49 protein-coding genes and 1 tRNA gene (1 of these 50 cut by a window edge) are annotated in these 55,840 nt (G+C 67.2%); 18 read left to right on the forward strand and 32 right to left on the reverse strand.

Features of this window, described 5'->3' with window-relative positions; all coding sequences use genetic code 11:
- Positions 1–118: 118 nt before the first annotated feature.
- The 5 genes from pdxR to AC3WMA_RS24695 all read right to left on the reverse strand — a co-directional run bounded on the left by pdxR (position 119) and on the right by AC3WMA_RS24695 (position 6,876).
- Positions 119–1,615 (reverse strand): MocR-like pyridoxine biosynthesis transcription factor PdxR, encoded by a 1,497-nt coding sequence (gene pdxR / locus AC3WMA_RS24675; RefSeq protein WP_492287904.1) that lies wholly within the window; start codon positions 1,613–1,615, stop codon positions 119–121.
- Positions 1,616–1,708: 93 nt separating this feature from the next.
- Positions 1,709–2,764, reverse strand: coding sequence for an NAD(P)H-dependent flavin oxidoreductase (locus AC3WMA_RS24680; RefSeq protein ID WP_492287905.1), 1,056 nt, complete (start codon positions 2,762–2,764; stop codon positions 1,709–1,711).
- Between the two features lie 118 nt (positions 2,765–2,882).
- Positions 2,883–3,728, reverse strand: a complete 846-nt coding sequence (locus AC3WMA_RS24685) for an amidohydrolase family protein (protein WP_492287906.1) — start codon at positions 3,726–3,728, stop codon at positions 2,883–2,885.
- The gene (locus AC3WMA_RS24690; RefSeq protein ID WP_492287907.1) at positions 3,725–5,173 is read right to left on the reverse strand and encodes an amidase; all 1,449 of its coding nucleotides are present in this window, start codon (positions 5,171–5,173) and stop codon (positions 3,725–3,727) included. The genes AC3WMA_RS24685 and AC3WMA_RS24690 overlap by 4 nt, the downstream gene beginning before the upstream one ends.
- Complete coding sequence (locus AC3WMA_RS24695) at positions 5,170–6,876, reverse strand: class I adenylate-forming enzyme family protein (RefSeq protein WP_492287908.1); 1,707 nt, start codon at positions 6,874–6,876, stop codon at positions 5,170–5,172. Before AC3WMA_RS24695 ends, AC3WMA_RS24690 begins: the two co-directional genes overlap by 4 nt.
- Positions 6,877–7,118: 242 nt before the next feature.
- Here AC3WMA_RS24695 and AC3WMA_RS24700 point away from each other — a divergent pair, with 242 nt between their 5' ends.
- Positions 7,119–8,171, forward strand: coding sequence for a LysR substrate-binding domain-containing protein (locus AC3WMA_RS24700; RefSeq protein ID WP_492287909.1), 1,053 nt, complete (start codon positions 7,119–7,121; stop codon positions 8,169–8,171).
- Here the strand turns inward: AC3WMA_RS24700 and AC3WMA_RS24705 are convergent.
- The 6 genes from AC3WMA_RS24705 to AC3WMA_RS24730 all read right to left on the reverse strand — a co-directional run bounded on the left by AC3WMA_RS24705 (position 8,079) and on the right by AC3WMA_RS24730 (position 15,528).
- Positions 8,079–8,876, reverse strand: coding sequence for an ABC transporter permease (locus AC3WMA_RS24705; protein ID WP_492287910.1), 798 nt, complete (start codon positions 8,874–8,876; stop codon positions 8,079–8,081). The genes AC3WMA_RS24700 and AC3WMA_RS24705 overlap by 93 nt on opposite strands.
- Before the next feature lie 5 nt (positions 8,877–8,881).
- Positions 8,882–9,718, reverse strand: coding sequence for an ABC transporter permease (locus AC3WMA_RS24710; RefSeq protein WP_492287911.1), 837 nt, complete (start codon positions 9,716–9,718; stop codon positions 8,882–8,884).
- The gene (locus tag AC3WMA_RS24715; protein WP_492287912.1) at positions 9,715–10,893 is read right to left on the reverse strand and encodes an ABC transporter ATP-binding protein; all 1,179 of its coding nucleotides are present in this window, start codon (positions 10,891–10,893) and stop codon (positions 9,715–9,717) included. The genes AC3WMA_RS24710 and AC3WMA_RS24715 overlap by 4 nt, the downstream gene beginning before the upstream one ends.
- A 68-nt stretch (positions 10,894–10,961) precedes the next feature.
- Positions 10,962–11,990 (reverse strand): extracellular solute-binding protein, encoded by a 1,029-nt coding sequence (locus AC3WMA_RS24720; protein ID WP_492287913.1) that lies wholly within the window; start codon positions 11,988–11,990, stop codon positions 10,962–10,964.
- Between the two features lie 326 nt (positions 11,991–12,316).
- On the reverse strand, positions 12,317–13,930 hold the full coding sequence (locus AC3WMA_RS24725) for a serine hydrolase domain-containing protein (protein ID WP_492287914.1): 1,614 nt from the start codon (positions 13,928–13,930) through the stop codon (positions 12,317–12,319).
- Between the two features lie 68 nt (positions 13,931–13,998).
- Positions 13,999–15,528 (reverse strand): ABC transporter substrate-binding protein, encoded by a 1,530-nt coding sequence (locus tag AC3WMA_RS24730; protein ID WP_492287915.1) that lies wholly within the window; start codon positions 15,526–15,528, stop codon positions 13,999–14,001.
- A 224-nt stretch (positions 15,529–15,752) separates the two neighbouring features.
- Here AC3WMA_RS24730 and AC3WMA_RS24735 point away from each other — a divergent pair, with 224 nt between their 5' ends.
- The 3 genes from AC3WMA_RS24735 to AC3WMA_RS24745 all read left to right on the forward strand — a co-directional run bounded on the left by AC3WMA_RS24735 (position 15,753) and on the right by AC3WMA_RS24745 (position 17,168).
- Entirely contained in the window at positions 15,753–16,148 is a 396-nt protein-coding gene (locus AC3WMA_RS24735) for a (R)-mandelonitrile lyase (protein WP_492287916.1), read from the forward strand.
- A gap of 88 nt (positions 16,149–16,236) precedes the next feature.
- The gene (locus tag AC3WMA_RS24740) at positions 16,237–16,458 is read left to right on the forward strand and encodes a hypothetical protein (RefSeq protein WP_492287917.1); all 222 of its coding nucleotides are present in this window, start codon (positions 16,237–16,239) and stop codon (positions 16,456–16,458) included.
- A gap of 62 nt (positions 16,459–16,520) precedes the next feature.
- A complete protein-coding gene (locus AC3WMA_RS24745; protein WP_492287918.1) occupies positions 16,521–17,168 on the forward strand; it encodes a WecB/TagA/CpsF family glycosyltransferase in 648 nt (215 codons plus the stop codon).
- Between the two features lie 14 nt (positions 17,169–17,182).
- On the opposite strand, the gene AC3WMA_RS24750 is transcribed toward AC3WMA_RS24745, so the two are convergent.
- Positions 17,183–18,625, reverse strand: a complete 1,443-nt coding sequence (locus tag AC3WMA_RS24750; RefSeq protein ID WP_492287919.1) for an undecaprenyl-phosphate glucose phosphotransferase — start codon at positions 18,623–18,625, stop codon at positions 17,183–17,185.
- Between the two features lie 207 nt (positions 18,626–18,832).
- Entirely contained in the window at positions 18,833–19,207 is a 375-nt protein-coding gene (locus AC3WMA_RS24755; protein WP_492287920.1) for a VanZ family protein, read from the reverse strand.
- A 247-nt stretch (positions 19,208–19,454) separates the two neighbouring features.
- Between AC3WMA_RS24755 and AC3WMA_RS24760 the strand changes: the two genes are divergently transcribed.
- Positions 19,455–20,204 carry an aspartate/glutamate racemase family protein gene (locus tag AC3WMA_RS24760; RefSeq protein WP_492287921.1) on the forward strand — a complete coding sequence of 250 codons (750 nt, stop codon included), beginning with the start codon at positions 19,455–19,457 and terminating at the stop codon, positions 20,202–20,204.
- Positions 20,205–20,270: 66 nt separating this feature from the next.
- Positions 20,271–21,665, forward strand: coding sequence for a DUF2793 domain-containing protein (locus tag AC3WMA_RS24765; RefSeq protein WP_492287922.1), 1,395 nt, complete (start codon positions 20,271–20,273; stop codon positions 21,663–21,665).
- A 3-nt stretch (positions 21,666–21,668) separates the two neighbouring features.
- Here the strand turns inward: AC3WMA_RS24765 and AC3WMA_RS24770 are convergent, their stop codons facing one another.
- The 4 genes from AC3WMA_RS24770 to AC3WMA_RS24785 all read right to left on the reverse strand — a co-directional run bounded on the left by AC3WMA_RS24770 (position 21,669) and on the right by AC3WMA_RS24785 (position 26,073).
- Positions 21,669–22,592 carry a 3-hydroxyacyl-CoA dehydrogenase NAD-binding domain-containing protein gene (locus tag AC3WMA_RS24770; protein WP_492287923.1) on the reverse strand — a complete coding sequence of 308 codons (924 nt, stop codon included), beginning with the start codon at positions 22,590–22,592 and terminating at the stop codon, positions 21,669–21,671.
- Positions 22,592–24,325: an L-arabinonate dehydratase gene (araD, locus tag AC3WMA_RS24775; protein WP_492287924.1), complete on the reverse strand. Its 1,734-nt coding sequence runs from the start codon at positions 24,323–24,325 to the stop codon at positions 22,592–22,594. The genes AC3WMA_RS24770 and araD overlap by 1 nt, the downstream gene beginning before the upstream one ends.
- Positions 24,326–24,464: 139 nt before the next feature.
- Positions 24,465–25,382, reverse strand: a complete 918-nt coding sequence (locus tag AC3WMA_RS24780) for a dihydrodipicolinate synthase family protein (RefSeq protein WP_492287925.1) — start codon at positions 25,380–25,382, stop codon at positions 24,465–24,467.
- A complete protein-coding gene (locus tag AC3WMA_RS24785) occupies positions 25,372–26,073 on the reverse strand; it encodes a GntR family transcriptional regulator (RefSeq protein ID WP_492287926.1) in 702 nt (233 codons plus the stop codon). Before AC3WMA_RS24785 ends, AC3WMA_RS24780 begins: the two co-directional genes overlap by 11 nt.
- 195 nt (positions 26,074–26,268) lie before the next feature.
- Here AC3WMA_RS24785 and AC3WMA_RS24790 point away from each other — a divergent pair, with 195 nt between their 5' ends.
- Entirely contained in the window at positions 26,269–27,240 is a 972-nt protein-coding gene (locus AC3WMA_RS24790) for a Bug family tripartite tricarboxylate transporter substrate binding protein (protein ID WP_492287927.1), read from the forward strand.
- A gap of 38 nt (positions 27,241–27,278) precedes the next feature.
- Here the strand turns inward: AC3WMA_RS24790 and AC3WMA_RS24795 are convergent, their stop codons facing one another.
- Together AC3WMA_RS24795 and AC3WMA_RS24800 are read right to left on the reverse strand one after the other, a co-directional pair.
- Positions 27,279–28,049, reverse strand: a complete 771-nt coding sequence (locus AC3WMA_RS24795; RefSeq protein ID WP_047575359.1) for an HpcH/HpaI aldolase family protein — start codon at positions 28,047–28,049, stop codon at positions 27,279–27,281.
- Positions 28,050–28,191: 142 nt separating this feature from the next.
- Positions 28,192–29,169, reverse strand: a complete 978-nt coding sequence (locus AC3WMA_RS24800; protein WP_492287928.1) for a LysR family transcriptional regulator — start codon at positions 29,167–29,169, stop codon at positions 28,192–28,194.
- 23 nt (positions 29,170–29,192) lie between these two features.
- Between AC3WMA_RS24800 and AC3WMA_RS24805 the strand changes: the two genes are divergently transcribed.
- Together AC3WMA_RS24805 and AC3WMA_RS24810 are read left to right on the forward strand one after the other, a co-directional pair.
- Positions 29,193–30,119, forward strand: coding sequence for a hypothetical protein (locus AC3WMA_RS24805; RefSeq protein WP_492287929.1), 927 nt, complete (start codon positions 29,193–29,195; stop codon positions 30,117–30,119).
- Positions 30,116–31,126 (forward strand): DUF2891 domain-containing protein, encoded by a 1,011-nt coding sequence (locus AC3WMA_RS24810; protein ID WP_492287930.1) that lies wholly within the window; start codon positions 30,116–30,118, stop codon positions 31,124–31,126. The genes AC3WMA_RS24805 and AC3WMA_RS24810 overlap by 4 nt, the downstream gene beginning before the upstream one ends.
- A gap of 162 nt (positions 31,127–31,288) precedes the next feature.
- On the opposite strand, the gene AC3WMA_RS24815 is transcribed toward AC3WMA_RS24810, so the two are convergent.
- Genes AC3WMA_RS24815 through AC3WMA_RS24850 form a run of 8 tightly spaced genes read right to left on the reverse strand, consistent with a single transcriptional unit; the run spans position 31,289 to position 39,706 of the window.
- Entirely contained in the window at positions 31,289–32,326 is a 1,038-nt protein-coding gene (locus tag AC3WMA_RS24815; RefSeq protein WP_492287931.1) for an LLM class flavin-dependent oxidoreductase, read from the reverse strand.
- A gap of 17 nt (positions 32,327–32,343) precedes the next feature.
- Positions 32,344–33,276, reverse strand: coding sequence for an ABC transporter substrate-binding protein (locus AC3WMA_RS24820; protein ID WP_492287932.1), 933 nt, complete (start codon positions 33,274–33,276; stop codon positions 32,344–32,346).
- 44 nt (positions 33,277–33,320) lie between these two features.
- Positions 33,321–34,253: an ABC transporter substrate-binding protein gene (locus AC3WMA_RS24825; RefSeq protein ID WP_492287933.1), complete on the reverse strand. Its 933-nt coding sequence runs from the start codon at positions 34,251–34,253 to the stop codon at positions 33,321–33,323.
- 32 nt (positions 34,254–34,285) lie between these two features.
- Complete coding sequence (locus AC3WMA_RS24830) at positions 34,286–36,088, reverse strand: amino acid ABC transporter permease/ATP-binding protein (RefSeq protein ID WP_492287934.1); 1,803 nt, start codon at positions 36,086–36,088, stop codon at positions 34,286–34,288.
- Between the two features lie 39 nt (positions 36,089–36,127).
- Positions 36,128–36,664 carry a GNAT family N-acetyltransferase gene (locus AC3WMA_RS24835; RefSeq protein ID WP_492287935.1) on the reverse strand — a complete coding sequence of 179 codons (537 nt, stop codon included), beginning with the start codon at positions 36,662–36,664 and terminating at the stop codon, positions 36,128–36,130.
- 38 nt (positions 36,665–36,702) lie between these two features.
- On the reverse strand, positions 36,703–38,046 hold the full coding sequence (locus tag AC3WMA_RS24840) for an LLM class flavin-dependent oxidoreductase (protein WP_492287936.1): 1,344 nt from the start codon (positions 38,044–38,046) through the stop codon (positions 36,703–36,705).
- A gap of 26 nt (positions 38,047–38,072) precedes the next feature.
- Positions 38,073–39,077 carry an MsnO8 family LLM class oxidoreductase gene (locus AC3WMA_RS24845; RefSeq protein ID WP_492287937.1) on the reverse strand — a complete coding sequence of 335 codons (1,005 nt, stop codon included), beginning with the start codon at positions 39,075–39,077 and terminating at the stop codon, positions 38,073–38,075.
- 23 nt (positions 39,078–39,100) lie between these two features.
- Positions 39,101–39,706, reverse strand: coding sequence for a flavin reductase family protein (locus tag AC3WMA_RS24850; protein WP_492287938.1), 606 nt, complete (start codon positions 39,704–39,706; stop codon positions 39,101–39,103).
- A gap of 543 nt (positions 39,707–40,249) precedes the next feature.
- Between AC3WMA_RS24850 and AC3WMA_RS24855 the strand changes: the two genes are divergently transcribed.
- Together AC3WMA_RS24855 and AC3WMA_RS24860 are read left to right on the forward strand one after the other, a co-directional pair.
- Complete coding sequence (locus AC3WMA_RS24855; RefSeq protein WP_492287939.1) at positions 40,250–40,552, forward strand: DUF6522 family protein; 303 nt, start codon at positions 40,250–40,252, stop codon at positions 40,550–40,552.
- A gap of 149 nt (positions 40,553–40,701) precedes the next feature.
- Positions 40,702–40,953: a hypothetical protein gene (locus AC3WMA_RS24860; RefSeq protein ID WP_492287940.1), complete on the forward strand. Its 252-nt coding sequence runs from the start codon at positions 40,702–40,704 to the stop codon at positions 40,951–40,953.
- A gap of 22 nt (positions 40,954–40,975) precedes the next feature.
- On the opposite strand, the gene AC3WMA_RS24865 is transcribed toward AC3WMA_RS24860, so the two are convergent.
- On the reverse strand, positions 40,976–41,272 hold the full coding sequence (locus tag AC3WMA_RS24865) for a hypothetical protein (RefSeq protein ID WP_492287941.1): 297 nt from the start codon (positions 41,270–41,272) through the stop codon (positions 40,976–40,978).
- Positions 41,273–41,833: 561 nt separating this feature from the next.
- Between AC3WMA_RS24865 and AC3WMA_RS24870 the strand changes: the two genes are divergently transcribed.
- Together AC3WMA_RS24870 and AC3WMA_RS24875 are read left to right on the forward strand one after the other, a co-directional pair.
- Positions 41,834–42,856, forward strand: coding sequence for a TRAP transporter substrate-binding protein (locus AC3WMA_RS24870; RefSeq protein WP_492287942.1), 1,023 nt, complete (start codon positions 41,834–41,836; stop codon positions 42,854–42,856).
- Entirely contained in the window at positions 42,853–45,576 is a 2,724-nt protein-coding gene (locus tag AC3WMA_RS24875; RefSeq protein ID WP_492287943.1) for a bifunctional diguanylate cyclase/phosphodiesterase, read from the forward strand. Before AC3WMA_RS24870 ends, AC3WMA_RS24875 begins: the two co-directional genes overlap by 4 nt.
- 38 nt (positions 45,577–45,614) lie before the next feature.
- On the opposite strand, the gene AC3WMA_RS24880 is transcribed toward AC3WMA_RS24875, so the two are convergent.
- Both AC3WMA_RS24880 and AC3WMA_RS24885 read right to left on the reverse strand, forming a co-directional pair.
- Positions 45,615–46,055: a DUF1330 domain-containing protein gene (locus AC3WMA_RS24880; protein ID WP_492287944.1), complete on the reverse strand. Its 441-nt coding sequence runs from the start codon at positions 46,053–46,055 to the stop codon at positions 45,615–45,617.
- Positions 46,056–46,099: 44 nt separating this feature from the next.
- Positions 46,100–46,909 (reverse strand): crotonase/enoyl-CoA hydratase family protein, encoded by an 810-nt coding sequence (locus tag AC3WMA_RS24885; RefSeq protein ID WP_492287945.1) that lies wholly within the window; start codon positions 46,907–46,909, stop codon positions 46,100–46,102.
- 155 nt (positions 46,910–47,064) lie between these two features.
- On the opposite strand from AC3WMA_RS24885, the gene gcvA reads away from it, so the two are divergent.
- The 3 genes from gcvA (at position 47,065) to trhA (ending at position 49,532) form a co-directional block, all read left to right on the forward strand.
- Positions 47,065–47,949, forward strand: coding sequence for a transcriptional regulator GcvA (gene gcvA / locus AC3WMA_RS24890; protein ID WP_492287946.1), 885 nt, complete (start codon positions 47,065–47,067; stop codon positions 47,947–47,949).
- Positions 47,950–48,069: 120 nt separating this feature from the next.
- Entirely contained in the window at positions 48,070–48,672 is a 603-nt protein-coding gene (locus AC3WMA_RS24895; RefSeq protein ID WP_492287947.1) for a LysE family translocator, read from the forward strand.
- Between the two features lie 197 nt (positions 48,673–48,869).
- Positions 48,870–49,532 (forward strand): PAQR family membrane homeostasis protein TrhA, encoded by a 663-nt coding sequence (gene trhA, locus AC3WMA_RS24900; protein WP_492287948.1) that lies wholly within the window; start codon positions 48,870–48,872, stop codon positions 49,530–49,532.
- A 504-nt stretch (positions 49,533–50,036) separates the two neighbouring features.
- Here the strand turns inward: trhA and AC3WMA_RS24905 are convergent.
- Positions 50,037–50,110: transfer RNA gene (locus tag AC3WMA_RS24905), tRNA-Gly, on the reverse strand.
- 114 nt (positions 50,111–50,224) lie between these two features.
- Positions 50,225–52,360, reverse strand: coding sequence for a caspase family protein (locus AC3WMA_RS24910; protein ID WP_492287949.1), 2,136 nt, complete (start codon positions 52,358–52,360; stop codon positions 50,225–50,227).
- A 370-nt stretch (positions 52,361–52,730) separates the two neighbouring features.
- On the opposite strand from AC3WMA_RS24910, the gene AC3WMA_RS24915 reads away from it, so the two are divergent.
- Together AC3WMA_RS24915 and AC3WMA_RS24920 are read left to right on the forward strand one after the other, a co-directional pair.
- Positions 52,731–54,284, forward strand: a complete 1,554-nt coding sequence (locus AC3WMA_RS24915; protein ID WP_492287950.1) for a methyltransferase regulatory domain-containing protein — start codon at positions 52,731–52,733, stop codon at positions 54,282–54,284.
- Between the two features lie 66 nt (positions 54,285–54,350).
- Positions 54,351–55,840 carry the 5' portion of a transglycosylase SLT domain-containing protein gene (locus tag AC3WMA_RS24920; protein ID WP_492287951.1) on the forward strand. 301 nt of this gene lie beyond the right edge of the window, so the window shows 1,490 of its 1,791 coding nt (coding positions 1–1,490); the start codon lies at positions 54,351–54,353; its stop codon lies off the right edge, out of view.

The following is a 55,840-nucleotide window of genomic DNA, read 5'->3' on the forward strand; positions in this document are numbered from 1 at the left end:
CGGATCATGGCCCCCCAAGGTCCAATTCGGAGCTTTCGCTAGGGTCCAGTTCCGGCCGTCGCCCAAAAGGGTGGCAGGCTGGGTCCGTGGCGGGCGCCTACTGCATCGTCACGGGGCGTCAGGCCCCGCCGCAGGCGGCATCGATCGCCTCGGCCACCGCCTCGACGCAGGCCGGCAGCTTTTCGGTCCGGGTGTTGCCGAAGCCGAGGATCAATCCCTGCCGCGCTGGCCCGCGGCAATAGCGCGACAAGGCCGGGCAGTCGAAACCGCGGTGCAGAAGCGCCGTCGCGGCCGCGACATCGTCGAACGGGACGCGTGGCCGAACCGTCATGTGCAGTCCCGCCGTCACATCAGGGATGACGAAGCGGTCGCCGATGCGCTGCTGCAGCCCGTCGGCCAGCAGGAGCGAGCGTTCCCGGTAGATCGCCCGCATCCGCCGCAGATGCGTCGCCAGATGCCCTTCCGCCATGAAGGCCGCGACCAGGGCCTGGTCCGGCTGCGGCGCATATAGCGAGAAGACGCGCTGCACCCGGGTGAAGGCTTCGACCAGGTTGGGCGGCACGACGAGATAGGCCAACCGGAGGCCGGGAGCCAGCGCACGGTTGAAGGAGCTGGTATAGATGACGCGCCCTTGCGTATCGGCGGCGAAGAGCGGCGGTTGCGCCTGTCCCGACCAGCGGATCTCGCTGTTGAAATCGTCCTCCAGCACCCAGCTGCGATGGGCCTGCGCCCAGGCGAGCAGCGCCTGGCACCGCGCTGGCGGCATCGAGGATCCAAATGGGAACTGCTCGACCGGGGAGACGACGACCAGTTTCGGCAACACGCCTCCGTCAGCTTGCGTCGGAAGCGCAGCTGCATTGAGCCCCATCTCGTCGATCGGAACCGGGCGAATCCGCACGCCGCTGAGCTCGAAGGTGGCGAGTTCGGTCAGATGGCCGGGATCCTCGACCGCGACCTCGTCCCCGGCATCGAGCAGGACATGAGCGACGAGCGCCGCGGCCTGGAGCGTGCTGCCGATGACGATGACCTGTTCCGGCGCACAGGCCAGGCCTCTCGCCTCGGCCAGATAGGTGGCGATCTGCCGCGTCAGCCCGGCACCGGGGCGCCCGACGCCGTAACCGGTCTGCGAGATCGCGCGCGAGCGCCAGTGCCGGGCCGCGATACGGCTGAAGATGTCATAGGGAAACTCATCGAGAGCAGGCACGCCGGGGCTGAGGCCCAGCGTCTCCGAGCGTTCGGCCGGCAGGCTGAACCCGAGGAGCCGCATCGCCCGTTCCGACAGCGCCGCCTGGCCCGGTGCCGGCGCGGGCGGGGCGGGATTCGCCCGCGTCTGGTGATCCTCGGGCAGGATTTTGTCGACGAAGGTTCCCGAGCCGTGGCTGCGCCGGACATAGCCTTCCGCCTCCAGCCGGTCATAGGCCTGCACCACGGTATTGCGGGCGATCGACAATTCCTTGGCCAGGACACGGCTGGGCGGCAGGCGCGTCCCGCGCGGCAGCACGCCCTCGATGATGCCCGCCCGGAAGCGGGCAAAAATCTGCTCATAGAGCGGGGCGTCGCTGTCGCGTTCGAGCCTGATCAGGTTCCAGACGGGATAGTTGAACAGGTTGACCATTCACCCTCGGCAGGCTGATCCGACCTTCCGAATGGACTTAAATGCCGAATTCTCCAAGTGGATTTCCGAAGACTCAGCCGGTGATTGGATCGCTCAACCGGAGCGGCCTGCGAGCGCGAGGGTGAGTTCGGCAGAGGACATCGGCCTGGCGAGCGGGAAGGCCTGCCCGGCCCAGAGCAGGCTGAAGTCGTCGCGCCCTGTCGTCTCCGCGGCGCTGCGCAGCGGCCCGAGCATCGTGCCGGCGGTGGGGAAGGGCGGGGCCAGTTCCGAGAGCGGGCCGACCTCCGTCATCAGCCGGTTGACGATGCCGCGCGCCGGCCGGCCGGTGAACAGGTTGGTGATCGCCGTCGGCCGCTCGCCCATGCCCAGGGCCTTGCGGTAGACGGCGGAGATGGCGGCTTCGGGCGTGAACAGATAGGCCGTGCCGGCCTGCACGGCGGCCGCGCCCAGCGCGAAGGCGGCGTTGACGCCACGCCGGTCCACGATGCCGCCGGCTGCGATGACGGGCACGGACACGGCATCGACGATCTGCGGGACGAGGGCGAAGGTGCCGACCTGCTCCGACATCCGGTCGGTCAGGAAGCTGGCGCGATGGCCACCGGCCTCGGCCCCCATGGCGATCACCGCATCGACGCCGCGCTCAGTGAGCCAGCGCGCCTCGGCCACGGTGGTTGCCGACGAGAAGACCTTGGCCCCAGTGCGCTTCACCCGTTCGAGCAGTTCGGGCGCCGGCAGGCCGAAATGGAAGGAGACCACCTCCGGCCGGTAATCCTCCACGACACCGGCCGAGGTCGCGTCGAACGGCGTGCGTCCGGTCATGGGCTTCGGCATGGCGGGGTCGAGGCCGGCTTCGGCGTAATAGCCGGAGAGGCGGTGGAGCCAGGCCGCCTGCCGTTCCGGGGCAGGGGTGGGCGTGACGTGGCAGAAGAAGTTCAGGTTGATCGGCCGGCTCGTGCCGGCCCGCACCTTGTCCAGCGCGGCGCGCAGGCCGGCTTCGTCGTATTGCGCGCTGGCGAGCGAGCCGAGGCCGCCGGCCTCGCTGACCGCGATCACCATCTCCGGCGTCGTCGCGACCGCCATCGGCCCCTGGATGATCGGCAACTCGATTCCGAGAAGGGCGAGCAACCGTGATTGCGCCGTGCTGGTCATGATGGTTCCTCACGCAGGTCGATGGCCTGACGTGCAGTTTCCAGCGCGGCGCGACGATTTCAAAGGTGAAGCTCGGCGCATCCGGAGTGCAAGATTGGGCCGGAGGGCCGCAGCGGCTCTAAAGCCGCAGGAAGCGCTTGGCGTTGTCGTGGAGCCAGAGCTTCTCCACCTCCTCGCCGATCGGGAGCGCTCTGATCTCAGCGATGGTGCGCGCGATCGGGCCGAGCGGATAGGCGCTGCCGAAGATGATGCGGTCCTTCAGGACGGTGCGGCCATATTGCAGCAGCGGCTCGTAGCCGGAGCCCGCGACCTGCAGGTATTTCGGCCGGACCGCGACGAGGCCGATGCTGACATTGGGATGGCGCCAGGCGACGCCGATCAGTTCATGCACCCAGGGGAAGCCCGGCGGCGAGGCGCAGACCCGCAACTCCGGAAAATCAACCATCACCTCGTCGAGCAGGGAGGGATGGCCGTAGCGCATCAGGGTCGAGGTCGCGAAATTGATCGAGCAATGGATGTTCACGGGAATGTCGAGCTCGATGCATTTGGCATAGAGCGGGTACATCCGCCGGTCGTTGATCCCTAGATGATGCTCGAAGCATTGCAGGTTGAGCCCGCGTAAGCCCAGCACGCGCACGGCGTGGTCGAGCTCGCGCACGGCGGTCATGCCCTTGTTCGGGTCGACGCCCGCGAAGCCGATGAAGCGCGGCCCCTGCTCGCGGCAAAAATCGGCGACATCCTCGTTGCTGATGCGCCAGCCATAGGTCGTCTCGAGATCGCGTGCCTTGACGCAGACATGCGTGACGCCGGCCTTGTCGTATTCCGCGAGATAGCCGGCGAGGTCCTGCTGCGGCTCGGCCGCGGTTTCGCTGGCGGCATAGACCTGCCGGTAGCGCTTGAGATGCTCGGCGCCCTTCGGACCGAAAGCCGGGAGCGGCGGGCGGCTGCCATAGTCGATGATCACGAATGCTGCTCCTTGCCGGAGAGGGTAGGCCAGGCCGAAGCCCATGGTTTTAGGGCTTCGATCGCCGCGGCGACCGCCAGAAGCTGCGCTTCCGAATGCCAGCGGCCGACGATCTGGAGGCCGATCGGCAGGCCGTCCGGGCTCATGCCGCAAGGGACGGAGAGGGCGGGGTGTCCGCTGGCGTTGTAGGGGATGGTGTAGGGATACCAGGCGTCGCGCAGCGGGCCGTGGTCGATGCCGTCGATGACGAGCGGGCCGTCCGATTGCTGGCCGATGGGCAGGGCCGGCGCCGCGACGGTCGGTGTGATGAAGACATCCGCACCGTCGAAGAGGCGTTCGACCTGCCGGTAGATCTCGGAGCGAGCGCGTTGGGCGTGGGCGAGGCGCGTATAGGTCTGGGTTTCCGGCTGCATCGTCAGGCCGAGGCGGGCGGTGCGGTCCATCCGCGCGCCATGTTCGTCCAGCAGCGTACCGAAGCGGGCATGCTGGTAGGCGCGCATCAGCACGAGGGCCGAGGGCGTATCGAAGACGATGTCGTCCAGCATCGCCACGCGCTCGGCGCCGGCCGTGAGCAGGCGCTCGACGGTCTCGCCGACGGCTGCTTCTACCGCCGGGGCAACCCAGCGGTTGAGCGTCTTGGGCGCGTAGCGGAAGCGCAGGCCCTTGAGGGCCGCGACGGGATTGTCGGGAAGCCGGACGGGCTCGGCCGAGCCGCCGAAGGAGAGGGGGTCGCGCCGGTCGGGGCCTTTCATCGCGTTGAACATCAGGGTGACGTCCGCGACCGTGCGGCCCATCTGGCCGAGGCAGGTCAGCGAGCCGAACAGGTCCGTCGTGGTCTCGTGCGGAACCGCCCCCCAGCTCGGCTTCAGGCCGACGACGCCGCAGCAGGAGGCCGGGATGCGGCCGGAGCCGGCGCCGTCCGAGGTGAGATGGAGCGGGCCGAAGCCCATCGCCGCCGCGATCGCCGCGCCGCCGCTGGAACCGCCGCAGCTGTAGTCGGTGTTCCAGGGATTGCGGCTGATGCCCTGGCGCGGGGAATCGGTCAGCACCTTGTGACCGAATTCCGGGGTGGTCGATTTCGCAAAGGGGATCGCGCCGGCCCGGCGCAGGCGGGCGACGGCCTCGGCATCCGTATCGGCGACCTGCCTGGCGAAGGCATGCGAGGCGTATTCGAGCGGCATGCCGGCGACGGCGACGAGGTCCTTGACGCTGAAGGGCAGGCCGTGGAGCGGGCCGGGCGCGGCGCCGTCTGCGAGCTTGCGATCGGCCTCGCGGGCGGCTTCGAGCGCGCTGTCGGTCGCGACATGGGAGAAGGCGTTGACCGGCGCGTTGCGCGTCTCGATCTGGCCGAGAACCGACTGCATCAGCGTCTCGGCCTTGAGCGCGCCGGAGCGCAGCTCGGGCAGGAGCTCGGCCGCGCTGCGGCTCCAGAGGGGCATGCTCATCGCCAGATTCCTTCCACCCTGTCGAAGGCGCCGAGACGCAGGTCGGCGACGCCGGCCGTCAAGGCCGTCTTCGCGACTTTCTGCGAGGCGGTGCGCGGGATGTCGTCGACGAAGGCGATGTAGCGGGGGATCTTGAAGGCGGCGAGATTGGCCTCGCAATGCCTGGCGATCCGGCCGATCAGTTCGTCGCTGCCGCTGAGGCCGGCGGCCGGCAGGACATAGGCCTTGACCTCCTCGCCGCGCAGATCGTCCGGCACGGGGACGACGGCGACCTCCTCGATCTCGTCCATGTTGCGCAGCACGGTCTCGACCTCGCGCGCTGCGATGTTCTCGCCCGCCCGCCGCACCATGTCCTTGAGCCGGCCGACAATGTAGAAATAGCCCTCCGCATCCTGCCGGAAGAGATCCCCGGTGCGGAACCACTCGCCGAAGAAGCTGTCGCGATTGGCCTCGGGGCGGTTGTAGTAGCCGAGCATCAGGCCGGCGCCCTGCAGGACAAGCTCGCCGATCTCGCCGCGCGGGACATCCTTGCCGTCCTCGTCGACGACCCGCGCTTGCCGGAACGGAGCGGGGATGCCGCAGGAGCCGGAGCCGACCATGTGGAGGGCATTGAGCGGCATGTAGAGGCCGGGGCCGACCTCGGTCATGCCGAAGGCCTCCATCGCAGGGGCGTTGAAGCGCTTGCGCAGGGCCGCGTTGATCTCCTTGCGATGGCCGTAGATGTTAGCGCGCATCAATTCGGTGTTGCCGTCCTCGGGCGTCTCCGGCTGCTTGAAGACGATCTCCGGGAACAGGCAGAAATGGATGCGGTGCTCGCGCAGCCAGGCGGCGAAGCGGCTGGCGCTCTGGCGCTTGGCGACGAAGAGCGTGCCGCGCTGGTAGAAGCACAGCAGCAATAGCCATTGCGGGTCCATGTAGAAGAACGGCGTCGAGGCGAGCACGCGCCGGAAGCGCCGGGCGTCGCGGAAGCCGTTCACGAAACCCGCACCGAGCCAGTAGCGATGCGTCAGCATGCAACCCTTGGGGAAGCCGGTCGTGCCCGAGGTGTACTGGATGTTCATGAGGTCGTCATGGGCGGGCTCGGGCCCCTCATGCCGCGCGCCTTCGGGAATTGAGGCGACGAGGGCATCCAGCGTCATCGCGCCGGGCGGCAGCAGGCTCTCCTGCCCGTCGCCAGCGGCCATGCGCAGGATGCGGTGGGGCTGCGGGAATTTCCCGGCTTCGGCCACCTCCACCGCCTCGCGATATTGCGGGCCGCATTCGTCATGGATGACGAGCGCCTCGGCGCCGGCATCGCCGAGCACATAGGCGAGCTCGCGGCCGGTATAGCGCAGGTTGACCGGCACCATCACCGCGCCGATCCGCGCGAGTCCAAGCCAGACGATCGGCATCTGCGGGCAGTTCGGCAGCATCACGCCGACCTTCATGCCGCGCGTTACGCCAAAGGAGGCGAGCGCCACCGCCATGCGGTCGACGGCCTTGTCGAGCGCGGCATAGGTGATCGTCTCGCCGGTCTCGAAGAAGTTCCAGGCGAGCGCCTCCGGCGTTTCGGCGGCCGCCTCGCGCAGCAGGGTGCCGATATTGCGGGGGAAGGTGAAGCGCTCCATCTCGCGATGCCGTGCCTCCACATCCAGCGCGACCAGGCGCGCCACATAGGCATCGGCCCAGACGGGCGTTTCACTCTCGGCGGGCAGGGGTGGCATTGGCATCTCGAAAGGCATGTTCGCATCGAACAGGTCAGGAAGTTATGTTTTCCGTTGCTGGTCGAGTGCGGTTGAGAGCGTGGCGGGATTGCGAGGGGCTGCCGGTCTCTGAAGTGTTTTCCAGTTTTCCGTCTGGCCCGGTTCGCACTATTCCGCTGCCGGCAGGGCGCCGCAAATTTCTTTTTGACTAGAAATCATGCCTGCTGGTTATATTCGATCCGAAGCCAGTGGCGGAGCCTTGCATGCGGATCACCCATCGACAGCTCGAGGCCTATATCCAGTTCATGGAGACTGGCAGCGTCACGGCCGCGGCCGAGCGGATGCGGCTGTCGCAGCCGGCGATGAGCAAGATCCTGGCGGGGCTCGAAATCGACCTCGCGCTCACCCTGTTCGAGCGCAAGCGCAAGCGCCTGATCCCGACGCATCAGGCGCAACTGCTCTACAAGGAGGTGCGTCGGCTCTTCGCCTCGCTCAGCGATGTCGAGCGCTTCGCCAGGGATCTGCGAGACCTGCGGTCAGGGGAACTCAGGATCGTCTCGGCGGCCTCGATCGGCCATACGCTGGTCGCGGATGCGCTCGTCGCCTTCGCCGAGGCCAATCCGGCGATCTCGGTTGCGCTCGACGTCTCCAGCGTCGTCGGCAGCGACGTGCTCGGCCAGAATGTCGATATCGGCTTCTCGGTCAGCCATTTCCATCATCCGGACCTGCTGACCGAGCCGCTCTTCCATGCCGATGCGGTCTGCGTGATGCGGCGGGACCATCCGCTTGCCTCGCGCGAGATCATCGTGCCGCGCGATCTGGAGGGGGCGGAGTTCATCTCCTTCACGCGCAACAGCCGCATGCGCCACCTGACCGACGCGGTGTTCGAGCAGCAGCGGGTCACGCGCAAGATGCGGACGGAGGTGTTCTCCTCGGTCGAGGCGAACGCGCTGGTCTCGCGCGGCTTCGGCATCGCCATCGTCGAGCCGATGACGGTGCATCAGGGTTTTTGGCCCGATCTGGTGGCGCGGCGCTTCGAGCCGACCATCGCCTTCACCTTCAACGCCATCGTCTCGCGCAACCGGCCGGTCTCGCCCCTGACCAAGGCCTTTCTCGCCGAGCTCAAGACGCGCATCGCTGCACTGGCGCAGGGTGATGATTCGCGCGCCACCGAGAGCCTGACGGTGCGCCTGCCGCAGCGGCGCACGCGCGACGGCGCGGGATCAGGCGCCGTCGTGGCGGACGAAGAAGGTGAGACCGGCGACGCGATCGAGGATGATCACGGCAAGGAAGGTGATCAGCACGCTGATCGTTGAGATCGCCGCCAGCACTGGGGTCGCCGAATCCTGGACGAAGGAGAAGATCTGGACCGGCAGGGTCGAGATGTTCGGCCCGATCAGGAACATCGTCACCGTGACCTCGTCGAAGGAGATGATCCCGGCGAAGAGCAGCGAGGTCAGGATGCCGGACCGGCACATCGGGATGACGATGTCCTTGAGCGCGCGCCATTCGCTCGCGCCCATCACATTGGCGGCGCGGACGAGATCGGGGTCGAGGCTGCGCAAGGCGATATGGATCGGCCGGTAGGAGAAGGGCAGCGTCACGATGAGATGGGCGAGCACGATGCCCGGCGCCGTGCCGATCAGCCCGAACTGGGCGACGAGCGCGACCATGGCGACGCCCATCGCGGCATGCGGGAAGAACAGCGGCGAGAAGATCGCCAGTTCCAGCCAGGTCGCGAGCTTCGGCGCATGGCGCTGCGTGTAATAGGCCGCCATGAAGTTGACGATGGTGACGATCACTGCCGTCACCGCCGCGATGCCGACGCTGATCGCGAAGGCGCGCGGCCAGCGCGGATCGAACAGCGCATCGCGATACCAGCGCAGGCTCAAGCCCTCCGGCGGGAACTGGATGTAGCTGGTGTCGCTGAAGGAGGCACCGATGATGATCAGGATCGGCGCCGGCAGCGAGAGCAGCAGCAGGATGCCGGCCCAGGTCGAGAGTTTGGGATTTGCCGTCATCGCGCTCACTCCATGGTCCCGATCAGCCGGCGCTCGATGGCTTTCAGCAGGAGCAGCGACAGGAAGCTGATGGCGAGCAGGCAGATCGACCAGGCGGCGGCCTTGTTCAGATTGAAGGTGTACATGACCTCCTGGTAAATCTGCGAACCCACGAACTGATGCGACATGCCGCCGAGCACGATCGGCGTGACAATCGCGCCGATGCTCGCCAGGAAGATCACGATCAGCGCCGTGAAGGCGCCCGGCAGCGACAGCGGCAGCACGATGCGCCGGAAGGTCTGGAAACGGCTCGCGCCCAGCACGCCGGAGGCCTCCTCCAGATTGCTCTCGATCGCCAGGAGCGAGGACAGGATCGAGATCACCGCGAAGGGGATCAGCACATGGGTCAGGCCGATGACGATGCCGAGATCGTTGAACATCAGCGCTAAGGGCTGCTGGATGATCCCGGTCCAGGCGAGCATGCCGTTGATCACGCCTTTGGGGCCGAGCAGCACGAGCCAGCCATAGGTGCGCACGACCAGGCTGACGAGCCAGGGCACGAGCACCACGATCAGCAGCATGTTGCGCCAGCGTTCGAGCCGCCAGAGCAGGAGCGCGATCGGGTAGGACAGCGCGACCGAGAGCAGCGCCACCGTCAGCGAGGACAGGATCGTCCGCGCGAAGATGACCTGATAGTCGCTGCGGTTGAGGATCTGCCGGAAATAGCGCAGCGACCAGCCATCGGCATCGGCGAAGCCGTTCGAGAAGAGCTGGAAGACCGAGGCGAAGAACAGGCCGAGCAGGACGAGGACCGGCAGGAGCAGCAGCGCCTTGGCCGGCGAAGCAGGCTGCGTCTCCGTCATGGCTTCTCTCCGAAGCTCGCGGCGGCGGGCGCTGCCAGCGGTTCGAAGATCTGCGCGTCGGCGGGATCGAAGGCGATGCGGCAGGGCGAGCCCGCTTCCGGCAGGGCGGCGCCGTCGCTGGCCAGCCGCACCGCGACCAGCCGCTGCTCGCCGCAGCGCAGGACGAAGCGCAGGACTGGACCCAGCGCGATGCGCTCGACGACGGTGCCGGGCAGCGCGATGCGTCCGCCGGCATCTGCGTCCGGTGGCAGAATCGCGATGCGTTCGGGACGCAAGCCGATCACGCAAGCTGCGCCGGGGGCAGGCGAGAAGCCGCGGATGCCGCTCGCCGGCAGGGCGTGGCGGCCGCCCGGTCCGTCGATCTCGACCGTGCCGGCTGTCACTGCGGCGATGCGGCCGGGAATCTCGTTGAGCTCGCCGACGAACTTGGCGACGAAGAGATTGGCGGGCTGCGAATAGATCGCCGGTGGGGTGTCGTATTGCTGGATCGCGCCTGCGCTCATCACCACGATGCGATCCGACATCAGGGTCGCTTCTTCCTGGTCGTGGGTGACGAAGACGAAAGTCGTGCCGAGCTCGCGCTGGATCTCCTTGAGGGCGACCTGCAACTGCTTGCGGAGCTGCAGGTCGAGCGCCGAGAGCGGCTCGTCGAGCAGCAGGATCGAGGGTTCGAGCACGAGCGAGCGCGCCAGCGCCACGCGCTGCTTCTGGCCGCCGGAGAGCTGCGAGATGCGGCGGTTGCCGAGATGGCCGAGGCCGACGAGGTCGAGGAAGGTGCCGACCTTCCGGCGCAGTTCGGCCTCCGGCACGTTGCGCAGGCGCAGGCCGTAGGCGACGTTCTCCTCGACCGAGAAATGCGGGAACAAGGCGAGGTTCTGGAAGACCATGCCGATCGGCCGGCGCTGCGGCGGCAGGCCCGCCATGTCGCGGCCGTCGATCGCGATTTTGCCGGCGCTGGGCTGGATGAAGCCGGCGATCAGGCGCAGCAGCGTGGTCTTGCCGCAGCCGGAGGGGCCGAGCAGCGTGACGAAGGTTCCGGCTGCGACCGCGAGATCGAGGCCGGAGAGCACCGTCGTCGCGCCATAGGCCTTGGCGACGCCGGCGACATGGATGGAACCGCGGGCCGCACGGGAGGGCGCGGCCTGCGCGAGGGCTTCAGGCTGGGCAGGGGACATCGATCGAATCCGCCGGGTAAGCGAGTGGGTGAGAAAACGTTCGGCGGATCGCGGCTCAGGCGCTGTGGTCAGCGCTTGCCGGCGGCGATCTGCTCGACCCGGTTGAGCCGATCCTCATAGTCGCTGACGATGACATTCCAATCCGGAATATACATCTTCTTCATCAGCGCCTCGCGGGTCATGCCGAGATCCTGCTCGTATTCGGGCGGCAGCACGGCCTTGTTATTGGTCGGGATCGAACCGTTCTGGCCGGAGATCCGGGTCTGCGCGGCGGCATCCAGGAGTTCGTTGAGATAGGTGATGGTCTGCGCCCGCTCGGCCGAGCCCTTCGGCACCACGACGACATAAGGCAGCATCAGCGCGCCCTCCTTGGGGATCGCCAGTTCTATAGTCTTCTGGCCGTCGCGGCGCAGGCTCCAGACGCGCGTCGAGTAGAATGGCGCGGCCGTGACTTCGCCCCGCGTCAGCAGCGTGTTCATATGGGCGAGCGAGGTATAGGTCGTCAGCGAATTGGCGAAGATCGCCTTCAGCGGCTCGATGCCGGGCTCGATCTTGGCGGCGCCGCCGCCATTGGCATGGGCGAGGATGGTGAGGTCGTAGGAGGTGGCGTAGACCGGCCGCGTGACCGCGAGCTTGCCCTTCCAGCGGGCGTCAGTGAGGTCGTTCCAGGACTGGAAATCCGAGGCCTTGGCCAGCGTGTTGTTGAAGGCGATGCCGTAATAGCCGAAATGCGTGGCGAGGCCGACGATCTTGCCGTCCTTGTTCCGGACGACGAGTTCCTTCGGGAGGTTGGCGATCGCCGGGATCTCCTTGTCCTCGAAGGCTTCAAGCAGGTTCGATTTGGCCAGCCCGATCGCCTCGAAATAGGTGACCTCGACCACGTTGTATTGCGAGGCGGACGGCGAGCGGACGGCGCCGGCCGTGTTCGGCACCTCGGCCATGCGGGCGGCGATGCCGGTCTTCTGGGTAAAGGGGAGCTGGAAATGCTCGCGCAACACGGCTGCGCCGCCGCCGCCCCAGGTCGCGTGAATGACCTCAGCTGTGCAGGGGCTGGCGCTGGCGGCCAGCATCGACAATGCGAACACCCATGGCTTCATCTGATGGCTCCCGTTCCTCGTGCAGGCCGTTCTGTGCGGCCTCGATGACGGGAGACTCCAGGGTGCGGCCCCTCATTGCAAATTCAAAGGAATCCGAACTTCATTCCAGGAAGTTATGAGTGGGGCGAGGCGAGCGAGAGCCTGGGGTGGACGGCCTACTTCCGGGCGCGCGTTGTGTCATTCCGGGGCGCGCCAAAGGCGCGAACCCGGAACCCACGACTGGGTGAGGCATGACGTGTTCGGTTGCGAGGGGCTCACCCGGTCGTGGGTTCCGGGTTCTTCGCTTACGCGAAGCCCCGGAATGACAAGGGGGGTGGCTCTGGCTCCTACCGGTCAGTCTCGCTCAGCACCAACCGCTTGGTGCGATCGCTGTTGATGATCAGGCGATCGCTGGTGATCCGAATCGTGAACAGCCAGGGCAGCACCCAGGGGCAGACGCGCCACTGGTCATGAACCTCGGTGCTGACGGGATGGGCGAAGAAGAAGTCATCGCCATGGGCGATCAGCTTCACACGCTGGCTGCCCTCGGGCGAGGACAGGGTGAGATGCAACTCGGGGCCAACCTTGCGGGTCTCGCCGCGGAAGGCGCCGGATTCTGCCGCGAAGCTCCTGCCGGCGAAGCGATCGATCGGGAACGTGGTCGGTCCGATCGGAATGAAGCGGCGGGTCCGGCCGAAGCGCGTCGCGGATAGCGCGCCACCGGCTTCCAGCTTCAGCGCGAAAGCCGGGATCGAGGCCTGCGGCTGCCAGCCTCTGTCGCCGACAGGCAGGAGCGGTGCGCCGCCCATGTTCATGATCAGATAGGGTTGGCCCTGGCGCAGTTCGATCTGGAATGCGTCATCGCCGGCCTCGTCGCGATAGGTGCCGGCGGGAAGGTCGAATGCCTGCTTCCGCTTTTCGCTGCCGGCGCCCAGCAGGTCGCGCGCGATCGAGCGGGCCAGGACATAGGGCGCGCAATCGTCGTGGTTGGCGAGAAGGACGATGCCGAGATCGGCCTCCTTGAAACGGACCGACTCGGAACGCGCCCCGGCGATCCAGCCGCCATGGCCGACCGCTTCGCCGAGATCGCTATTGTCGCGCACCAGCCCGTAGCCATAGGGCGAGGGCACGCCGTTGATCGTCACGCCGGCATCCTCCATGCGCGCGATCATCTGGGCGTCGCCGATCTTCGGTTGCCGCAGGTTCTGCTGCCAGATGATCATGTCGTGCAGCGTCGAGACCATGCCGCCTTCGCCGCCGATGGCGATGCCCCAGGCGGCCTTCAGCCACTCGCCATCCGGCCCGCGGCGGTGATGCCCGGCGAGCCGCGGCAGGATCACGTCGTCGCGCGGCATCAAGGCCGTGTCGTGCATGCCGAGCGGGCCGGTGATGCGCTCCTTCAGGAGGTCGTTGAAGCCGAGCCCGGAGACCTTCTCCAGTATCTCGGAAAGCAGCAGGAAATTGCTGTTGCTGTAGAGCAGGTCGTAGCCCGGCTCGAAATTGAGCTCGCTCTGCCGGCCGACGACGTTGCAGGCGTATTGGCGCGAGGAGGGCGCGAGGATCGGCACGCCGCCGATCGTCATCATCTCCAGGATGTCGCGCAGGCCCGAGGTGTTCGAGGCGAGATGATGCAGGGTGATCGTCCGGCCGTAATCGGGCAGCCAGGGCAGGTGGGCGCGGACATCGTCCTGCAGGGACAGCCGGCCCTCGCGCTCCAGCGCCAGCAGCAGCCAGGTGGTGAACTGCTTGCTCTGCGAGGCGATGCGCACGACCGAGCGGCTGGAAAGCGGAATGCCATTGGCGAGATCGGCCATGCCATAGGCGGCCTCGTGCACGACCGCGCCGCCGGAGAGGACGGCGAGCATCATGCCCGGCGAGGTCTCGCTGTTCCAGGCCGCGACATGCGGGGCGATGCGGGCGGCGATCGTGGCGGGATCGAGAGTGAGAGAGGCGCGGGGCATGGCAGGCTTTTAGGCTTGAGGCTGACGTGGAAGCGCCGCGCTCCCTGAGGGAACGCGGCGCTTGAGGCTTAGCGCTTGATCTCGACGTTCCAGAAGGCCGGCCAGGGCGACGGGGTGAAGCCCGTGAGGCCCGGTGCGACGGCCGAGAGTGCGCTGAAATTGCCGATCTTCACGATCGGGGCCTGCTCGAAGATCAGCTTCTGCAATTCGACCCAGTGCTTGACGCGGGCGTCCTGGCTGGTCGCGCTGTTGAAGGCATCGAGCGCCTTTTCCTTCTCCGGCGTATCCCACCAGCCGCCGGCGGTCTTCGACAGGATGAAGTTCAGCGCCGGCTCCGGCAGGAAGGGGCTATGGGTGATGAAGACTTCCCAGAGCTCCGGCTTCTTGTTGCGCTGGATCATGGTCGCCCAGTCGCTGACCTGGAGATCGACCTTGAAACCGGCCTGTTCCAGATAGATCTGCGCGACCTGCGCCATCTTGTAGTGGAACTCGTACTGGCGGCTGGTCAGGATGCGGATTGGCTCGCCCTTGTAGCCGGCCTCCTTGAGCAGGGCGCCCGCCTTCTTGTCGTCGGCGATGTTGTAGTTGCCCTTGACGCCGACATCGCTGCGCCAAGCATAGCCTTCCGGATACATCGCGCCGTCGACGGCGTAGAACTTCTGATCGCCGAAGCCGGCGGCCAGCATGTCCGTCTCGCTGAGGGCCGCCTGAACCGCCTTGCGGATCTTCTCGTTCTTGAGCGGGCCTTCCTTGTTGTTCATCACGAAGATCGGCCAGCCGAAATTGTTCAGCAGGGCGGGCTTCGCCTTGCCCTTCTCCAACCGCGCGAAAGCTTCCACGGGCAGGGAGTCGACATAATCGTACTGGCCGGCGATGGCGGCCTCGACGCGGGTATTGGCATCGGGCACCGGGACGAAGCGGATCTCGTCGAGCTTGGCGATGCGGGCGCCGCCAAAGCCGTCGGCCTTCTCGCTGCGCGGCTTGTAGCCGTCGAAGCGAGCGAGCTGAACATACTGGTCCGGCTTGTGTTCCTTGAGCCTGTAGGGGCCGGTGCCGATTACCTCCTTGAGCGGCGTTGCCAAGGCCTCGGCCGGCATGATCGCGGCAGCGGAGTTGTTGAAGGCGAGCAGCGAGAGCAGCGGCGCATAGGGCTGGCTCAGCGTGATCGTGATCTCGCCCGGCCCGGTCGCTGCGACCGACTTGACATAGAGCGCCGTCTGCTTGCCGCGGGAGGCGACCTCCATCCAGCGCTTCAGCGAGGCGACGACATCCTCGGCGGTCATCTCGCGGCCGTTATGGAACTTGATGCCCTGACGGAGCGCGATCTTGTAGACCGTACCGTCGGCGCTGATCGTCGGCATCGCCTCGGCCAGGAGCGGCGTCACGTTCCACTTGCTGTCGAAGGTGAAGAGCGTCTCGAAGACATGCTGCGAGATCATGCCGACGAGGTCCGTCGCGCTGATGCCCGGATCGAGCGAGGCGGGCTCGCCGATCACAGCGACATTGACGATGCCGCCGGCCTGCTGGGCAGGACTCGGCGCGACGGACGAAAGCGAGATCGACGCGGCGACCCCCACGAGTGCAAGCAGTTTCCTCATCGTCTTCTTATTCCATAATTATGTTATATAGACCATAATAGGCAATCATCCGCCTGGAACACTGTCAAGCGATGCGCTGCGCAGGTTTCGGCGAAACATCTGAGAGCGATCGACGATTCCATCGTCTCCGGTCCGAATGCGGCCGGCCGTCACGCAGGGCTGGATTCCGGGCTTCGGCGGCGGCATGGTTCCCGCGAACTCTGGTTGAAGCGAGGAGAGATTCCTTGGACATCACGCGTGCTGGCTCCCGGCCTTCCGGAAAGGGGCCCTCGGACTGGTTCACCGGAACGGTGAGGATCGATCCGCTCTGCAACGCCCATGCGGCCGAGCGCGTCCAGGGGGCTAACGTCACCTTCGAGCCGGGCGCGCGCACGGCCTGGCACACTCATCCGCTCGGGCAGACGGTGATCGTTACCGCAGGCCTCGGCCGGGCGCAGTGCTGGGGCGGGCCGATCATGGAAATCCGGCCCGGCGACGTCGTCTGGTTCCCGCCCGGGGAGAAGCATTGGCATGGCGCCTCTCCTGCAACGGCCATGACCCATATCGCGATCCAGGAAGTGCAGGACGGCAAGGTCGTGGACTGGCTGGAGCAGGTTTCCGACACTCAATATGGCGGATAGCGCGCATCTTGCGCTTTTATTTCGTTGCGAATTGGATCATTGATATTCGTTCCTGCTTAACGCCTGAGTAACCTTGCGAGAGAGTTCCATGCGACCCGAGCGCGTGCCACGGTTTCCGGCACCTGTTCACGCTCCCGGCTTCGGCCGGCGGCCGCAGGCTGCTAACGACAACGAGCCGGCGATCGCGGACAGCGTCGTGAGCATCCTGATCGGCCGGTCCCTGATCATCGGGGCGGCACTGCTGGCCCTGACCCTCGTGGCGGGGTGGAGTCTCTGGCTCGGCCGCACGGTGTGGCGCCACTTCGCCTGATCCGGCGCCCTGTCGCGCTGCCTCATTTCTGCAAGATCGCGCCGAAACATTGACGTTGCGGCATGTGTCAAAAAATTTACCATATCGCCTGGAGATGGGCGCAAGCGTGCCGGACCGTCCGGCGTGCAATCCGCATCCATGTCGGGATCGCTGTGCAATCGAGCATCATTCAGGGCCAGGCACGCCTGCTTGCAATTCCCGCGCGGGACGGCGGGGAGGGCGCGATGGCGGCGTTCCTGAGCGACTGCGTCGGGCGGAACCGGGCCGTTTTCTTCTTTGGTGGCGATAGCCGCGCGATCTATGCGCTGAGGGACCGAATCACGTCGGATTGGCCGGGGCTGCGCGTCGCCGGCATCTGCGATGCTGATTTCGCCGGGCCGGTCGACCGCGCCGTGCTCGATCACATCGCGGCGGCAGATGCGGATGTGATCGTCACCGATCTCCCGAAGGCGCGCTTTCGGCAGTTCTGCGCGCAATGCGACGCGGCGGGAATCCGTGGAGAGCGCGTCAACCTGCCGGGGAGCTTTCCGGGCTTTGTCCTGGGGGGACCGAACTTCCTATCCGATCGTGTCCTGCCGAGGCGGCTGCTTCGGTTCGGAGCGACGGCAAAAGCGGGGCTGGCCTTCTGCCGTATCGTTCTGAGGCAGAGGCTCCGCGGCGCCTTTCAGCCGGCTGGCATCACTCAGCCACGGCCTCGCGGCCGGGGCTGAGTGATGCCAAGGCCTCAGCGCGCGTTCGCGAAAGCCTTCTTGCTCAGGACTGTCCGGAACAGGATGGTGATGTCGAGCCAGAACGACCAGTTATCGATGTACCAGTGGTCGTAGGCGACCCGGCCGGCCATCTTCTCGTCGGTATCGGTCTCGCCGCGGAAGCCGTTGACCTGCGCCCAGCCCGTGATGCCGGGCTTGACGTTGTGGCGGCGGGCATAGTTGGCGATCTTGCGCTCGAATTCGATATCATGCGCCAGCGCATGGGGGCGCGGCCCGACGAGCGACATGTCGCCGGCGATGACGTTCAGGAGCTGCGGCAGTTCGTCGAGATTGTAGCGACGCAGCAGATGGCCGAGCCGCGTGATCCGGGGGTCGTTGCGCTTGGCCTGAACGACGACCTGGCCGTCATCGGTCGTCGTCATCGTGCGGAACTTGAAGATGCGGAAAGCCTGCTGGTTGAAGCCGTAACGCCGCTGGCGGAACAGGACGGGACCGGGGGAGTCCAGCCGGATCAGCGCCGCGATCAGGAGCAGCAGCGGCAGAGTCAGGATGATGCCGCAGGACGCTGCCACGATGTCGAAGGCGCGCTTCACTGCGATCTCGACTGCTGAGAGCGGCTGGCGCGTCAGGCGCAGGCTCGAGAGCGTGCCGGTATGGACGACATGCGCATTGCCGAAGCGTTCCATGATCGGCTCGGGGGCGAGATGGATCGCAACCGGCAGGTTCGTGAAGGCATCGACGCAGGCCGAGATCGTTTCCTGATCGGACCAGGGAACCGCGATGAAGACCGCGTCCGGCCGCCGGATACGGCAATTTGCCACGGCTGTGGCGAGATCCGCCGCCAGGGCGGCCGGGCCGGCCTCGCGCGACGTTTTCAGGAAGGCGACGTCGGTCACCGCGAAACCCATATGCCAGGGCTTATGCCGCGAGACGAAGGACATGATGTTCGCCTCGCGCCCGATGAGGAAGGCGCGTTCGGCCGTGATCCGCCCGGTCCGGCTGCCGGCTGCGATCAGCCGGACAACCGCCGAGCGGGACAGGGCGATGACGGGGATGCCGCAGAGATAGGTCGCGATCATGACGGCGCGCGAGTAATGATCGGCGATCTTGGCGAGGAACAGCAGGGCCAGGAAGGCGACCATCGTGATGTTCCAGACGGCGAAGGCGGAGCCGATCTGTCCGCGCGTCGAGAGATAGTTGCCGATCTGATAGCGGCCGCGCATCAGATTGATGAAGACGAACAGGGTCGCGAGCATCGCTGCCAGTTCCGGCGTCGAGCGGTCGACGCCCGGCAGGTTCGTGGCGCCGAGGTAATAGGCGAACGACACCGCATAGACGAGGGAGGCGACCACGGCGGCATCCGTTGCCGCGGTCAGCGGCCCGAACGAGAGGCGCCAAATGCCGGCTCGGTTGTCGGGCAGGGCTTGCGGCATGCCGCTCAGATCATTGACGCTCATCTCTTCCCCCGGCCAGCCATGCCGGCGTGAGCCGGCTTGAGTATGTCCCGTTGCGGCACAATGTGCCGGCGCCGGGCCATGGTCGGGAGGGAAGTGGCAAGGCCCATGCCGTAGGGATACGGGCCAGATTGGCGCGGATAGGGGGCGCTCAGCCGAAAAGAGCAGCGCGAGCCGGCGTCTTGCCGGATGCTGTTGTGCCAGGATGCGTCATGCGGGCTTGCGGAGGCGCTGCGCCATCGTGTCAAATGCCGCGGCAGCGACGCTGCCGAGCGTGGCGCCGGCAACCTTCACGATCGCATCGTGACGCAGCCCATGACGGGTCGCCTCCAGCGTCTGGAGCCCCTCGAGGCCGATGGCGAAGGCGACGATGCCCGCCAGCACAAGCCAGCGCTGGCGCGGATAGGCAAAAGCCAGCGCCGCGCCGGCGGCAAAGAAGGCGAGAAAGCGCTCGGTATCCGCGTCCAGATAGGGAATATGCGGTCGCGCCCCCAGGGGGGACAGGGTCGAGAACAGGATCGCGAGCAGGGCAGCCCAGCCTGCCATCACGGCGATGCGACGAAGCTTGTCGAGCGAAAGAATCAAGACCGGGCTCCGGACGAACGGCGTGGCGGGGCAGGCAAGATACGGACCAGAACCGGCGGAATCGCGCGAGAGCGGAACGAGAGCTGGTCTTATGGCGATGCAAAAACGACGAAGCAATGGCAGCGGCCGGAGTTTCGACCGAAGCTGATGAAGTTTCTCTTCAACTCTGCCTCCGTGGCCTGATCCACGGGTGACGGACCGCCCATGTCGAAGCTAGCATGCCGACTCATCGGCAAGCGGAGGCTGGATGACGGAGTTCTCGACTGCACCTTCGCCGACGCGCATCGCGCGCGGTGGAAAGGCGATCTACGGTGTTCCCTTGGGCATCCTGATGCTGGAAGCCCGCTTTCCGCGGATTCCCGGCGATATGGGCAATGGCACGACCTGGCCCTTCCCGGTGCTCTATCGCGTCGTTGGCGGCGCCAGTCCTGAAAAGGTCGTGCTCAAGGGCGCTGCGGGCCTGCTGCCGGATTTCATCGAGGCCGCGCGCGATCTCGTCCGGCTCGGGGCTGAGGCGATCACCACCAATTGCGGCTTCCTCTCGCTGTTCCAGCGTGAACTTGCGGCGGCCGTCGGCGTGCCGGTCGCGACCTCCTCGCTGATGCAGGTGCCCTGGGTGCAGGCGACGCTGCCGCCGGGCAAGCGCGTGGGCGTGGTCACGGTCTCGGCGGGGTCGCTGACCCCGAAGCATCTGGAGGCAGCTGGCGTACCGCTCGACACGCCCGTCACCGGCACCGAGAACGGGCGCGAGTTCTTCCGCGTGCTGATCAAGGCCGAGAAGGACGACATGGATGTCGAGCTCGCCCGGCAGGACGTGGTGCAGGCGGCGCTCGATCTCGTCGCCCGCCACCCTGACGTCGGCGCGATCGTGCTCGAATGCACCAACATGCCGCCTTATGCGGCCGATGTGCAGGCGGCGACCGGGCTTCCGGTCCATGACATCTATTCGCTGATCAACTGGTTCCACGCGGGCTTGAGGCCGCGCCGCTTCGGCTGAACTTATCCCCGGTCCTTACGGCCGCCCGATAATCCGCCTCGCTGAAATCCCCTTCCGCGAGGCCCCATGACCGATACGCCCCGTCTTTCCCTGCCGCTGCTCGCTGCCGGGCAGGCGCAGAAGCACGTCACCCATAACGATGCCCTGATGCGGCTCGACGGGCTGGTCCATCTCACCGTCGACAGCCGAACTCAGGCTGCACCGCCCGCTTCGCCGACCGCGCTTTCTGCTTATATCGTGCCGGCCGGCGGCACCGGGGCCTTCGCGGGACGCACCAATCAGGTCGCGTTGTTCGAGGATGGTGGCTGGACCTTCCTCGTGCCGCGCGCCGGTTGGCAGGCCTGGGTGATCGACGAGGCCGAGCACAATCTCTGGACCGGCACGGAATGGCGCCGCGACAGCCCGCTCAGCAGCCTCGGCGCCGAGCGCTGGGGCGTGAACGCGCCGGCTGACACGACCAATCGCCTTGCCGTGTCTTCGGATGCCAGCCTGTTCAGCCATGCCGGCAGTGATCACCGGATGAAGATCAACAAGAATGCGGCCGGTAACACCGCGAGCCTGCTGTTCCAGAGCAACTGGTCGGGTCGGGCCGAGTTCGGCCTCGCCGGCGACGACGATTTCCGGATCAAGGTCAGCGCCGATGGCTCGGCCTGGCATGACGCGCTGGCGATCGACCGGGCCTCGGGGAGCGTCGCCTTGCCGGGCTCTCTCTGGGCCGCGGGAACGAACCTGCTGGTCAATGGCGACATGGCGATCAATCAGCGCGGCTTCGCAGGCGGCGCCCTGGCGGCTGGCGCCTACGGCTTCGATCGCTGGAAGGCGGCGACGGGTGGAGCGACTCTCTCGCTCAGCGGCTTCACCCTCACCCTGGCATCCGGCGCGATCATCCAGCCGGTCGAGCCGGCGCTCTGGGGGCTTTCGTCCTTCGTCAGTCTGCCGTTGACGCTCTCGGTCGATGACCTCAGCGGCGGCAGCCTCGCAGTCACGATCGGCAGCCAGTCCGGCACGATCACGGCGGGGACGGGGCGTCGTTCGCTGACACTGACGCCGGCTGTCGGCGATACTGGCGTGCTGCAGGTGCGGCTCTCGCCGAGCGCGGGCGCCGTCAGTTTCGCGCGGATCAAGCTCGAACGCGGGCGACTTGCCACCGGCTGGGCGGCGCGCCCGCTCTCGATCGAGCAGATGCTGTGCCGGCGGTATTTCCTGAAGCAGGACGGGCAGGTGCTGATCGATGCCTATCAGGCCGCGGCGGCGGCGAGCCGGCAGAGTTTCACCCTGCCGGTGCCGATGCGGGCGACGCCGAGCGTCACGGCCACGGTCTCGCTGGAGATCAACGTGCAGGGCACCGACCGGGGCGTCGTCGCGCAATCGTCTGAGCGCGCCTATGCCTATGTCACCGCGCAAGCGCTGGGGCGGGTGAGGGCGGCGTTCGACGCGATCGCCTTCGACGCGGAGCTGTGAGGCTTACTCGCTGACGAGCTTGCGGGCGCGCAGCAGGGCGAGCAGCCCTTCGTCGCGGCGTTCTTCGAGCTGCTGGATCGTGCGTCCGGCAGCCTCTTCCGCGACGCCCGCGATGATCTTCTGCTGGACGTCCGCATCGAGCGAAGGCGTTCCGAGCGATTGCCAGCGCCGCACCTGGCTCGGCCCGAGATGGGCGAGATAGCCGGCGATGCCGCCTTCGCCGCCGCCGAGATGATAGGTCATGTGCGGCCCCATCAGGGCCCATCGCAGGCCGGGGCCGTTGCAAAGCGAGGCGTCGATCTCGGCGACGCTGGCGACGCCCTGCTCGACCAGATGGACGGCCTCGCGATAGAGCGCCGAGGCCAGCCGGTTGGCGACATGGCCGGGCATTTCGCGCTGGAGGATGACCGGGCGCCGGTCGAGACTGCGATAGAAGGCGGCGGCGCGCGCGACGACCGCCTCGTCCTCGCCGACGATCTCGACCAATGGGACGAGATGTGGCGGATTGAAGGGATGGGCGACGATGACCCGGCGCTTGTCCTGGCAATCCGCGACGATCGCGCTGCGCAGCAGGGCCGAAGTGCTGCTGGCGATGATGACCTCGGGCGGCAATGCTGTATCGAGCCGGGCTAGCAGCTCGCGCTTGGCCGTTTCGTTCTCCGGCCCATTCTCCTGAACGAAATCAACGCCTTGCAGAGCTTCGTCGAGGTCAGCAGTGAATAGATACTGACCGGTATTGGCCAGTCCGAGCTCGGTAAGCTGGGCGCGGGCACGGTCGACCGCATGGCGGAACCGCTCCTCTGCACCAGGCGCGGGATCATAGGCCGCGACGTTCAAACCATGGCCCATGGCCAGTGCCGCCCAGGAGCTGCCGATCAGCCCGGCGCCGATGATTGCGACGCGCTCGATGTCGCGGATATCCTGCATCAGTGGATCTCGGGTTCCGGCACCTTCGCCGTCCCCTCCAGATAATCGAAATCGCAGCCCTTGTCGGCCTGGCGGATATGGGCGGCCGACATCTTGCCCCAGCCGCGCGGATAGTCGCGGTTCGGCGGCGTCCAGACGGCGAGGCGGGCGGCGATTTCGGCCTCGGTGAGATCGACCGAGATGCTGCGCGCCTCGACATCGACGCTGACGATGTCGCCGGTCTGCACTGCCGCGAGCGGACCCTTGATATAGGCCTCCGGCGCGACATGGAGGATGCAGGCGCCGTAGCTCGTGCCGGACATGCGGGCATCCGAGATGCGCAGCATGTCGCGCACGCCCTGCTTCAGCAGCTTCTTCGGGATCGGCAGCATGCCCCATTCCGGCATGCCGGGGCCGCCGACCGGGCCGCAATTCTTGAGAACCATGATGTGGTCGGCGGTGATGTCGAGGTTCTCGTCGTTCACGGCCTGCATCATCGCGTCGTAATGCTCGAAGACCAGAGCCGGGCCGGAATGTTTGAGCAGGCGCGGCTCGGCGGCGGAGGGCTTGATGACACAGCCGTCGGGCGCGAGGTTGCCCTTGAGCACGGCGAGCCCATTGGCGGTCGACACGGGCTTGTCGAGCGGGCGGATGACGTTGTCGTCATAGACCTGGGCGAGCGCGATGGTCTCCGCGATCGGCTTGCCGGTCACCGTCATCGCGTCGGTGTGGAGCTTGCTTTCGAGCTGCTTCAGCAGGGCGGGCAGGCCGCCGGCATAGAAGAAATCCTCCATCAGGAAATCGCCTGAAGGGCGCAGGTTCGCGACGACGGGGACGTTGCGCGAGAAGGCATCGAAATCATCCGGCGTCAGCGGCACGCCGGCGCGGCCGGCCATCGCGACGAGGTGGATGATCGCATTGGTCGAGCCGGCGACCGCCATATGGACGGTCAGCGCGTTCTCGAAGCTCTTGCGGGTCAGGATCTGGTCGGGCGTCAGGTCTTCCCAGACCATCTCGACGATGCGCTTGCCGGCGGCAGCGGCCATGCGGGGGTGGGCAGCATCGGCGGCGGGGATGGCGGAGGCGCCGGGGAGGGTGAGGCCGAGCACCTCGGCATGGCTCATCATCGTCGCGGCCGTGCCCATCACCATGCAGGTGCCGTAGGAGCGGGCGATGCCGCTCTCCATGTCCTTCCACTCCCCGTCGGTGATGTTGCCGGCCTCTTTCTCGGCCCAGTATTTCCAGACATCGGCGCCGGAGCCCAGCACCTTGCCGGCCCAGTTGCCGCGCAGCATCGGCCCGGCCGGCACGAAGATGAAGGGCAGGCCGGCGCTGCAGGCGCCCATGATCAGGGCCGGCGTGGACTTGTCGCAGCCGCCGAGCAGGACGGCGCCATCAAGCGGGTGGGAGCGGATCGATTCCTCGGTCTCCATCGCCAGGAAGTTGCGATAGAGCATGGTCGTAGGCTTCTGATATTGTTCGGAAACCGACATGACGGGGATTTCGATCGGGAAGCCGCCGGCGGCCCAGACCGCGCGCTTCACGGCGTCCGCCCGGTCGCGCAGATGGGTGTGGCAGGGGTTGATCTCGGACCAGGTGTTGATGATGCCGATGACCGGCTTGCCCATGAACTCCTCATGGCCGAAGCCCATCTGCAAAGCGCGCGAGCGATGCCCGAAGGAGCGCAGGTCGCTCGCGCCGAACCAGCGCCAGCTGCGCAGGGTCTCGGGCGTCTTGCGGGGGCGGGCGGACATGGGCGTTTCCTCGAATTCTTGTCGTTCTAACCGGTGCTGATGTCATGGTCGGGCTTGACCCGACCATCTCGGAAACCAGTCTCATCTTGTCATGAGATTCTCGGGTCTGCGCTACGCTTCGCCCGAGAATGACGGTTCGTTACTCAGCGGCAGCCTTCACCGCACCCCAGCTCGACACGATGGCGCGCAGCTCCGCTCGCTCGGCCTCGTTCAGCTCGGGCAGGCCGGGGAGGCGGACCGGGCCGACATCGGTGCCGAGCAGGCCCAGCGCCTCCTTCACCACCGTGACATTGGCGCCGTTGCCGTATCTGGTGCGCAGCTTCTCGAACCCGGCGATGGCGTCGACCTCACGGCGGGCCGTTTCATAGTCGCCGGCTTCCAGCGCGCGCCAGACGGCGAGCGAACGCTCCGGAGCGACATTGATCAGGCCCGAGGTGAAGCCCCGCGCACCGAGCGCATAGAAGGGCGCGGCCCAGCCCTCGGCGAGGCCGCAGATCCAGTTGGCGGAGGAGCCTTCCGTCTCGCGCACGCAGTCGGCGAGCAGCATCATGTTGTGCGAGGCGAATTTCACACCAGCGACATTGGGGTGCGTCGCGACGCGGATCAGGTCCTTCACGCCGATCGCATCCGAGCGGATGTAGGCGACGAGCGGGATGGTCAGCGCCTCGGCGATGGCGAGGATGTAGTCGGCCTGGGATTGCGGTGCGGCGAAGGGGTCGAGCGGGTGGTGGACCATCGCGGCATCGCAGCCGGCCTTGGCCGCGAGCTTGCCGGTCGCGATCGCCTCGCGCAGGGAACGGCCGATGCCGGCGGTGACCAGTGCCTTGCCTGCGGCGGCTTCCGCTGCGGTCGCGTGCGAGCGCTCCACCTCGGCGGTCGTCATCGGGTAGAACTCACCGGTATTGCCGGCCGAGACAATGTTGTGGATGCCGGCCTCGGCGATGCGCCGGACGATCCTGCCGGTCAGCGCCCAGTCGGCCTCGCCATCCGCCTTCCAGGCGGTGACATGGACGCCGGAAATGCCGCGCAGCGCGCGGCGGACCTTGTCATTCGTCATAATCCAGTCCCTCCGCATCCGCGCCGAAAACCAACCTGACATGGGCCTTCGCCGAGCGGACGATGTGACGGCGCATCCTGAGCTCGGCGCGCGCGGGATCGCGCGCCAGGAGCGCCTCGTAGATGTCGCGATGTTCCTCGAAGCCTCTCCGGCGCTCATCTGGCTCGGAATGCAGGGCGATGCGCTGGGCATGGTCGTACATGCGCTGGCCGTCGAGGCGGCGCTCCAGATAGGTGCAGCCGGAGATGCGGTGGATCGCACGGTGATAGGCCTCGTTCAGCGCGACGAGGTCTTCGAGATCGCCATGCTCGGTCGCCTGCTCCATCTCGGCGATCAGCTTGCCGAGCTCGGCTGCGCCGGCCTCGGTGAGGTGATTGGCGGCGATATGGGCCATGACGCTTTCGAGCGCGGCGCGACCCAGCGCCATCTCCAATGCCTGACGGGGCGAGAACTCGACGAAGACGCCGCGGCGCGCCTCCGTGCGGACCAGTCCCTCGCTCTCCAGCTTGCGGATCGCGTCCTTCACCGGCGTCGTGCTGACTCCGAGCATCTCGGCGAGATGGCGCTCATTCAGGCGCTCGCCGTTGCGGAAGCGGCCGGCGACGATGGCGCGGCGCAGGCGCTCATGGACATGCTCGCGCAGAGAGCGCAGCAGATCGGGCGCAACGGGTTCGACGGCAGGCTGCAACATGGTTCTTCCGGGGCGCGCTACTGAGGCCGCTCCACCGCGGCTGCCAGCTCATGCGCCATGGCCATCAAACAGCATAAAGCGCTGCGCCCAGCAATCTGAAATTTCAGATTTCAAATCTGCGATCCTGTGTTATCGCTTGAGCAAGCGCCCGTCATGAGGTGCAGGCGGAATTATCCGCGACGGGGAGACGAACCGATGAGCATCACGCGCAGAACCATCATCGCCGCCGCCTGCCTGGCTGCGGCAGGGCCCGCCTTCGCGCAGGGCGACTATCCCGGCAGCAAAGTCGTCACCATCGTCGTACCCTTCGCGGCCGGCGGCACGACCGACCTGCTCGGACGCATCCTCGCCGACAGGCTGGGCCAGCGTCTCGGCGGCAAGTTCATCGTCGAGAACCGGCCCGGTGCCGGCGGCAATACCGGTGTCGCCGCGGTCGCGCGCGCACCCGCCGACGGCTACACGCTAACGATGGGCACGGTGTCGAGCCATGCGATCAACCCCGCCGTCTATACGAAGCTGCCCTTCGACCACATCAAGGATTTCGCGCCAATCTCGCAGGTGGCGAGCGTGCCGAACATCCTGATGGTCAATATCGACCTGCCGGCGAAGAGCGTGCCGGAGCTGATCGACCTGCTGAAGAAGAACCCCGGCAAATACTCGTTCGGCTCGTCGGGCGCTGGCACCTCGACCCATATGGCAGCCGAATTGTTCAAGGTCTCGACCGGCACCGACATGGTGCATGTGCCCTATCGGTCGAGCGGGCAGGTAACGCAGGACCTGCTCTCCGGCCAGATCCAGATCACCTTCGACAACATCACCATTGCCTGGCCGCACGTGCAGGACGGCAAGATCAGGGCACTCGCCACCGCGACGCCGAAGCGGCTCGCGGTCGCTCCGGACCTGCCGGCGCTGTCGGAATTCATCCCGGGCTATGACGCCAGCTCCTGGCACGGCTTCTTCGCGCCGTCCGGCGTGCCGAAGGAGATCGCCGCCAAGCTTTCGAGCGAGACGCAGGCGATCATGCGCGAGCCGGCGGTGATCGAGCAGCTCAAGAAACTTGGCGTCGATCCGGTCGGATCGAGCCAGGAGCAGTTCGCCGCCCATATCGCCTCCGAGACCAAGCGCTGGGCCGAAGTCGCGCAGAAGGCGAATGTGAAGATCGAGTGAGGGCCGGGGCGCGCGCGCCCCGGCGTAAGTCACGCCGATCAGCGCTGCCCGGCGAAAGCCTTGGCCAGCGCGTCGGCATGCTTGGTCATCAGGCCGAGATCGGAGCCGACAGCGACGAAGCGATAGCCCCATTCGATATAGCGGCGCGCATCGGGCTCGGACGGCGTCAGGATGCCGGCGGGCTTGCCGATCGCGGTCAGGCGCTTCACCGCGTCCTGGATCGCAGCCTGAACCTCGGGATGGCCGGGATTGCCGATATGGCCGAGCGAGGCCGAGAGATCGGCCGGGCCGATGAAGACGCCGTCGACGCCGTCGACCGAGGCGATCTCCTCGATGCGGGCGAGCGCCTCGCCGGTCTCGACCTGCACCAGCACGCAGATCTCGCCATCGGCGCGCTTGAGGTAGTCCGGCACGCGCCCGTAATGGCTGCCGCGGCCGCTGACCGTGATGCCGCGGATGCCGGCGGGCGGATAGCGGCAGGCGGCGACAGCCTTGCGCGCTTCCTCGGCGTTCTGGACGAAGGGCACGAGCACGGCCTGCACGCCGATATCGAGCAGGCGCTTGAGCAGGACGGCGTCGTTCCAGGCCGGGCGAACGATCGGGGTCGCGGTGCCGCCCTTCAGGGCCTGCAATTGAGCGAGAACGTCCGGCGGCTCATTGGGGGAGTGCTCGGTATCGACCAAAATCCAGTCGAAGCCGCTCTGGCTGATGATCTCGGAGACGATCGGGCTGCACAGGCTGCTCCACAATCCGATCTGAAGCTCGCCACGCTTCAGCGCGGCCTTGAAGGCGTTGGCAGGCAGGTCCACGGCGTTTCCCCTCAGGCGATTGAATTGGCGGCGCTGCCCGGCGGGCCAAAGCCTGCGGGAGTGCGTTGTCCTGGTTAGATCATACCGAGCGGGCAAGGAGACCCGGCGGCAGGAGATGGCGGGGTTGCAGCCTGATGGCGGATCAGGCGGCGGCCCTCGTTATCGCTTCAGCGAGCCAGCGCAAGGCAGGGTCGGCAAGCGCGCGCCGAGCGTGGACGAGATCGATGGCGAAGGCCGTGCTCTCGAAGGGAAGCGGCAGCATCGTAACTCCGGCACTCCCCGCGAAGCGCCGCGCCACGCGCTCTGCCATGGTCGCGACGAGGTCGGTGCCAGCGACAGCGAAGGGCACGGCGACGACATGGGGCAGCGTGACCGCGACGCGACGTTTCAGGCCTTGGCGTGCCAGCCTGTCGTCGATCGCGCTCGGCAAACCGTCGCCACCGGCTGCCGAGAACAGGGCATGGGGCAGGGCGGCGTATTCGCCGATGCCGAGAGCGGCCGCGTCGGCGGCGTGTTTCTGATCGCGGATGCAGACGAAGCGCTCCTCGAACAGGGGGCGGCGGAGGCTGGCCGGTGAATCCGGGAGATGGCCGCCGATCAGGGCGTCGAGTTCGCCGCGTTCGAGTTTTGCCAGTGCCGCCGCGGCGTCCGTGATGGGGCGTACGGCAAGATCGACGCCCGGCGCCTCCCGGCGCAACAGCGCGACGAGGGTCGGCACAATCACGAGGTCACCGTAATCGGTCACGGCAATCGCGAAGCGTCGTCGGGAGGTGGCGGGATCGAAGCCCTGCCCGGGCGCGAGCGCGCCGCGGATCTGCTCCAGCGCTGCGCCGATCGGCTGCGCGAGGGCCAGCGCTTTGTCGGTCGGCTGCATGCCGCCGGGGCCACGCAGGAAGAGTTCGTCGCCGAACAGGTCTCGCAGCCGCCGGAGCGCGCTGCTCATCGAAGGCTGGGCCAAGCCGATGCGGCTTGCCGCGCGCGTGACGTGGCGCTCCTCCATCAGGGCTTCGAAGGCCACCAGCAGGTTGAGGTCGATTGCTACTAAATTCATATGAGCAATGATGAGGATATTAAAAATTAATTTCAACAATGAAATTGCCCGACTTAGCTTGAGCGGCACTCGATCGACAGGCCGGACGCCGCATGACGAATCCTATTTTGCGCCTTGCGCCGCGCGGGCCGACCCTGCTGATTGTCGGTGTGCTTGCCGGCCTTGCCTTTCCGGCACTGGCAGAGGCCGCACGTCCGGCGATGGCGGCATCGATCTTCGTGATCGTGCTCGGCACGCTGCTCCGTGTGAATGCGACCGATTTCATGCGGACGCTGAGGCAGCCGCGTTTTTCGGCGCTCTTGCCAATCGTGGTGATGTTGGTCTGCCCCGTGCTGGTCGGGATGGCCGCTCGCGTGATCGGGATCGGGCCAGAGCTGGCCCTTGCCATTGTGCTCGCGGTCTGTGCGCCCCCATCGGGCGGAACTGCTGCCGTGGCACGGATGCTGGGGCTCGATGCGACGATCCCGCTTGCGGTCGCCCTGCTGTCGATGGCGCTGGCGCCGCTGAGCGTGCCGCTGCTGGCGTCATGGTTCGCCGGGATTGCGTTTGACCCGGTCGAGTTGGCTCTGCGCCTGTTCGTTTTGACCGCTGGGGCGGCAGGCGTCGCGCTGGTCCTGAGGCAACGCGCGGCGGGAACCTTGAAACGCCATGCTGATGCCATAGACGGATTGGTGCTAGCCGCTCTGTTGATCTTCGCGATTTCCACGATGGCCGGGGTCCGCGCCCAGATCGAGGCCGAGCCCATGGCTGCTTTGGCCTGTGTGGCGTTGGCTTTCGCCTGCAATCTGGCCCTGCAGGGATTTGGCGTGGTGCTGTTGCCCGGCACCTTGGCCGAGCGGCTCGGCATCGGCCTGATCCTGGGCAATCGCAATGTCGGGCTGGTCTGGTCGGCGCTCGGGGCCTCGACCTCGCCGACCATGGCGCTTTTCTTCGCCGCGACGCAGTTTCCGATCTACATGACCCCACGCCTGATCGCATTCCTGATACGCTGGGCCACGCCGGAGAAAGCTACCTCATGACCACCCCAACGCTGACCGAAGAGATCGCCCAGCGCTTCGCCCGGATCGCGCTCGGCCATGTCCGCCGCGAGTATCCGAACAAGCCGGACCATACGCTGGCCGGACCGCAGGACGCGCAGACGCCGAGCCAGCTGCATCCGGTGTTCTATGGCAGCTATGACTGGCATTCCTGCGTGCACAGCTACTGGATGCTGGCGCGGCTACTGCGGCGCTATCCGAAGATGGAGGCCGCGGCCGATATCGTCGCGCTGTTCGACGCGCAGCTCGTCCCGGAGAAGATCGCGGTGGAATGCGCCTATCTCGCCCAGCCGACGGCGCGCGGCTTCAAGCGGCCCTATGGCTGGGGCTGGCTGCTGAAGCTCGCGTCCGAGCTGAAGGGGCTCGACGACGGGCGCTGGAGCCGGGCGCTGGAACCGCTGGCCGACGCCTTCGCCCAGCGCTTTCGCGATTTCCTGCCGATCGCGACCTATCCGGTGCGGGTCGGCACGCATTTCAACACGGCTTTCGGCCTGCGGATGGCGGCGGATTATGCCGATGCGACCGGGGATGGCGCTTTCCTGGCCCTGCTGCGCGAAACGGCGCTACGCTGGTATGGCGCCGATGAGGATTGCCCGGCCTGGGGCGAGCCGAGCGGCGACGATTTCCAGTCCTCGGCGCTGATCGAGGCGGAGTGCATGCGCCGCCTGCTGCCGGCCGAGCGCTTCCTGCCCTGGTTCGAGCGCTTCCTGCCGCGCATCGCGCAGCAGCAGCCGGCGATCCTGTTCAAGCCGGCGACGGTGACGGACCGGACCGACGGCAAGATCGCGCATCTCGACGGGCTCAATCTCAGCCGCGCCTGGTGCTGGAGTGCGCTGGCGGCGGCGCTGCCGGAGTGGGATGCGCGGCGCCCGGTCATCGCGGATGCCGCAAGGCTGCATCTCGAGACCGGGCTGCCGCATATTGCGGGCGACTATATGGGCGAGCACTGGCTTGCGAGTTTCGCCGTGCTCGCCATCGAGGAGCGGTAAGGGCTCGTTGATTTCCGACGTGAACAGGGCGTCATCCCGGACAAGCTGCGCAGCAGCGCCGATCCGGGATCCATCGTAGCGCTCCGCAGCCCTTCGATGGATCCCGGGGCAAGCCCGGGATGACGCTGTGTTTCCGAGAAAAATCAGCGCGGTTTAAGCCGGTCAGGCCGCGCCCTTCAACTCGACGCCGCCGCGCCAGCCGAGCGCGGGGGCGACCAGCCCCGCGAAATCGGCGATGATCTGGCGATAGTCGTCGATGCTGAAATTATAGGGCAGTTCCAGCCGCAGCGTGTCGACGAGCGGCAGGATCGGGTCCGCCGCGAGGCGTTCGATCAGTTCGGCGGCGGTTCCGACGAGATCCGGCGCGAACTGGGTCCGTCGCTCACCCTGGGGACCAAGCGTGCGAGCGTGCCGGCTCGCGGCATAGTCGCGATAGCGCTGGCGTGTCGCCGTATCGGCCCCGTCGAGCGGGACGATCACGCGGCCGACGGCGGTGCGTGGTTGGCCTTCGCCCTTCCAATGGGCGCGGAAGGTCTCGATATGGCTCCGCTGAACTTCGAAGAAGCCGTCGGTTTCCTCAGCCGTATTGATATTGCCGACCAGCAAGTGGAAGCCGTTCTCAGCAGCCCAGCGGGCCGAGCGCAGCGAGCCGCCGCCGTACCAGAGGCGCTCACGCAAGCCCGGTGCATGCGGGCGCAGGCGCGGGCGATGTTCGCCGGCGGCTGAGGTGATAAGGGTGTCGGCATCGCCGAGCCATTTGCCTTCGATGTTCTTCGCCAGACGGGCGACGCGGGCATGCGAGAAATCGATCGCAGCCGGATCGCCATCGAAGAGGCGCTCGTCTAGAAGCTTGCCGAAGGGCGGCGGGCCGGCACTGAGGCCGATGTTCAACCGGCCGGCCGAGAGCACGTCGACCAGCGAAAGGTCCTCCGCCAGCCGGAACGGGTTCTCGTAGCCCATCTGGATGACGGCCGTGCCGAGCCCGATCCGGTGCGTGCGCTGGGTCGCGGCGGCGAGGAAGGCCGCCGCCGAGGACACGCCGGGTTCGAGATGGCGCTGACGGACCCAGGCGCTGTCGAAGCCGATGGCCTCGCCATGCTCGAAGAGCGAGAGTGTGTCTTCGAGCCCGCGGCGGGGATCGGCATCGTCGTAATTGCCGGGCGTCAGGAAGGCGATGTGCCGGATCGAGAGCTTCGTCATGTCAGTCGGTCTTGATCTCAGTACTTGGGCAGGCCGGGCGGGTTGGTCTCGGAGCGCTCGACCGCTTCCTCCTCGATGCCCCAGCGGGCCAACGCCTGTCGGTACTTGCCCGACTTGATCAGGTTGTTGGTGGCGAGCGTCAGGGCATCGACGAGGCCGCTGCCCTTGCGCGTGGTGATCGCGACGTCGGATTTCAGCGGCCAGCCGGCGCTGAGCGTGCCGATGCGCTTGATGTCCTTGTCACGGGCCGCGATGAAGACAAGCTGAGCGTGGGGCTGGACGACGACATCGACGCGGCCGCCCCGCAAGGCGACGAGGCGGGCGGCTTCGTCATCGAAGAGCTGCAGTTCGAGCGGCTTCAGGCCGGCCGCGACGTTCTGCTTGCTCCACTCCAGCAGGATGCGCTCCTGATTGGTGCCGCCACCGACACTGAAGCTCAAGCCGGCTGCGTCCTTCGGTTCCTTGATGCTGGTCACCTTGCTGTCGGCCTTGACGAAGAAGCCGTGCAGGCCGAGGCGATAGGTCGAGAAGTCGAACTTCTCCTTGCGCTGCTCGGTGACGCCGACATTCGAGATGACGGCGTCGTACTTCCCGGAGGTCAGGCCGAGCGGCCAGTCGGCCCAAGCCAGCGGTACGAGATTGAGCTTCAAGCCCAGGCTGTCGGCGATCAGCAGGGCGAAGTCGGGATCGGCGCCGATCACGGTCTTGGCGTCGGTGGCATAGGTCGTGAGCGGCGGCCCGCCGGGGCTGATGCCGACGGTGAAGAGGCCCGGCTCGACGAACTTGAAGCCCTTGGGCACGGCGGCGATGGCGGCCGGGTCCTTGTCTGCGCGGATGCGGCCGGGCTGCTCCGGGCCGAGGTCGAAGGGCAATTGTTGGGCGAGGGCGGGCAGGCTCGCGGCGCTGAGCGTGCCGACGAGCAGCGACAGCAGTGTCCGTCGCGGGATCATGATGGTCTCCAGTTCTCGAAAGTGTCCGCGGTCGGGCGAGGCGATCACGCCTTCGGCAGGCCAGGCGGGTTGGTGCGGGATTCCTCGATCGCCTCGGCGGAGAGGTTCCAGCGGGCCAGAACCTTGGCGTAATTGCCGTTCCTGATCTGGGTGTTGAGTGCCTGGGTGATCGCTTCGGCGAGGCCGGCGCCCTTGCGGGTCGTGACCGCGATCTCGGCGAGGATCGGCCAGCCGCCGGAGAAATTGCCGGCGAGCCGGGTCTTGTTCTCACGTGCGGCCTTGTAGCTCAGCAGGGCATTCGGGCCGAGATAGGCGTCGGCGCGGCCGGATTCGAGCGCGAGGTAAAGCACGACATCGTCGTCGTAATACTGGATGTCGACGGGCTTCAGGCCGGCCTTGAGATTGGCCTCGTTCCAGCGCAGCAGGATCTGCTCCTGATTGGTGCCGGCGCCGACGATGATCTTGAGACCGGCGACATCGCGCGGCTCGCGGATGACGATCTCGTTGTCCTTCTTCACATAGAAGCCGAGCAGGTCCTTGCGGTAGGTCGAGAAGTCGAACTTCTCCTTGCGCTGCTCGGTGACGGTGACGTTCGAGATCACCGCATCGAACTTGCCGGAGGTGACGCCGAGCGGCCAGTCGGCCCAGGCGGTCGGGATGACCTCCAGCTTGCGGCCCAGCGCGTCGGCGACGAGCTGGGCGATATCGGGTTCGGCGCCGATGATCGTCTTGGTGTCGCTGGCATAGCCGCCGAAGGGGAAGCGCCCGGTATTGTTGGCGACGGTGAAGACGCCGTCCTTCGCGAATTTGGCCTCCTTGGCGATGAGCTTCACCGCGGCCTCGTCGATCTGCGCGCGGGGGCGCCCCGGCTGCTCGGGCGAGAGGTCGATGCCCTGCTGGGCGAAGGAGCGGGCGGGCAGGATGGCGGCCGAGGCGGCGCCGGCGATGAGGCTGAGCGAGTTACGACGCGTGATCATGGGCGGTTTCCTTGTCAGGGGGGGCGAGGAGGTCAGAGCACCTTGGCGAGGAATTCGCGGGTGCGGCTGTGGCTGGGGTTGCCGAGCACGTCGGCCGGGGCGCCGCTCTCGACGATGCGGCCGGCCTCCATGAAGACGACCTGGTCGGCGACTTCGCGGGCGAAGCCGATCTCATGGGTGACGATGACCAGAGTCGTGCCGGAGCGGGCGAGCTCCTTGATGACGTCGAGCACTTCGCCGACGAGCTCGGGATCGAGCGCCGAGGTCGGCTCGTCGAAGAGCAGGACCTTGGGCTTGAGGGCGAGCGCGCGGGCGATGGCGACACGCTGCTGCTGGCCGCCGGAAAGCTGGCGCGGATAGGCGTTCGCCTTCTCGGCGAGGCCGACGCGGGCGAGCAGTTCCTGCGCCTCCGCCAGAGCCTGCTCGCGGGAGAGGCCGCGCACGGTCACCGGCGCCTCGGCGATGTTCTCGATCGCGGTCAGGTGCGGGAAGAGGTTGAAGTTCTGGAAGACCATGCCGACATCGACGCGCCGGGCCAGGATGTCCTTCTCCTTCAATTCGTAGAGCGTCTCGCCGTCCTGCCGGTAGCCGATCAACTCGCCGTCGATGGCAATGAAGCCCTCGTCGACGCGCTCAAGATGGTTGATCGAGCGCAGCAGGGTCGATTTGCCCGAGCCGGACTGGCCGATGATCGCGGTGACGCTGCCGGGGCGCAGCGACAGGCTGACATCGTCGAGCACCTTGAGCGGGCCGAAGCTCTTCGAGACATGGCTGATGCGGATCTCGCCGCCGCTGCGCGGGGAGAGCGTGGCGAGCGAGGCCGTACGCGGCGCGGCAGAGGCCTGTGCCGGGGCAGTGAAGCCGGTGCCGGCCATCGCCGGGGCGACGCGGTTCCTGCCGAGCCAGCGCAGGGCCGTGTCGATCGCCGACGGGGGCGGATTGCGCAGGGCGCCGCGGGCATAGTGGCGCTCGATATGGCGCTGGAAGAAGGAGAGGACGCTGAGGATGACGAGGTACCAGACCGTCGCCACCATCAGCAGCGGGATCACCTCGAGATTGCGCCGGTAGATGACCTGGATGGTGTAGAACAGCTCCGGCAGGGCCAGGATGTAGACTTGGCTCGTCCCCTTCGCGAGGCTGATGATCTCGTTGAAGGCGGTCGGCAGGATCGAGCGCATCGCCTGCGGCAGCACGATCCGCGAGACCTGGCGGTGCTTCGGCAGGCCGAGCGCGGCTGCGGCCTCATGCTGGCCCTGGTCGACGGCGAGGATGCCGCCGCGCACGATCTCCGAGGAGAAGGCGGCGGCGTTGAGGGTGAGACCCAGCACGGCCGCGAAGAAGGGCGTGATGAGCTGCGTGGTCGACCAGCTGCCGAAGCCGATATCGGTGAAGGGGATGCCGAGCCAGATCGTGCTGTAGAGATAGCCGAGATTGTTCAGGATCAGCAGCAGCACGATCAGCGGGATCGAGCGGAAGAGCCAGACATAGCCCCAGGACAGCGAGGCGAGCAGCGGCGAGCCGGAAACCCGCGCCAGTGCCAGCAAGGTGCCGAACAGGAAGCCGAAGACCGTGCCGAGCAGCGTCAGAAACAGCGTGCGGCCGAGCCCGACCAGCACGGGTTCGGCGAAGAACCACTCGGCGAAGACGTCCCAGCCCCAGCGCGGGTTGGAGAGCACCGAATTCACGATCGCGAAGATCACGACAGCGGCGAAGACCGTGCCGATGGTGCGCCCGGGATAGCGGGCGGGGACGATGCGATAGCGGCTGAAATCGCGATGCGGGGCTGGATTCTGGGCGTGCGCGGGCAAGCCCGCGAAGTCGCTGGCGAGGGTCATGGCTGGCTCTTCTTGTTATGGGAGGGGGAAGCGGCCCGGTCAGGCGGCGCTGCGCGCGGCGCGAGCGTCGGGCGGCCGGGGCGCCGAAACCGGGATGGCGACCAGCTCCTTCTCGAAGGGCAGCTTCCGGTAGAACGCAGGATCGGCCGAGACGTCGAAGAGCGGGGTGTAGCCGGTCTCCAGATAGAGGCCCTTGGCCTCGGGCTGGCGGAAGCCGGTGGTCAGGTAGATCTTGCCGTAGCCCTGCCGGATTGCCTGCGCCTCGACCTCGGCGACGATGCGCCGGGCGAGGCCCTGGCGGCGGAAATCGCTATGGGTCCAGATCCGCTTCATCTCGGCCGTGCGCTCGTCGTAGCGCTTGAAGGCGCCGCCGGCGATCGGCCGGCCGTCGCGCAGCAGCAGCATGAAATTGCCGTCCGGCGGGGCGAAGAGTTCGGCCGGGTAGCGGCTCATCTCGGCGCCGGGCGGCTCGCCGAACTGGCTGCCATAGCGGGTGGCATATTCCCAGGTGAGCTGTTCGACCAAGGGCTGGGCGAGCGGGTGGAGCGGGGTCGTGTAGAAGAATTCATCGGCCATGGCGGAGCCTTTCCGTGTCGGGATGGCGAGGTGCTGGCTCAGCTCGCGCGGCGGGCCGGCGCGGCGTTCGCTGCGGCCGCGTAGCGGCTCTCGCGGCGGGGCAGGCCGAGATGGTCGCGCAAGGTCGTGCCGGGCAGGTTGCGGTCGTAGACGCCGCGCTCTTCCAGAACCGGGATCACCAGCTCGACGAAATCGTCGAGGCCCTGGCCGATCACCGGGAAGCCGAGCACGAAGCCGTCGGCGGCCTGCCCCTCGACGCGCTCGATCAGCCTGTCGGCGATCTCCTCGGCCGAGCCGATCAGATCCGTGCGGGGGGTCGCGGCTTCCAAAGCCGCCTCGCGCAAGGTCTGGCGCTTCAGGACGGCGTTGCGCTTGATGCGGTCGGTTGTCGAGCGGAAGCTGTTCTTGCCGATATCGCCGAGCTCCGGGAAGGGCGCGTCCAGCGGATAGGCGCTGAAATCGTGGTGGTCGAAGAAGCGGCCGATATAGGCCAGCGCATCGTCGATCGAGACGAGGTTGCGGATGGCCTGGTACTTCTCCTCGGCTTCCGCGGCGGTGCGGCCGACGATCGGCCCGGCGCCGGGGAAGAGCTTCACGTCGTCGGCGCTGCGGCCATGGGCGACGGCGCTGGTCTTGATCGCGCGGTAGAGGGCCTGCGCCTCCTCCAGCGGGACATGGTTGGCGAAGACCGCGTCGGCATGGCGCCCGGCCAGCCCGATGCCCGCCTCCGAGGCGCCGGCCTGGAACAGCACCGGCTGGCCCTGCGGCGAGCACTGGATGTTGAGCGGGCCCTCGACCTGGAAGAAGCGGCCCTTGTGGTTCAGCGCGTGCAGCTTGTCGCGGTCGAAGAAGCGGCTGGCCTCGCGGTCGCGGATGAAGGCGTCGTCGTCCCAGGAATCCCAGAGGCCCTTGGCGACGTCGAGATATTCCTGCGCGATCTCGTAGCGCAGAGAGTGCTCGGGATGCGCGCGGCTGTAGTTGCGGCCCGAGCCTTCCAGGGGGGACGTGACAGCATTCCAGCCCGCGCGGCCGCCGCTGATCAGGTCGAGCGAGGCGAATTGCCGGGCGATCGTGTAGGGGTCGCTATAGGAGGTCGAGACCGTGCCGACGAGGCCGAGCTTCTTGGTCACCGTCGCCAGCGCCGAGAGAATGGTCAGCGGCTCGAAGCGGTTGAGGAAATGCGGGATCGATTTCTCGTTGATGTAGAGCCCGTCCGCGACGAAGGCGAAGGCGATGCCGTTCTCCTCGGCCTTGCGGGCGTTGCGGATGAAGAAGTCGAGATTGACGCTGGCATCGGCCGGGTTGCTCGGGTGGCGCCACGCGTTCATGTGGCTGCCGGCGCCCTGGAGCATCAGGCCGAAGGTGAGGCGGGTGCGGGACATGGGATCAGTCCTTTCGAAAGAGAGGATCAGGCGGCCAGCGCCGGCCTCTCGCCGGCGAGCAGCGTGAGGGAAGCGAGGCGCCGGCTGGTCAGGGCCGTCGGCGTGTCGATGACGAACTCGCCGATGCCGAAGCGCGCATGCAGCCCGTCGAGCTCGCGCCGGACCTGCCCTGGCGTGCCGGCGAGGATATGCGGCTTGCGGATCTCGGTGCGGTAGGAGGTGGCGCCGGCCTGGCGGGCATATTCCGCCGCCTGCTCCTCGCTGCCGAGATTGAGGTTCTGGCCGTTGTCGAGGGTCAGGCGCACGACGCGGTGGTTCTCCGTCAGGCTCTGCGCCTCCTCGGCCGTCTCGGCGGCGAAGGCGGCCACCGCAAGCAGCAGGGGTGCCGTGCCGCCGGCCTTGGCATAGGCGTTCAGGCTCTCGTCGATCGCCTTGGGATCGCCGTTGTGGTGGCCGGCGAAGACGAAGTGCCAGCCGCGTTCGCCGGCCTGCCGGGCGCTGTCCGGGCTGGCGCCGAGCAGGAAGCGCTCCGGCGTCACGGGGGGGACAGGCAGCGCGCGGGCCTTGTCCCGCGGGCCATCCGTCGCCGTAGGCGGAGCCAGGAAGCCGTCGAGCTCGTCCAGCAGCGCCTCGAAGGACGGCGCGCGTGCGGGATCGTGCAGCACGCGCAGCGCCTTGGTCGAGAGCGGCAGGCCGCCCGGCGCCTTGCCGATGCCGAGATCGACGCGGCCGGGCGCGAGCGACGCCAGCAGGTTGAAGGCCTCTGCGACCTTGTAGGGGCTGTAATGCGGCAGCAGGACGCCGCCGGAGCCGATGCGGATGCGCTGCGTGCGCGCCAGAAGATAGGCGGCGAACACTTCCGGCGCCGGGCTGACGAGGCCGGGGAAGTCATGATGCTCGGCCAGCCAGAAGCGGTGATAGCCGAGGCGCTCGGCGGCCTGGGCGAGGCTCACCGTGCGCTGCAATGCTGTGCCGGCGGTTTCGCCCTCGATGAGCGGGCTCTTGTCGAGAATGCTGAGTGCGTAGGTCATGGATTTCGCTACCGTTCGGGAGGTCAGGCGGAGCGGAGGCCGAGCGCGGTCGACGCTTCCTCGGCCATCCAGCCGAGCCGCTCGTAATCGCCGCGCCAGTAGAGAAGGGCGGCGTCGTTGCTGCCGAGCCGGATTTCGCGCACGCGGCCGATGACGATCGCGTGCGAGTGGCGCTCGATCAGCTCTTCCAGCTCGCAATCGAGCGCGGCGAGCGCGCCTTCCAGAAGCGGCGCGCCCGTGCGGCCCTCGCTCCACTCCGCCTCGGCATAGCGGGCCGGGCCCTTCTCGCCGCCGCGCCCGGCGAAGCGGTCGGCGACCTGCTTCTGTGAGGCACTGAGGAAGTTCACGCCGAAGCTGCGATGGCGCGCCAGGACGGGGTAGGTCGAGGAGGAGAGGTTGAGGCCGAACATCACGGTCGGCGGCTCGGCCGAGAGCGAGGAGAGGGAGGTCACGGTCAGACCGGTGCGATCCTCGCCGCTCCCCGCCGTGATGACGGAGACGCCGCCGGCGAGATGGCGCAAGGCCGTACGGAAATCGCCGTTCCCAGCCGTCGGGGCCGGGAGAGCACGGGCGGCCTGGCCGGTCGCGGCGCGGGTCGGAAGCGAGGAGGCAAGGGACAGGATCGCCATGGAAACCTCTGGAGCAGGCCGTCTGGATGTGTGGGAGAGCGGGGCGCCGATCGATGGCGGTTCCGCAGGTTGCCGCTGGGAGGACGGGACAAGTGTCCTCCTTCGCCGGAAGGACCGGCGTCGCGGCAGCGTCGCGATGGAAAGAATTCAGGCGCTCAGGACGCCCGGCATCCCGTCAGGAACATCGATCCCTGCGCGCGGGAGCAGGATTGGATGAAGTCGTGCATGTCGTCACCGACGTGTCTCCGTGTCGCGGAGCCCACGATTTCGTCGTGGTGCTTTTAGCATTGTTGACGCGGTGCAAGCTGCTCCAGCAAATCCCGCGAAGGAGTGGTGCGAACACCGCTCGATACTGTCCATTCTTTCCGCCGAACACCGCGCGGTCAATGAAACAGCCTTTCAAAGATCAGCTCCGCAGGAGGCGGAAGCGCCACCGGGCCATGCGACGCGGAAAGATTTCCGCTCTCCCGGGTGGATGGGCTGGATGCGGCCGCCGCTTCGCGGCAGAAGAGGCCGAACGATCGCGCTCCGGAGCGAAGCATCATGGTCACCGGCGAAGCTTTGCCCGAACCTCCCTTCACCCAGGATGCCGATGGCTCCTTCGTGCTCGATGCCGTCAGGCTCTCCCGGCGGTTCGGCTGGTCGGCGGAGGAGTTGCGCGAGCTGATGCGCCGCGGGCTGGTGACGAGCCGGGTCGAGCGCGGGGAGGGCGAGGATGCCGGGCGCTGGCGCCTCTCCGTTCTGTGCGGCAATCGTCGTTGGCAAGCCGTCATCGCGACCGATGGGAGCATCGTGGAAGAACAGCTCGAATTCGTTCCGTCGCAGGGGCGCCGCGATTACTCTTGACCGCAGGACGCATGCCGGGCCTGCGGGGAAGCTCCGGGGCGGTAATGTACATTTCCGGCCGAGGTCCCGATAATGACGGTTCAGCGGGGTGAATCGCAGCGGCGCGGCCGGTCTTCGTTTTCCTCCTGCATTTTCATGACGAGGCAACGATGCGCATTCTCCATTTCGCTGCAGCCACGGCTTTCCTCGCGGCGCTGGGCGGCTGCGTTTCGAGCGAGCCTACCGCCTATTCCGAGCCGCCGACCGTCCAGACCATGACGATCCGGCCGCAGCAACGCAGCTATCTCGACGCCGGCCCGGCACCGGCCCGGCTGAGCGGGCCTGCCTACTCGCGCGACAGCTCGCCTGGCTTTGCCGGGCGGTCCGACAGCTTCGGCAACGGCCTCGCGCCCTCGTTCTGACGCGGCGCGCTTCGGCCGTTCTTTATTCGGGCAGCCGGAGCCCGGCCAGGAAGGTGGCGACCGTCAAGGTCTTGGCCGGCTGAGCCCGGCATTGCCGCTCGACCGCCTCGAGGATTTCGCCGTCGCCGTATTTCGACAGCCGCGACGGCGAGCTCTTGCGCAGGGCATCGATCACCCAGTTGCCGATCAGCGCATGCATCTCGTTATCCGCGGCCTCGCGCTTCATCCAGGCTTCGCAGGTGATGTAGTCCTGCAGGAATTCGCCCTGGCGCAGCACTTCGCTGGTCGCTCCCGTCGGACATGCCAGAGCCCAAAGCACCGCTGTCGCCCATAGACGCATCTTCTGCCCCCACCTGCATCGCTCGAACCTTCCCGCCTGCCAGCCCTTGCTCGACAGGCCGGTCTCGGCTCGCCCACGCGGTGTCGCCAGACGCGCGTGAAGGGAGAAGCCGCGGGGCCTCGGGGATGGTTTGGGATCAGGATCGCCAGGTTATCGAGCATAGCAAGCCTGGCTTGCACGGCAACAGCAGAAGCGTTCCCGGCCGTTGTTGCACGCAGCCTCCGCTATTGCTCGCTTCCGCAATAGAACCCGCTGCTGCGCTCCGAACAGTATTCGGATGTACCGTCGAGACGCTCGCCCTCCGATTGCCGGCAAACAAGCCCTGCCTCCCGATTGCTGATGAGCCTCTGGAAAGCGGGGACAGATACGCCATCCGGACAAGGTCGAGCTTCCGATTCAACCCCGGTTAACCCCCGCGGTCGAATATCGGCCCCCTCGTAACAGGCGACCACCGGGGGGGAGATGGGCACGGCCTGCGACAACACCATCACGTATCACCCGCGTCGACGCGTGCAGCCTGTGATTGCAGCAGTCGCTGCGATGCTCGCCTTCGCAGGCTGCGGGGCCCTGGCCCAGACGAGGGCCGAGGAGCCGATCAAGCTGCAGATCATCGGCGGGCTCGCCGGTGTCACCCAATACACCAAGATCGAGCAGCCCTTCTGGCAGTCGGAAATCAGCGTGCTGTCGAAGGGCCGCATCAGCGCGACGATCCGGCCGCTCGATGCGGGTGGCCTGCGCAACCAGGAAATGCTCCAGCTGCTGCGGCTCGGCGTGGTCTCGTTCGGCACGGCGCTGCTGAGCGCGGTCGCGGGCGATGAACCGGAGCTGAGCGCTGTCGACCTGCCGGTTCTGAACCCGGATGTCGCGACGCTGCGCCGGACCGTCGATGCCTTCCGGGCGCATCTGCGCAATGTGCTGCGCCAGCGCTACGACATCGAGCTTCTCGGGGTCTATGCCTATCCGGCCCAGGTCCTGTTCTGCGCCAAGCCCTTCACCGGGCTCGGCGACCTCGCCGGTCGCAAGGTGCGCACCTCCTCGGTCGCCCAATCCGAGCTGATGACGGCGATGGGCGCGGTGCCGGTGATCCTGCCCTTCGCCGAGATCGTGGCGGCGCTGCGCGACGGGGTTGCCGATTGCGCGATCACCGGCACGCTCAGCGGCTACGAGATCGGCCTGCCGCGCGTCGCCGTCTCCGTGCATGCCTTCGCGCTCAGCTGGGGCGTCTCGATCTTCGGCGCCAACGCGACGGCCTGGGAGGCTCTGCCGGCGGATGTGCGCGACACCATCAAGATGGGTGTCGGCCGGCTCGAGGATCGCATCTGGTCGCAGACGGAAGCCGATACGCGGAAAGGTCTTGCCTGCAATGCCGGGACCGAACCCTGCTCCGGCAAGCCCGAGCGGCCGATGACCGTGGTGCCGGCCTCGCCTGCCGACGAGACGCGCCGTCGCCTCCTCGCCGAGGTGGTCCTGCCGCGCTGGTTCGAGCGTTGTGGCCAGGACTGCGTCTCGGCCTGGAACACCTATCTCAAGCCGCTCCACGCCATCGAGCCTCGGACGCCGTGATCAGCCGCCTGAAACTCATGGTCGCGGCAGGGACGGCCGTCATCCTTGCGGTGGCGGCTACCGGTGCCTTCAATCTGGTCCGGCAGCGCGAGGCCGCCGCCTGGCGCGCCGCCGAGCAGGCGCTGGAAAGCTCCGCCATGGCCGTCGAGAATGCGCTCGACCGGCAATTGCTGCAGGTCGACGGCGCGCTGGCGAGTTTCGTCACCCTGTTCGAGGTCGCACAGATCGGGCCGGGCCAGCGGGATGCGGCCAGCCAGCTGCTGCGCGGACTCAACTTCCAGACCATGGCCTTCCGCGACCTCCTGCTCGTCGGGCCGGATGGCAGCGTCATCGCCTCGGCCAAATCGAGTGGTGCACGCCATGGGCTGCCGCTTGCCGTCGCGATGGTCGGGCGGCAGCCGACGAACCTGATCGGGCCGCTGCGCAACGTCGTCACCGGGGACTGGTCGCTCTACGTCGCGCGCCGGATGCCGGCCTGGCACGGCATCGTCCCCGTCGCGGAAGTGCCCCTGCACACGCTGATGAAGCTCCTCGGCGAGACCGGCATCAGCCCCGGCACGCAGATTTCGCTCGAGCGCGCCAACGGCCAGGTCGTCGCAACCTTGCCGCATGACGAATTGCTGATCGGCAAGACCCGTGCCTCCGCGCTGCCGGAAGGGGCCGTGAACGGCAAGGCTTTCTTGGTCGGGAGCAGGGGCAGCGAGAACGGCACCCTCAACGTGGTTCGTGGTTCGCTCTATGGCGATATCCGCGTCATCCTGAGCGCGACCAACGCGGATCTTCTTGCGGATTGGCGCCAGGACCGGGACAGGACGATCACGGCGGCCATCGTCGGAGCGCTGCTGCTGGCGGCCTTTGCCGGGGCGATCCTGCTCGCCATCCACCAGCGCGAGCGCGCCGATGCCGAGCGGGCGCGGGCCGCAGCGGTGCTCGACAACGCGATCGAGGCGATGTCGGACGGCTTCGTGATGTGGGACGAGGACGACCGGCTGGTAACCTGCAACCAGCGCTACCGCGACCTCTACGCCCTGAGTGCGCCCTTCATGACGGTCGGAACGCATTTCGAGGAGATCATCCGCAAGGGCGCGGAGCTCGGCCAATATCCCCAGATGACCGTCGATATCGACGAGTTCGTGAAGGAGATCGCCAGTTGGCACCGGCAGGGCAGCGGCGCGATGGAGCGCCTGCTGCCGGATGGCCGCTGGCTCCTGATCACCGAGCGGCAGATGAAGGCCGGCGGGACCGTCGGCATCCGCACCGATATCACCGCGCTCAAGGCGGCGCTGGCCGAACTCGCCGCTGCCAATCTGCGCGCGAACGAGGCGGCGGAGGAAGCGCGGCAGCAGAACGCGGCTCTCATCGATCAGGAAAGCCGCATCCGCTTCCTGGCGCATCATGACGACCTGACGAGCCTTCAGAACCGCTTCTCCTTCCGCAGCCAGATCGCGAAATCGCTGCGGCGGGCCGGGGGTGATGCCGGGGCGGTGGCGCTGCTGTTCCTCGATCTCGATCGCTTCAAGGACGTCAACGACACGCTCGGACATCCGGTCGGCGATCTGCTGCTCCTGGCGGTCGCGGAGCGGCTGGCGACCTGCGTGCGCGATACCGACTGCGTCGCCCGTCTCGGCGGCGACGAGTTCGCAGTCCTCAGCCTCGGTCGGGAGCAGCCGCACCAGGCGCAGGTGCTGGGCGCGCGCATCATCGAGGTCTTGAGCCAGCCCTACATCATCAAGGAGCGCACGATCTCGATCTCGGCGAGCATCGGCATCGCCGTGGCCGAGGGGACTGATTTCGATGCGGACCTGCTTCTGAAACAGGCCGATCTCGCGCTCTATCAGGCCAAAGCGCTGGGGCGCGGCGTCTGCTGCGTGTTCACGGCCGAGATGGACGAGCAGTTGCGCGCCCGGCTCGCGCTCGAAGCCGACCTGCGCGAGGCGATCGAGGAGCGGCAGTTCGAATTGTCCTACCAGCCGATCTTCGACCTCAATTCCAGCAAGCTCTGCGGCTTCGAGGCGCTGCTGCGCTGGCACCATCCGGAACGCGGCCTCGTCGCGCCGGCGGAGTTCGTGCCGCTGGCGGAAGAGACCCGGCTGATCGTCGAGCTCGGCGAATGGGTCCTCCGCCAGGCCTGCACCGATGCGGCCCAGCTGCCAGGCGACCTGCGCATCGCGGTCAACCTGTCGCCGGTGCAATTGATCTTCGGCGATGCGGTCGCGACCGTGCGCGACATCCTGCGCGAGACGGGGCTCGATCCGGAGCGGCTCGAGCTGGAGATCACCGAGACCGCGCTGCTCGCCAACGATAACCGCAATCTCGGGACGCTGAGGAGTCTTAAGGAGCTCGGCGTGCGCATCGTGCTCGACGATTTCGGGACGGGCTATTCGAGCCTCAGCCATCTCAGGCTCTTCCCGCTCGACAAGGTCAAGATCGACCGCTCCTTCGTGCGCGACATGACGGCCCATTCCGACAGCGCGGCCATCGTGACGGCGGTCGCGGCGCTGGCGGCCGAGCTCGGCATGACGACGACGGCGGAGGGCATCGAGACGCAGGACCAGCTCGATGCCGTCGACCGGGCCGGCTGCACGGAGGCGCAGGGCTACCTGCTCGGAAGGCCGCATCCGATCCTGCATGCTGTCCACACGACCCTGTTCAGGCGCTCGCCGCGCCATCGCAACGGGCAGCGGGGCGGCCGCACGGTCGACTCGTCCGACACGCTCTAGCCCGTCGGAAGCTCGGCCTGCGGGGAGCACTGCTGCGATCAGCCATAGGCTTCCGCAAGGAACTGGCCGAAGCGGGTCGCTCCCGGCCGGGGCTGCAGGGCGATCAGGCGGGAGTCCAGCGCGGAGGCCTTCCGATGCAGGACGGCTTCCCGATAGACGGGGTCGCGCAGGAGTTCGACGAAGGCCTGCACGCTGGGATATTCCGCGACGAAACAGAGATCCCAGTATTCTCCCCACGGCCCGATCAGCATCGTCTCGAACCGGCCCTCCCAGACGATCCGGGCGCCGATGCGGGCGAGCACCGGCTCGCTGGCCCGGCCGTAGCTCTGATAGGCCTCGACGCCGCTGGCCTCGCGGCCATCCGGATAATCGGCGTGCTCGCGCAGGCGGATCAGGTTGAGCAGGTGGATTGCGCCCTGATGCTCGCCATCGCGCAGCGCGAGGTAACGTGCCTTCTCGATATCGATATAGTCTGACATGTTCATGACCTTGCGGGTGCTGCGGGTTGCGAGCGTTGTTCCGGTTATCGTCCGGACCCGCCGAACCGGGCCGGCCGGCGTTCGAGGAAGGCGCTGATGCCTTCGCGGACGTCCGCCGTATGGGCCAGTTGCGCGAACTGCCCGGCTTCGACGGCTAGCCCCTCGTCGATGGAGAGGTTGATGCCGCGGGTGACGCTCGCCAGGCAGGCGCTGACCGCTGCCGGCGACTTGCCGAGGATCGTCGTCGCGAGCTGCCGCGCCCGCTTCAGGAGCCGGGCCGGAGGCACGACCTCGTTGATCAGGCCGATCTGCACGGCTTCCTCGGCCGGGATCGGCTCTCCGGTCAGGATGAGCTGGAGGGCCCGCTTGCGGCCGACATGGCGCGGCAGGCGCTGCGTTCCGCCGAAGGTCGGGGGAAAGCCGAGATTGATCTCCGGCTTGGCGAAGCGGGCATGCTCGCTGGCGATGGCGAGAGGACAGGCCTCGACGATCTCGCAGCCGCCGCCGAAGGCGAGGCCGTTCACCGCGGCGATGACGGGCTTGGGAAAGTTCTCGATGCGCCGGGTCAGGGCCTGGCCGCGCCCGACGAAGTCCCGCATGGCGGCGGTGACGCCAGCCTCGAAGCTGAGCGAGAAGCCGGCGATATCGGCCCCGGCGCTGAACGCCTTTTCGCCGGCTCCGGTCAGGATCACGATGCCCACGGAATCGTCGCGTTCGATCGTGTCGAGATCGCGTTGCAGCATGTCGATCGTCGCATAGTTCAGCGCGTTCAGCTTGTCCGGCCGGTTGAGCGTGAGGGTGGCGATGCTGCCGGCGATCTCGATCAGCACCGGGTGCTCCGTCGTTGCGTTCATGATCACGGCTCCTGCCTCTGCTGCGTGGCGGGACGTTGCAATCAGGCTGCGGATCGAACAAACGGGTAATCTTCTTGGGCACGTGAGAAAATTTCACTTCGGTGAATGGCGCCGGATCGCGTGTGCCGCGAGAAGCCTGACAGGAGGTGAGTGCGATGCGCTCCCGGTTACCCCCGCTGAACGCGCTGCGCCTGTTCGAGGCGGCCGCGCGGCTGTCGAGCTTCAAGAACGCCGCCGAGGAGCTGCTGCTGACGCCGAGCGCCGTCAGCCACGGCATCCAGTCGCTGGAGGAATGGCTCGGCGTGCCGCTCTTCCTGCGGACCTCGAAGGGATTGGTGCTGTCGGAGGCGGGGCGCGCCTATGTCCCCGTCGTACGCCAGGCGCTCGACCTGCTGGCCAGCGGCAGCGCGCAGGTCATCAACAGACATGGCTCGGGCCAGCTCTCGATCAGTGCGGCGCCGACATTCGGGGCGCGCTGGCTGCTGCCGCGATTGCACAAGTTCCGCGCGCTGCATCCGGAGATCCAGATCGTCATCGACACCGCACAGGAGCGGGCGGAGCTGTCGGAGGGCGGGGTCGATCTCGCGATCCGCATGGGGCGCGGCAACTGGCAGGGTGTCATCGCCGACAAGCTGGTCGCCGAGGAGCTGGTTCCGGTCTGCGCGCCGTCGATCCGTGAGCGGGTCCAGGGCCTCGCGGATATCGAGCAGGCGCCGTTGATCCATGTGACCCGAACCAGCGAGGATTGGGCGACCTGGGCAGCGGAAACCGGCCGTCCCGTGCCCGATATAGCGCGGGGCCTGCGCTTCGACACCATCCAGATGGCGTTCCAGGCGGCCTGCCGGGGGCTCGGCGTCGCGATGGGCCGCAAGCCACTGGTGAACGAGGAACTGGCTTCGGGCGCGCTGGTGGAGGTCTGGGAGGCGGTCCCAAGCAAGACCGCTTACTGGCTCGTCGGAGCCGAAAGCCGGGCGGATGATCCGCGCATGACCGCGTTCCGCTCCTGGATCCTGCAGGAAAGCGCGGCGCCAGCCACTTGAGTTCCTCAAGGCTGCGACGGCGCGACGCGTGAAAATCGTTCACGCGGAGATCAATATTACTCATTTGCCTCGCGCCGCCACCGATGCGCATTCGAGAGCTTCCCGATCATGTGGTGGCTCATGAGTTTCGACCTTCTCCTCGGCTTTGCCGTCTATGCCTTCGTGACGTCGATCACGCCGGGGCCGAACAACACGATGCTGCTGGTCTCTGGAGCCAATTTCGGGTTCCGGCCGACGGTTCCGGCCATTCTCGGGGTCAATCTCGGCTTCTCAGCCATGGTGCTGGCGGTCGGGCTCGGCATCGGCACGGTCTTCACGGCCTTTCCGATCCTGCACGACCTGCTGCGCTATGGCGGCGCGGCCTATCTCGCCTATCTCGCCTGGAAGATCGCCCGCTCCGGGGCGATGGGCACGGAAAGTGCCGGCAGCGAGCCCTTCGGCTTCGTGGACATGGCGGCCTTCCAGTGGATCAACCCCAAGGCCTGGATCATGGCGATCGGGGCGGTGGCGACCTACACGCCGCAGGATGGTTTCTTCTCCAACATCCTGATCGTAACGCTGGTCTACATGCTTATCAACGCGCCCTGCATCATCGCCTGGGCGGGCGTCGGGACGATGCTGCGCGGCTTTCTTGGCGATGCGCGCTTCCTGCGCGTCTTCAACATTGCGATGGCGCTGCTGCTGCTCGCCTCGCTCTATCCCGCGCTCGTCCCGGCAGCCTGAGGGCTACCGACGATTCCGTCGCGGTGGCATGCGAACGCTCTGCAGAGCATCGGAGGCTTCGGAAGGAGGCATTGCCGGCAATCATCGGCGCAAGGTCACCGCCGGTGATAGGCGCCGGTCCAAATCGCAGGTAGGAAAGAGCAACCGGTTTTTGCTAGGTGTTTCTTCGTGAAGCTCCGGTACCCGCGAGGCCTCCCTTGAACCTGCCAGCCACAGGACGTTTTGTTTTCAGGCGTGCCGAGCTTTGGGCCGACGGCGTGATCCATGTCCTCGGCGTTGCCTTGGGATTGGGAGCCGTCGCGACCCTGATCGTTCAGGTCGCGAGCAGCGCTCCGCTGTTCGACCTGATCCCTGTTTCGATCTACGGCGCGGCCCTGCTCGCCGTTCTCATCGTTTCCGCCACCTACAACATGTGGCCGATTTCGCCCCGCAAATGGTTCATCAGGCGCTTCGACCATTCGGCGATCTACGTCCTCATCGCCGGCACCTACACCCCGTTCCTGATGAAGCTGAGCGGGAGCGTTTTGGCTCAGGTTCTGCTGGCGGTCGTGTGGCTCGCGGCCGCTGCCGGGATCGTCATCAAGGTGGTTTTGCCGGGCCGGTTTGACCGCCTGTCGATCGCGCTTTATCTCGCGATCGGTTGGAGCGGCCTGCTGATCTGGGAAAGCGTCAGCCTGCTGCCGGCGACCACCCTGTGGTTGATCGTCGCCGGCGGCGTTCTCTACTCGATCGGGGTCATCTTCCACGTCTGGGAAAGCCTGCCGTTCCAGAATGCGATCTGGCACGGCTTCGTTCTCGTCGCTTCCGGCTGCTTCTACGGGGCGGTGTTTCGGGCTTATGCGATTGCGCCGATCGTGTGAGCCACTGAGACGCGGTGGCGATCGGCTTCAACCCATAATGTCTTCGACGATCTGGCGAAGCTCTTCACGGGTGAGGCCGCAGGGCTCGGGTGCCCAATCCCGGGGGGCTCGTGGAGCGGTCGGCGCAGCATGAAGCTTCGGGCGGCCACTGCGTCGGGAGGCATTGTCTAAGAGGAGCGGGTTCGGGGTCGTCGTCTTCAATTTCAATCGAACTTGATGTTGCATATTGTTCCAATTGCCGGAGGCGTAGCCTACGCGGCTTAGAGAAATCGTCGATTGCAACGCAATCGGCGCGGCGCCGCTTCATTTGCGGCGATCAAACTATGAATACGCGGGAAAAGCTCAGGGCTCATTGGGAGCGGGAGCAGGCCGGACACTCAGGTCGACGCTGCCTCTATATGCAGCGAGTGTGGCGACATCAAGTCTGGCCAACTCAGTCAACGCCGGGAAAACAGGAACCGGCCAAGTCGGCAGATTCTAACGCGCTGTCCGTACAAGGAGCTTTGGAGCGGGTACCGGGAATCGAACCCGGGTATTCAGCTTGGAAGGCTGCTGCTCTACCATTGAGCTACACCCGCATCGGGCGCCAAATTCCCCATCCGACCCGCCAGTGTCAAGGGGCCGATCAGGGTTGTCCGCCAGATGTCGCCCTGGCGCGCTCCCGTCTCTCGCCAGGGAGACGGCCGCCGGCCTCAGAAGCCGAAGTTGAAGCCGGCCTTGACGATATCCCCGGCGGTGCGGGCGCGCATGATCGCATATTGCGAGGGCGCGAGCCCGGTATAGTCCTGCAAGGTCAGCTTCTGGTTGCCCAGGTCGTAATGCGTGTAGTCGAGCCTCAGCGTCATGCCGGGCATGATCGCATATTCCACGCCACCACCCAGAGCCCAGCCGCTGGCGAGACCTGACCGGGAGGCTGCGGCGCCCGAGGTCGTGGCCGGATTGTCTGGCGCGATCGAGCCCTTCTGGTCGACGAGCCCATAGGCATAACCGCCGCTGCCATAGATCATGACGTCGCCAAGGACGAAGCCGGCGCGGGCGCGGACCGTGCCGAGCATCGAAACCTCGTTCTCGGCGCGGGTGGTGAAGCGAGTCCCGCCGGGGCTGGCCGCGACCGTCTGGCTGCCGCCGAGGCGCGTCGCCGAGAGGTCGGTTTCGGCGCCGATGACGATGGCGCCGATCTGGTAGTTAAAGCCGAACTGCGCGCCGCCGACCATGCTGCTGCCGTCGGGCGTCAAGCTGCGCGGCACCGCCAGCGGATTGATCGCGCTGGCAGCGAGGATCGGTGTGCCGAACGTCGTCGTCGTCGTTGTGGTGGTCCCGGCAATGGGCGACGTCGTGGTGACGGTCGTGGTGGTGGTCGTCGTGGGCGTGAAGGTCGGACTGCCGAAGGGGCCTGCCACCGTCGTGCGGTCGCCCTGACGGCCACCGCCGAGCGAGCCGCCGACATAGAAGCCGGTCCAGCGCGGGCGTTCGGGCAGCAGGGTGGGCAGGACGGGCGCCATGGCCTGCGGTGCCACACCCTGAGGCGTCGTGGGCAGGGTCTGACGTGGCACCCCTGACTGAGCCGGCGAGACGCCGCGCGGCGTGTAGTCGGCGCGGCGGGCGCGGGGCTGCTGCACGGCGGGGCAGACCGGGCAGGTCTGGGCGACCTGGACGCGGTTGCGGCTGGGCGCGGTTGCAGCCAGCCGCAGGGCCGCGGCGGTGTGGTCGGAGACAGGATAGAGCCGGGCATAGAGCCGGAAGGATTCGGCATCGCCCGCGAGAATGGCCTCGGCCCAGGCGCGCTCGTCGGTGCGCTGGGCGAGGATGCGGTTCAGGCGCAGCGCGGTCTGATCCTCGGGATTGATGGCCAGCGTATTGCCGTAGATGTCGCTGCGGTCCCAGGCGATCGCGGTGCGGGCGGCATCGGCCGGCGACATGGCGCGCAGCGAGGCCAGCGTCGGGCGCGCCGTCAGGGGCACGTTGCCGGCGGTGGCGGGCTGGGCCGCAGGGGCGCCGGCCGGGCGCTGGAAGAAGCTGAATTCGGTGATCAGCGAGGAGGTGTCCCAGGGGATCTGGGTGCCATTGGTGGAATCGTAGACGGCGAGGCGGATGCGGCGGAAGATCTGCTCGACGGCGAGGCCCGGCTCGCGCGCCTCGCGCAGGAAGGCGGTGGTGAAGGGGCTGTTGGAGCCGGTGCCGTCAGCTGCGGTGGAGCCCGGCGAGGTCGCGAAGGCGACGAAGGTGCCGCTGCCGGAATCGACGCGGGCGAGGCCGGCCTCGTTGCTGATGCCTTCATTGGCGCCGTCGACGATCTGCAGGGCGAGGCCACGAGCGACCTGACGGTTGGCGAAGGGATTGTCGCGGCAGGCGTCGAGGATCGCGATCTTCGACTTGGCGCCGGCACCGTCGAGGCGGCGCAGGATATCGCCCAGCGAGAGCGATTGATCGGCGATGCTGGTCGCGATCTGGGGGCGGATATCGGTCGGCAGGATGTAGTTGGCGCCGTCGAGCTGCACGGCGTGGCCGGCGTAATAGACCAGCGCCGTGGAGTCGGCGCCGCTGCGGCGGACCTTGTCGATGAAGACATCGAGTGCGCTGCGCAGGCCGGCAAGCGAGAGATCGAGCGCCGGCGTGATGTCGAAGCCTGCTTCCCGCAGCATGGTGCTGGTGGCATTGGCGTCGTTCAAGGCATTGGGCAGCTTCGTGACATTGGCATAGGCGCCATTGCCGACGACGAAGGCGAAGCGCTTCTGGGCGAGCGCGGGTGTGGCGCCGAGGCTCAGCGCGGCGAAGGCTACCGTCCAAGCTGCGATGAGATACGCATAGGCCCGGGCATGTATCCGCATGCTGCTTCCCCTGCGCGAGAAGAACGACTCGCTGGACCCTGTCTGACGCCCGCGATTCGAAGGGGCGTCCGCCATATGATGGAGGTTCCCAGAAAGCCTGCACTCGAAGCAACATCAAACCGCCGCTGGAAAGCCACGATCCGGAACCGGCTCAGGCGGTCTATTCTTCAGGTTTCGCCTGATGTTGGCAGCGTCAATCGCAGCGGTTCCTCAAGCGTAATCGCGCGGGTGTGACTTAATTGTCCGGTATCGGAGAGCTTGTTCCAGCCGTGCCGCGAGGGCAGGGTCGGACGACGCTCCTTCAAATGAATGAGGCGTCGGGGCGGTGCTTCGGCTCGAATACCGGGGACGAAGCCGGGCGGCAGCGGGCATGACGAGCGATCCAGCGATCAATCCCTATGATGCCGTGGCCTATCCCGGCCATTCCTTCGCGCAGACCCATCCGGCGCGTCTGGCGACCATCGCGGATTTCCACGGCTTGAGCCCGGCCCTGCCAAGCGCGATGCGCGTGCTCGAACTGGGCTGCGGACGCGGGGGAAATCTCATCCCGATGGCGGCGCAGTATCCCGACAGCCGCTTCCTCGGCATCGACCTCAGCGGTGACTCCATCCGGCAGGCAAGCGCCAATGCCGCGGAGCTTGGCCTGAGCAACCTCGCTTTCGAGCAGCGCGACATCCTCACTGTCGGCGAGGAGATCGGGACTTTCGATTACATCATCGTCCACGGCGTCTATTCTTGGGTGCCGGACGTGGTGCGCGAGCGAATCCTCGCGCTGTTCGGGCAATTGCTGGCGCCGCAGGGCGTGGCCTATGTCAGCTACAATGCCTTGCCGGGCTGCCGGCTGCGCGATCTCGCGCGCGACGTCATGCTCTTCGCGGTCAAGGACATCGATGACCCGCGCGAGCGGGTCAGGGTCGCTCGCGCCGCCCTGAAGGAGATCGCCGAAGCGAGCGATCCCGACAGCTTCCATGGCGCGGCGCTGCGGCAGCGCCTCAAGCAGATCGACGAGCTGCCCGATAACGTCTTCTATCACGACGATCTCAATCCCGGTGCGCGTGCCTTCGCGCTGCACGAGGTGCTCACGGTCGCCGAGCGAAATGGCCTGCAATTCCTGGCCGAAGCCTCGTTCCCGAACCTCTACGGCGCTGCCAAGGGGCCGGCCCAGCAGATGCTCGACAAGCTGCCGTTGGAGCAGGCGGCCCTGCGCGAGCAGGTGCTCGACCTGCTGATCGGGCGCGCCTTTCGCGAGACGCTCCTGTGCCGTGCCGATGTCCCGCTCAGCCGCGGCGTCCGGCCGGACTCGCTCAGGCCTTATCATCTTGCCGCCAATGCGCGGCTCGCGCCTGCCAAGGACGACGAGAAGCCCGGCGTCCAGCGCTTCAGCTTCGACGAGGGCGTGCAGCTTGCCGTCGATCTGCCATTGTGCAAGGCGGCGCTCGGCATCCTCAGCGCGATCTGGCCGGCGAGCATCACCTGGGATGAGCTGGTCGAACGGTCCTGCCGCGAGGTGGCCGGCGAGCTGGGGCCGGACCGCGCGCATGAGGTCGCGAGGCTGGACGAAGCCCTGATCGCGATCTTCAAGGCGGGGTTACTCGACATCCGATTGGAAGCGCCGCCGCTGACGACGGCGATCAGCGAGAAGCCGGCGGCCAGCGAGATCGCGCGCTGGCAGGCTGCGAGCTCTGCCGAGGTCACCGATCTGCGTCACCGGACTGTGCAGCTCGACGGCGTCGTCGTGCGGAAGTTCGTCAGCCTGCTCGACGGCTCGCGCGACCAGGGCATGCTGCTCGACGCGATGAACGCCTTTCTCGACGAGACTCGCGGCTCCGGCATCACGGTTCCCGGTCTGCCGGAGCGGGCCACGGCGGAGGAGGTGGCGATGCATCTGAAGGATGTCGCGCGCCTCGGGCTGCTGCGGGCGTGACGATTGTGAAGCGCTAGTGCCGGGCGTAACCTTGCGGCAGGGGGCGATGGGGCGCAGGCCAGCGGAATGAGCGAGCGCTTCCGGCAATTCCAGGCGCTGTTTCCGGAGGAGGCTTGCCTCGCCGCGCTGATGCGCTTGCGCCGTGGCGGGACGCGCATGAATTGCCCCGCCTGCGGCCGGCCGGCGCAGTTCGAGCCGCGCCCGAAGCTGCGCGGTTTCGCCTGCCAGCATTGCAATTACATGATCCATCCGGCGGAGGGGACGCCGCTGGAGAGCCGGCGCACGCCGCTGCAGCTCTGGTTCTACGCGCTGAAGATGGTGTCGGAGCAGCCGGGCAAGGGCATTGTCGGCACGATCGCGCGCGAGGCCGGCGTGCCGCAGGTGATGGCGCAGCGGCTGGTCGACGATCTCGCGGCGCTCGCCGGGCGGGGCGATGCCGGCTGGCTTGAGATGCTGCGCAACCTCGTGACCGGGAAGCCGGAAGCGGCCGCGGCGTCGGTGCCTGCAAGCCCGCTGCCTCCGCATCCGTCATCCGCTCCGGGCGCGCCGACCCCTGCGCGACAGGTGGCGGCAGAGCCGCCGCGACCCGCTCCGGCGCGGCCGGCTGCGGTTGCTCCAGCCCCATCTGCCGCGCCGCAGCCGGCAGCCGTTCCTCCGGCCTCCGCGCGAATCTCACCCGCCAAGCCGGCGGCCGCTGCCGAGCCGCCCGATGCGCGGCCGAAGAAGGCTCCTTCCGGACGCAAGGCGATCGCGGCCGTCGCGGCCGGCGTCGCCTGCGTGACGGCCGCTGTGCTCGGGCTGGCCTATGCGCGGCTCCAGCAGCCGGAGCGGCCGCAGCCGGAGCGCGGGGTCGAGGTCGCGGCGGTCGAAGCCCCGGCGCTGAAGGATGCGCCGGCCCGGCCTTCGCTGATCCTGTCCTCGGTCGAGCAGGATCTGGAGGGCGCGCGTCAGGCAGCCCAGTTCGCCCTCGACAACGATCCCTCGCTGGCGGCGATCAAGCCGCAGGAGGACGCGCCGACCCAGCAGGTGCCGGTCAACCAGCTGCAGCTGCCGTCCAATATCCTGCTGGTGCCGCCGAAGATGCAGGGTGGCCCGCCGCCGGGGCCGGTCTCGCCCAGCGGTGCGCCGCAGCCCCCGCCGCAGATTTCCAGCGGCGACCCCGACCAGGTGCTGACCTTCGGGCCGATCAAGATCCGCCGCCACCTCGTCGACACCATCGTGCGCGCCAGCAAGGTCGTCGGTGCCGACCCGACCCTGCTGATGGCCGTCGCCGACAAGGAATCCTCGTTCTCGACGGCGGTGAAGGCGCAGACTTCCTCGGCGACTGGGCTCTACCAGTTCATCGAGCAGACCTGGCTCGGCGTGATCTACGAATTCGGCACGAAGCACGGGCTCGCAGCCGATGCGAAAATGATCGGCAAGTCCGGCCGGCAGTTCGTGGTCAGCGACGCTGCCCAGCGCCAGCGCATCCTCGACATGCGGCGCGAGCCCTATATCTCGGCGCTGCTGGCCGCCGAGATGCTGAAGCGCGACACGCTTCGGCTGGAACGGGCGCT

This window comes from Allobosea sp. FW305-C-101 (assembly GCF_058783685.1).

Coding starts and splice junctions, on each gene's coding strand:
- AC3WMA_RS24860 (WP_492287940.1), top strand. CDS start 40,702: ATGCGCATTCTCCATTTCGCTGCAGCCACGGCTTTCCTCGCGGCGCTG.
- AC3WMA_RS24910 (WP_492287949.1), bottom strand. CDS start 52,360: ATGCGGATACATGCCCGGGCCTATGCGTATCTCATCGCAGCTTGGACG.
- AC3WMA_RS24785 (WP_492287926.1), bottom strand. CDS start 26,073: ATGTTGCAGCCTGCCGTCGAACCCGTTGCGCCCGATCTGCTGCGCTCT.
- AC3WMA_RS24815 (WP_492287931.1), bottom strand. CDS start 32,326: ATGACGAAGCTCTCGATCCGGCACATCGCCTTCCTGACGCCCGGCAAT.
- AC3WMA_RS24750 (WP_492287919.1), bottom strand. CDS start 18,625: ATGAGCGTCAATGATCTGAGCGGCATGCCGCAAGCCCTGCCCGACAAC.
- AC3WMA_RS24895 (WP_492287947.1), top strand. CDS start 48,070: ATGAGTTTCGACCTTCTCCTCGGCTTTGCCGTCTATGCCTTCGTGACG.
- AC3WMA_RS24845 (WP_492287937.1), bottom strand. CDS start 39,077: ATGACCTACGCACTCAGCATTCTCGACAAGAGCCCGCTCATCGAGGGC.
- AC3WMA_RS24835 (WP_492287935.1), bottom strand. CDS start 36,664: ATGGCCGATGAATTCTTCTACACGACCCCGCTCCACCCGCTCGCCCAG.
- AC3WMA_RS24780 (WP_492287925.1), bottom strand. CDS start 25,382: ATGACGAATGACAAGGTCCGCCGCGCGCTGCGCGGCATTTCCGGCGTC.
- AC3WMA_RS24705 (WP_492287910.1), bottom strand. CDS start 8,876: ATGACGGCAAATCCCAAACTCTCGACCTGGGCCGGCATCCTGCTGCTG.
- gcvA (WP_492287946.1), top strand. CDS start 47,065: ATGCGCTCCCGGTTACCCCCGCTGAACGCGCTGCGCCTGTTCGAGGCG.
- AC3WMA_RS24855 (WP_492287939.1), top strand. CDS start 40,250: ATGGTCACCGGCGAAGCTTTGCCCGAACCTCCCTTCACCCAGGATGCC.
- AC3WMA_RS24770 (WP_492287923.1), bottom strand. CDS start 22,592: ATGCAGGATATCCGCGACATCGAGCGCGTCGCAATCATCGGCGCCGGG.
- AC3WMA_RS24700 (WP_492287909.1), top strand. CDS start 7,119: ATGCGGATCACCCATCGACAGCTCGAGGCCTATATCCAGTTCATGGAG.
- AC3WMA_RS24880 (WP_492287944.1), bottom strand. CDS start 46,055: ATGTCAGACTATATCGATATCGAGAAGGCACGTTACCTCGCGCTGCGC.
- AC3WMA_RS24740 (WP_492287917.1), top strand. CDS start 16,237: ATGCGACCCGAGCGCGTGCCACGGTTTCCGGCACCTGTTCACGCTCCC.
- pdxR (WP_492287904.1), bottom strand. CDS start 1,615: ATGGTCAACCTGTTCAACTATCCCGTCTGGAACCTGATCAGGCTCGAA.
- AC3WMA_RS24760 (WP_492287921.1), top strand. CDS start 19,455: ATGACGGAGTTCTCGACTGCACCTTCGCCGACGCGCATCGCGCGCGGT.
- AC3WMA_RS24730 (WP_492287915.1), bottom strand. CDS start 15,528: ATGAGGAAACTGCTTGCACTCGTGGGGGTCGCCGCGTCGATCTCGCTT.
- AC3WMA_RS24765 (WP_492287922.1), top strand. CDS start 20,271: ATGACCGATACGCCCCGTCTTTCCCTGCCGCTGCTCGCTGCCGGGCAG.
- AC3WMA_RS24745 (WP_492287918.1), top strand. CDS start 16,521: ATGTGTCAAAAAATTTACCATATCGCCTGGAGATGGGCGCAAGCGTGC.
- AC3WMA_RS24840 (WP_492287936.1), bottom strand. CDS start 38,046: ATGTCCCGCACCCGCCTCACCTTCGGCCTGATGCTCCAGGGCGCCGGC.
- AC3WMA_RS24830 (WP_492287934.1), bottom strand. CDS start 36,088: ATGACCCTCGCCAGCGACTTCGCGGGCTTGCCCGCGCACGCCCAGAAT.
- AC3WMA_RS24720 (WP_492287913.1), bottom strand. CDS start 11,990: ATGAAGCCATGGGTGTTCGCATTGTCGATGCTGGCCGCCAGCGCCAGC.
- AC3WMA_RS24725 (WP_492287914.1), bottom strand. CDS start 13,930: ATGCCCCGCGCCTCTCTCACTCTCGATCCCGCCACGATCGCCGCCCGC.
- AC3WMA_RS24715 (WP_492287912.1), bottom strand. CDS start 10,893: ATGTCCCCTGCCCAGCCTGAAGCCCTCGCGCAGGCCGCGCCCTCCCGT.
- AC3WMA_RS24790 (WP_492287927.1), top strand. CDS start 26,269: ATGAGCATCACGCGCAGAACCATCATCGCCGCCGCCTGCCTGGCTGCG.
- AC3WMA_RS24820 (WP_492287932.1), bottom strand. CDS start 33,276: ATGATCCCGCGACGGACACTGCTGTCGCTGCTCGTCGGCACGCTCAGC.
- AC3WMA_RS24825 (WP_492287933.1), bottom strand. CDS start 34,253: ATGATCACGCGTCGTAACTCGCTCAGCCTCATCGCCGGCGCCGCCTCG.
- AC3WMA_RS24850 (WP_492287938.1), bottom strand. CDS start 39,706: ATGGCGATCCTGTCCCTTGCCTCCTCGCTTCCGACCCGCGCCGCGACC.
- araD (WP_492287924.1), bottom strand. CDS start 24,325: ATGTCCGCCCGCCCCCGCAAGACGCCCGAGACCCTGCGCAGCTGGCGC.
- AC3WMA_RS24915 (WP_492287950.1), top strand. CDS start 52,731: ATGACGAGCGATCCAGCGATCAATCCCTATGATGCCGTGGCCTATCCC.
- AC3WMA_RS24690 (WP_492287907.1), bottom strand. CDS start 5,173: ATGAGCATGCCCCTCTGGAGCCGCAGCGCGGCCGAGCTCCTGCCCGAG.
- AC3WMA_RS24805 (WP_492287929.1), top strand. CDS start 29,193: ATGACGAATCCTATTTTGCGCCTTGCGCCGCGCGGGCCGACCCTGCTG.
- AC3WMA_RS24695 (WP_492287908.1), bottom strand. CDS start 6,876: ATGCCACCCCTGCCCGCCGAGAGTGAAACGCCCGTCTGGGCCGATGCC.
- AC3WMA_RS24870 (WP_492287942.1), top strand. CDS start 41,834: ATGCTCGCCTTCGCAGGCTGCGGGGCCCTGGCCCAGACGAGGGCCGAG.
- AC3WMA_RS24885 (WP_492287945.1), bottom strand. CDS start 46,909: ATGAACGCAACGACGGAGCACCCGGTGCTGATCGAGATCGCCGGCAGC.
- AC3WMA_RS24710 (WP_492287911.1), bottom strand. CDS start 9,718: ATGACGGAGACGCAGCCTGCTTCGCCGGCCAAGGCGCTGCTGCTCCTG.
- AC3WMA_RS24810 (WP_492287930.1), top strand. CDS start 30,116: ATGACCACCCCAACGCTGACCGAAGAGATCGCCCAGCGCTTCGCCCGG.
- AC3WMA_RS24680 (WP_492287905.1), bottom strand. CDS start 2,764: ATGACCAGCACGGCGCAATCACGGTTGCTCGCCCTTCTCGGAATCGAG.